At 41.2% G+C, this 57671-nt stretch carries 47 protein-coding genes (2 of these 47 running past the window's edge); 4 read left to right on the top strand and 43 right to left on the bottom strand.

Annotated elements, in window-relative coordinates; genetic code table 11:
- Positions 1-2030, bottom strand: partial view of a UvrD-helicase domain-containing protein gene (locus C5Q96_RS08490; protein WP_106057943.1) — the 5' portion only. Its footprint begins 1636 nt before the window's first position; 2030 of the gene's 3666 nt are visible here — the first part of the coding sequence; its start codon is at positions 2028-2030; the stop codon falls past the left edge of the window.
- Positions 2031-2211: 181 nt separating this feature from the next.
- Between C5Q96_RS08490 and gpmI the strand changes: the two genes are divergently transcribed.
- A complete protein-coding gene (gpmI, locus tag C5Q96_RS08485) occupies positions 2212-3729 on the top strand; it encodes a 2,3-bisphosphoglycerate-independent phosphoglycerate mutase (RefSeq protein WP_205763997.1) in 1518 nt (505 codons plus the stop codon).
- A gap of 126 nt (positions 3730-3855) precedes the next feature.
- Here the strand turns inward: gpmI and C5Q96_RS08480 are convergent, their stop codons facing one another.
- The 12 genes from C5Q96_RS08480 to rbr all read right to left on the bottom strand — a co-directional run bounded on the left by C5Q96_RS08480 (position 3856) and on the right by rbr (position 16911).
- Complete coding sequence (locus C5Q96_RS08480; RefSeq protein ID WP_106057942.1) at positions 3856-4410, bottom strand: DUF2812 domain-containing protein; 555 nt, start codon at positions 4408-4410, stop codon at positions 3856-3858.
- Positions 4403-4726, bottom strand: coding sequence for a PadR family transcriptional regulator (locus C5Q96_RS08475; RefSeq protein WP_106057941.1), 324 nt, complete (start codon positions 4724-4726; stop codon positions 4403-4405). Before C5Q96_RS08475 ends, C5Q96_RS08480 begins: the two co-directional genes overlap by 8 nt.
- A gap of 294 nt (positions 4727-5020) precedes the next feature.
- A complete protein-coding gene (locus C5Q96_RS08470) occupies positions 5021-5323 on the bottom strand; it encodes a type II toxin-antitoxin system RelB/DinJ family antitoxin (protein ID WP_106057940.1) in 303 nt (100 codons plus the stop codon).
- Positions 5324-5542: 219 nt separating this feature from the next.
- Positions 5543-6115 (bottom strand): nitroreductase family protein, encoded by a 573-nt coding sequence (locus C5Q96_RS08465; RefSeq protein WP_106057939.1) that lies wholly within the window; start codon positions 6113-6115, stop codon positions 5543-5545.
- A 174-nt stretch (positions 6116-6289) separates the two neighbouring features.
- Positions 6290-7510: a DNA (cytosine-5-)-methyltransferase gene (dcm, locus tag C5Q96_RS08460; RefSeq protein WP_106057938.1), complete on the bottom strand. Its 1221-nt coding sequence runs from the start codon at positions 7508-7510 to the stop codon at positions 6290-6292.
- Positions 7511-7608: 98 nt separating this feature from the next.
- Complete coding sequence (locus C5Q96_RS08455) at positions 7609-9132, bottom strand: Sau3AI family type II restriction endonuclease (RefSeq protein WP_106057937.1); 1524 nt, start codon at positions 9130-9132, stop codon at positions 7609-7611.
- 240 nt (positions 9133-9372) lie between these two features.
- On the bottom strand, positions 9373-10236 hold the full coding sequence (locus tag C5Q96_RS08450; protein WP_106057936.1) for a DUF6612 family protein: 864 nt from the start codon (positions 10234-10236) through the stop codon (positions 9373-9375).
- Positions 10237-10250: 14 nt separating this feature from the next.
- Complete coding sequence (locus tag C5Q96_RS08445; protein WP_106057935.1) at positions 10251-11048, bottom strand: hypothetical protein; 798 nt, start codon at positions 11046-11048, stop codon at positions 10251-10253.
- 106 nt (positions 11049-11154) lie between these two features.
- On the bottom strand, positions 11155-12003 hold the full coding sequence (locus tag C5Q96_RS08440) for a hypothetical protein (protein ID WP_158696735.1): 849 nt from the start codon (positions 12001-12003) through the stop codon (positions 11155-11157).
- Between the two features lie 11 nt (positions 12004-12014).
- Complete coding sequence (locus tag C5Q96_RS08435; RefSeq protein WP_106057933.1) at positions 12015-12797, bottom strand: DUF6612 family protein; 783 nt, start codon at positions 12795-12797, stop codon at positions 12015-12017.
- A gap of 208 nt (positions 12798-13005) precedes the next feature.
- The gene (locus C5Q96_RS08430) at positions 13006-16299 is read right to left on the bottom strand and encodes an ABC transporter ATP-binding protein/permease (RefSeq protein WP_106057932.1); all 3294 of its coding nucleotides are present in this window, start codon (positions 16297-16299) and stop codon (positions 13006-13008) included.
- Positions 16300-16365: 66 nt separating this feature from the next.
- Positions 16366-16911, bottom strand: a complete 546-nt coding sequence (gene rbr / locus C5Q96_RS08425; RefSeq protein ID WP_106057931.1) for a rubrerythrin — start codon at positions 16909-16911, stop codon at positions 16366-16368.
- 262 nt (positions 16912-17173) lie between these two features.
- Between rbr and C5Q96_RS08420 the strand changes: the two genes are divergently transcribed.
- The gene (locus C5Q96_RS08420; RefSeq protein WP_205763996.1) at positions 17174-18040 is read left to right on the top strand and encodes a CPBP family intramembrane glutamic endopeptidase; all 867 of its coding nucleotides are present in this window, start codon (positions 17174-17176) and stop codon (positions 18038-18040) included.
- A 210-nt stretch (positions 18041-18250) separates the two neighbouring features.
- Here C5Q96_RS08420 and C5Q96_RS08415 read toward each other — a convergent pair whose 3' ends face one another.
- The 13 genes from C5Q96_RS08415 to C5Q96_RS08355 all read right to left on the bottom strand — a co-directional run bounded on the left by C5Q96_RS08415 (position 18251) and on the right by C5Q96_RS08355 (position 39907).
- Positions 18251-18661 carry a flavodoxin gene (locus C5Q96_RS08415; protein WP_106057930.1) on the bottom strand — a complete coding sequence of 137 codons (411 nt, stop codon included), beginning with the start codon at positions 18659-18661 and terminating at the stop codon, positions 18251-18253.
- A 433-nt stretch (positions 18662-19094) separates the two neighbouring features.
- Positions 19095-20039, bottom strand: coding sequence for an alpha-hydroxy-acid oxidizing protein (locus C5Q96_RS08410; RefSeq protein ID WP_205763995.1), 945 nt, complete (start codon positions 20037-20039; stop codon positions 19095-19097).
- 62 nt (positions 20040-20101) lie between these two features.
- On the bottom strand, positions 20102-21037 hold the full coding sequence (locus C5Q96_RS08405) for an AEC family transporter (RefSeq protein WP_106057929.1): 936 nt from the start codon (positions 21035-21037) through the stop codon (positions 20102-20104).
- Between the two features lie 132 nt (positions 21038-21169).
- A complete protein-coding gene (locus tag C5Q96_RS08400) occupies positions 21170-23734 on the bottom strand; it encodes an ABC transporter permease (RefSeq protein ID WP_106057928.1) in 2565 nt (854 codons plus the stop codon).
- Positions 23735-23750: 16 nt separating this feature from the next.
- Positions 23751-24452, bottom strand: coding sequence for an ABC transporter ATP-binding protein (locus tag C5Q96_RS08395; RefSeq protein ID WP_106057927.1), 702 nt, complete (start codon positions 24450-24452; stop codon positions 23751-23753).
- Positions 24453-24652: 200 nt separating this feature from the next.
- Positions 24653-28522, bottom strand: a complete 3870-nt coding sequence (locus C5Q96_RS08390; RefSeq protein WP_106057926.1) for a Cna B-type domain-containing protein — start codon at positions 28520-28522, stop codon at positions 24653-24655.
- A gap of 235 nt (positions 28523-28757) precedes the next feature.
- Positions 28758-30179, bottom strand: a complete 1422-nt coding sequence (locus tag C5Q96_RS08385) for a Cna B-type domain-containing protein (RefSeq protein WP_106057925.1) — start codon at positions 30177-30179, stop codon at positions 28758-28760.
- A 196-nt stretch (positions 30180-30375) separates the two neighbouring features.
- On the bottom strand, positions 30376-33069 hold the full coding sequence (locus tag C5Q96_RS08380; RefSeq protein ID WP_106057924.1) for a Cna B-type domain-containing protein: 2694 nt from the start codon (positions 33067-33069) through the stop codon (positions 30376-30378).
- A 96-nt stretch (positions 33070-33165) separates the two neighbouring features.
- The gene (locus tag C5Q96_RS08375) at positions 33166-34410 is read right to left on the bottom strand and encodes a hypothetical protein (protein WP_106057923.1); all 1245 of its coding nucleotides are present in this window, start codon (positions 34408-34410) and stop codon (positions 33166-33168) included.
- A 322-nt stretch (positions 34411-34732) separates the two neighbouring features.
- Entirely contained in the window at positions 34733-36949 is a 2217-nt protein-coding gene (locus C5Q96_RS08370) for a SpaA isopeptide-forming pilin-related protein (protein ID WP_106057922.1), read from the bottom strand.
- Entirely contained in the window at positions 36949-37602 is a 654-nt protein-coding gene (locus C5Q96_RS08365) for a pilin N-terminal domain-containing protein (RefSeq protein ID WP_106057921.1), read from the bottom strand. Before C5Q96_RS08365 ends, C5Q96_RS08370 begins: the two co-directional genes overlap by 1 nt.
- The gene (locus C5Q96_RS08360; protein WP_245905568.1) at positions 37599-38420 is read right to left on the bottom strand and encodes a class C sortase; all 822 of its coding nucleotides are present in this window, start codon (positions 38418-38420) and stop codon (positions 37599-37601) included. Before C5Q96_RS08360 ends, C5Q96_RS08365 begins: the two co-directional genes overlap by 4 nt.
- Positions 38421-38431: 11 nt before the next feature.
- Entirely contained in the window at positions 38432-39907 is a 1476-nt protein-coding gene (locus C5Q96_RS08355) for a SpaH/EbpB family LPXTG-anchored major pilin (protein ID WP_106057919.1), read from the bottom strand.
- Between the two features lie 531 nt (positions 39908-40438).
- Here C5Q96_RS08355 and C5Q96_RS08350 point away from each other — a divergent pair.
- Both C5Q96_RS08350 and C5Q96_RS08345 read left to right on the top strand, forming a co-directional pair.
- A complete protein-coding gene (locus tag C5Q96_RS08350) occupies positions 40439-41464 on the top strand; it encodes a Cna B-type domain-containing protein (RefSeq protein WP_106057918.1) in 1026 nt (341 codons plus the stop codon).
- 66 nt (positions 41465-41530) lie between these two features.
- Entirely contained in the window at positions 41531-42223 is a 693-nt protein-coding gene (locus tag C5Q96_RS08345) for a TraX family protein (protein WP_106057917.1), read from the top strand.
- Between the two features lie 6 nt (positions 42224-42229).
- Here the strand turns inward: C5Q96_RS08345 and C5Q96_RS08340 are convergent, their stop codons facing one another.
- The 17 genes from C5Q96_RS08340 to C5Q96_RS08255 all read right to left on the bottom strand — a co-directional run.
- On the bottom strand, positions 42230-42862 hold the full coding sequence (locus C5Q96_RS08340; RefSeq protein ID WP_106057916.1) for a DUF3267 domain-containing protein: 633 nt from the start codon (positions 42860-42862) through the stop codon (positions 42230-42232).
- A gap of 173 nt (positions 42863-43035) precedes the next feature.
- On the bottom strand, positions 43036-45615 hold the full coding sequence (locus C5Q96_RS08335; RefSeq protein WP_106057915.1) for a Spy0128 family protein: 2580 nt from the start codon (positions 45613-45615) through the stop codon (positions 43036-43038).
- Positions 45616-45880: 265 nt separating this feature from the next.
- On the bottom strand, positions 45881-46366 hold the full coding sequence (locus C5Q96_RS08330) for a pyridoxamine 5'-phosphate oxidase family protein (protein WP_106057914.1): 486 nt from the start codon (positions 46364-46366) through the stop codon (positions 45881-45883).
- A gap of 50 nt (positions 46367-46416) precedes the next feature.
- On the bottom strand, positions 46417-47265 hold the full coding sequence (locus C5Q96_RS08325; RefSeq protein WP_106057913.1) for a YwqG family protein: 849 nt from the start codon (positions 47263-47265) through the stop codon (positions 46417-46419).
- Between the two features lie 238 nt (positions 47266-47503).
- The gene (locus C5Q96_RS08320; protein ID WP_106057912.1) at positions 47504-48088 is read right to left on the bottom strand and encodes a type IV toxin-antitoxin system AbiEi family antitoxin domain-containing protein; all 585 of its coding nucleotides are present in this window, start codon (positions 48086-48088) and stop codon (positions 47504-47506) included.
- A 128-nt stretch (positions 48089-48216) separates the two neighbouring features.
- The gene (locus tag C5Q96_RS08315; RefSeq protein WP_106057911.1) at positions 48217-48621 is read right to left on the bottom strand and encodes a hypothetical protein; all 405 of its coding nucleotides are present in this window, start codon (positions 48619-48621) and stop codon (positions 48217-48219) included.
- Between the two features lie 69 nt (positions 48622-48690).
- Entirely contained in the window at positions 48691-49314 is a 624-nt protein-coding gene (locus C5Q96_RS08310; protein ID WP_106057910.1) for a helix-turn-helix domain-containing protein, read from the bottom strand.
- A 102-nt stretch (positions 49315-49416) separates the two neighbouring features.
- Positions 49417-49674, bottom strand: coding sequence for a hypothetical protein (locus tag C5Q96_RS08305; protein ID WP_106057909.1), 258 nt, complete (start codon positions 49672-49674; stop codon positions 49417-49419).
- Between the two features lie 165 nt (positions 49675-49839).
- A complete protein-coding gene (locus C5Q96_RS08300) occupies positions 49840-50421 on the bottom strand; it encodes a DUF4304 domain-containing protein (protein WP_245905566.1) in 582 nt (193 codons plus the stop codon).
- 234 nt (positions 50422-50655) lie between these two features.
- Positions 50656-51333, bottom strand: a complete 678-nt coding sequence (locus tag C5Q96_RS08295) for a hypothetical protein (RefSeq protein WP_106057907.1) — start codon at positions 51331-51333, stop codon at positions 50656-50658.
- A 37-nt stretch (positions 51334-51370) separates the two neighbouring features.
- Positions 51371-51778 (bottom strand): hypothetical protein, encoded by a 408-nt coding sequence (locus C5Q96_RS08290; protein WP_106057906.1) that lies wholly within the window; start codon positions 51776-51778, stop codon positions 51371-51373.
- Positions 51779-51798: 20 nt separating this feature from the next.
- Positions 51799-52365 (bottom strand): SMI1/KNR4 family protein, encoded by a 567-nt coding sequence (locus C5Q96_RS08285; RefSeq protein WP_106057905.1) that lies wholly within the window; start codon positions 52363-52365, stop codon positions 51799-51801.
- A 198-nt stretch (positions 52366-52563) separates the two neighbouring features.
- Entirely contained in the window at positions 52564-53490 is a 927-nt protein-coding gene (locus C5Q96_RS08280; protein ID WP_106057904.1) for a glycoprotein, read from the bottom strand.
- Between the two features lie 581 nt (positions 53491-54071).
- Entirely contained in the window at positions 54072-55178 is a 1107-nt protein-coding gene (locus tag C5Q96_RS08275) for a HigA family addiction module antitoxin (protein ID WP_106057903.1), read from the bottom strand.
- A gap of 672 nt (positions 55179-55850) precedes the next feature.
- On the bottom strand, positions 55851-56138 hold the full coding sequence (locus C5Q96_RS08265; protein ID WP_106057901.1) for a hypothetical protein: 288 nt from the start codon (positions 56136-56138) through the stop codon (positions 55851-55853).
- Positions 56139-56529: 391 nt separating this feature from the next.
- Positions 56530-56652 (bottom strand): hypothetical protein, encoded by a 123-nt coding sequence (locus C5Q96_RS08855; protein ID WP_330403796.1) that lies wholly within the window; start codon positions 56650-56652, stop codon positions 56530-56532.
- Positions 56636-57671, bottom strand: the 3' portion of a protein-coding gene (locus tag C5Q96_RS08255) for a hypothetical protein (protein ID WP_106057900.1). It continues 416 nt past the right edge of the window; only the last 1036 of its 1452 coding nucleotides appear in the window; its start codon lies beyond the right edge, outside the window; its stop codon occupies positions 56636-56638. Before C5Q96_RS08255 ends, C5Q96_RS08855 begins: the two co-directional genes overlap by 17 nt.

Raw genomic sequence — 57671 nt, 5'->3', positions numbered from 1 at the left:
GTAAACCCGAACACCTCTGACCTGAGCACGGATATGAGCGGTATATCCTGATGCATGTTATCAACAATTTTAAGTATCGCCATAGCAACAGCTACTTCAACCGTGTCAAAATATCCACCATCATCGGAGATATGGGATGAGATGCTCTTGCTCATCAGCGACTTATAATACATGTCTGATTTATTCTTAGTAGAACGGAGCAGTATGGCTATATCTCTAGGAGTTGCTCTTCTAACCTTGCCGCTCTTGCCATCGTAGAATTCCGTACCGATGATACTGCTGACAATATCCGCAACATGAATCGCTTCTATCTCTGCTTTGGACAGAGCTTTGATTTCTTCAGCAGACTCGTCTAAAGTGCCAGCTACAGGTCCTTCTATATCGACCAGCTGAGAACCTCGAGGTGTATAACTTGTATCTGAGCTCTCCCCTTCGCTTGAATCATCCATTTCAGTTAGAAGCAGGTGCACCTCTGGCTTAAGGTTATATTCAGGATGCCCCGTAAGTCCTTGATATAGCTTCTCGTCATCGTCATAGCCATCCATCAAATCTTGAAATACATAGTTGATGTAGTCAATCGTGGCTCCGTTGCTGCGGAAGTTTTTGTTGAGATTTATCTGAATTGCATGCTCATTAAGCTCGTCTTTATACGCCCTAGATGTCTCCTCAAATATATGAGGCTCAGCCTGCCTGAACTTATAAATGCTCTGCTTGACGTCCCCTACCTTGAACACGTTATCTTCTCGAGCTACACTGCCAATTAGGAATTCCTGCAGAGTATTCACGTCCTGATATTCATCAACGAATATAAATTCGAACCGTTCACGGAGCACCTTCCTTGCCTCTTCATTCTTGAGAATACCTGCGGTTATATGTTCCATGTCACCGTAGTCGATAACACCCTGGTCTCTCTTCTTGGCACTATAAATGCGCTCAAATTCCTTGAGTAGCGCCAAATAATACATCGTATATTTGTACGTTTCCGCCTGCTCTTCGAATAAAGTCTTGAGCTCTGCAAAATTGTATTCCTTAAAGAAATTCTGGAAGTTGTTCTTATATGTATCTCTTCTAGCCTTACAATCAGCAGATACCGACTTATATACCTCTGTTTCTCCCTTTCCGCCAGCAAACTTACCGAAAATAGGATTTTGGAAAACCTTAGAAACAACCTCTTCAGCACCTTTAGCCAGCTCTCCTCTATCACAAATAGACTTGATAGCATCTGCCAAAGTCTGAAAGGCACCTATCTCGGAGTCAAGCTTCGCTGCCGTATTGGGCAAATTAAGTGCGATCAGATACTCCTGCAATCCAAGTGCTTCGTGAAGGGCATCATCCACGACCTTCCTTGCATCTGCCCACAGCTCTCTATATAAATCGCTATCTCGGTAGTCGCCGCTCTCCGGTATGCGAAGCTTCTCAGCCATGCGCTCAGACCATTCAAAATAATCTGGCATGCTCCTGAGATCCGCGTATGCTTTGACGAGCTCCTGCATTAACCCCTTATCATCTCGCTCCTTACTATAGCGGTCTAAAAACTCACGAAATGAGCCCCCTTCTATAAAATTATCCTCTTCAAATCCCTGTTCAAACACCTCTTCGATAGCTTCCATCTTCATGATTTCAGCCTTGAGGCTATCACATATCTTGAAGTTCGGCTCGAGGTCAGTCAGGTAGAAAAATTCCTTGATAACTCGGTTACAAAAGCTATGTACCGTCGATATGTACGACCTATACATCTTACCGAGCTGCTGCCTGAGCCTCTCTGATCTCTCGGGGTCAGAAGTTTTAGCTGCCTTGATTTCCTTGTTAATCGCTTTAGTCAGTTTTAGCCTCATCTCGGATGCCGCGGCATTGGTAAAAGTCACGACAAGCATGCGGTCAACATCCGCCTTACCCTGAACTATGATATTGATGATGCGCTCAACGAGCACTGCCGTCTTGCCGGAACCAGCTGCGGCCGATACGAGAATGCTTTTGTCGATAGTATCGATTGCCCTTTGCTGATCAGGCGTAAATCTGACGTCTGCCATCTTCCGTTCTCCTTAAAATAATGATGCTACTATTATATGATGTTTATTATCGCGTGCAAACCCCAAGTAATACTGGAAACACAGATTTTAATCACAATTATAAACTATAAATCAATACTTCAGCTCCTAGAAATAAACACAGCTCTTGTGTATACTTGGATATATCTATAGGAGGATAGCAATGATTAAAAATAGACCAACAATGCTGATGATTCTCGACGGCTACGGAATCCGCGAAGAATCGCACGGCAACGCTATTGCTGCCGCTAAAAAACCTCATCTCGATGCGCTTTTTGCAAAATACCCGTTCATCACCCTGGAGGCGAGCGGTGAATTCGTCGGACTTCCTGACGGGCAAATCGGCAACTCCGAGGTTGGACACACCAATATAGGTGCCGGAAACGTTGTGCTGCAGGACCTTCCTCGCATCAATAGGTCGATTAGCACTGGCGAATTTTATAACAACAAGGTGCTGCTTGAGTCCATGGAAAATTCCGCTTCAGGCCACACCCTTCACATAATGGGACTATGCTCAGATGGTGGCGTACACAGTAAGCTCGAACACCTCTACGCAGTTCTCGAGCTCGCAAAGCGTTCAGGTATCAAGGATGTAGTGGTTCACTGCTTCCTCGATGGCCGCGACGTACCGCCTCGTAGCGCTATGACCTACCTGAGTGCTCTCGAGGAGAAATTCTCTGAGCTTGGACTAGGCCGAATCGGAGTTATCTCTGGCCGTTTCTATGCTATGGATAGGGATAAGCGCTGGGAGAGACTCGAGCTAGCGTACGACGCACTTACACTTTCTGAAGGGGTCAAGGCAGCTTCTCCTGCTGAAGCGATTCAGATATCATATGACAAGGACGAGTCTGACGAATTCGTGCTCCCAACAATCGTCGATGAAACACCAATCAAAGACGGTGACTCGGTTATATTCATCAACTACAGACCTGACCGTGCACGCGAGATAACTCGTGCTATCGTGGATCCTGATTTTGATGGATTTGCAAGGAAGAAAATTTTATCGAATCTCGTGTACGTGTGCATGGCTGAGTACGATGCGTCGATGCCTAATGTAAAAGTCGCGTTCCCACCAGAAGTCGTTGAACCGACTCTCGGAGGGGTGGTGTCAGCCGCAGGTCTAACGCAGCTCCGCATAGCCGAGACTGAGAAGTACGCACATGTGACATTTTTCTTTAACGGCGGTGTCGAAGCTCCAGTTAAAGGCGAAGACCGCATCTTGATTCCATCTCCGAAGGTGGCTACTTACGATCTTCAGCCAGAGATGAGCGCTCCACTATTGACTGAAAAGGTGCTCGAAGCGATCGACTCGGATAAGTACGACCTCATCATACTAAACTTCGCAAACCCTGACATGGTAGGTCATACAGGAGTTTTCGATGCAGCAGTTAGTGCTATAGAGACGCTTGATGGACTCGTACAGCAGATTGTAGACAGAGTTCTATCTAAGGATGGTCAGATCCTACTCACAGCCGACCATGGAAATGCTGACTACATGCTGGATGATAAGGATAATGTTGTGACTAAGCACTCGCTATCACCAGTTCCGCTGTGCCATATCGCAAACGAGCCTAGAGCCTTCAAAGTACCCCATGGCAAGCTGGCAGATATATCGCCAACACTTCTGACACTCATGGGACTCGAGGTCCCGGCGGGTATGCACGGCGAAGTACTAGTTTAGACATATCAACTGGCGGCACTTAATACCGGATGTCGGAATAGTAACTACAGACGAACAAAAGCACACAGCTCCCGAAATAGTCGGGCTGTGTGCTTTTTTTATGTTTCTATAAGTATAGCGCTTTGGCTACAGGTTCTTCTTAAGCTTTCTGAACTTCCTCAAGCAGTGTGAAACTAGGCAGATATCGGCAGCAAGAATCGCTATGAGTACGATGTTCACCACTCCTCTCGCGGAGCCATACCACACACCAGACTCTTCCAGCATACTCCTCATATTGATTGAAATTACCGGAATCAGTGCTGCAATTACAGGTATAAGTCTGGTATGTACGATTCTGTCTATCATATTCAGCCTCGACTCATCGTCGGAGAATATCTCATTTTCTCCTTCTGCAGTGCTTTCAACTACAGGCTTTCTGAAATAGCTCCAGTTCATGCATCCACCTATATATTCCCAGCCGTAATCCTCATACATCTGGAGGTAATCGTCGGTTGCCTTAGTCTGGTTAAATTCTAGCCTGTACGAAACCTCTTCGGGCACGCACTCTTCGAATGTAAAAAAGCATGGTGCCGTAACCTTTACTAGTTTCCATCCATTCTCGTGCTGTTCCTCAAGCCATGCCTGCTCTTCGTTGTAATCTGCTATTGTAAAAAATCTAATCTTTGTCTGTCTCTTACCCATTGTATTCATCTCCAATACTGTTGATATATATTCGCTTAATGCGATTCATCTCGGTGGTGAGAATCTCACGTCCAAGTTCTGTAATCTCGTAAATTTTGCGCTTCTCCGCCTCACTAACGAACCTAATTAATCCATCTTTCTCCATCTTAGAAAGTGTTCCGTACATCGTCCCAGGGCTTATGCTGACTTCGCCTTTCGTCATCGCCTTTACCTCCTGCCCTATGCCATATCCGTGCTGAGGCTCTTGCAGGCAGAACAGTATATAAAAGGCTGTCTCCGACATTGGAACGTAAACCCTCTTTAGCTTTGAATCCATTTGCTCCTCCTATATCAAGCTTTGATATATCGCATCTCGATATATAGAGTATATCGTGGTTCGATATATATGTCAATAGCATTTAAAAAAGAAGATATATTCCCTACACTCGTTGACTTCTCAAGGAAATTCCGTGTTTTTACCAACTCGTTTTGTCCTATAACTCTATTTTTTGTAGTGCCCCAATATATTTAGGCATTAAAAGAAGGAACCGCATAGCGCTTCCTTTTGCATTTTATAATTTAGACAACTGTCCCTCTGCTTGCTCAGTAATGTAAATTCTGTATTGCCGCATCATATTCCTTTCTCAAGAATATCAAACACCTCATCTACATCCTTTGATTTGCCTTCCGCAGCCTGCATATATCCAGTTCTCATAATTAAATTAAAATCATTATCATTCATATTTTCTCTGACTGGAACATTATTCGGAATGGTTAGAGAGAACGGAATGCCATTATTTAATATTATTTGTCTATAAAACATATCTATCGCAGTTGCTGTTGGAACTCCAATAGTTTCCAGTATTTGTTCCGCTTGCTTCTTGATATCTTTCTGTATTCTCACATTAACACTTGCATTCTTTGTTGCTGACATATTTACCACCTTCCTTTTAGAAATTATGAACTATTGTATTGCTTTTTGCAATACAATTTCTGTTATATTCCCTTGATTAAATTCAATCAGCAACACTGTTATATAAGGTCAACTAATTATTACACACTTTCCAGTTCCCTTTAGCACAAAATTTGTAATAAAAAACCGCAGGAAGATTCCCACGGTTTCTTTGCTCATAAATATTTACGTTAAAATCCACTATTCGTAGAACTTAACTCTTTCCGATATATCCTCTTTATCTTTCGGCGCTGGCTCCATAACGATTCCACCAAATGGCATCTGAGCAACGAGCTTCCAGCTCTCTGGCAGTCCAAACTTCTCACGCACGAAATCATCGATAACAGGATTGTAGTGCTGAATATTCGCACCAACACCTAGCTCACGCAGCGCACTCCAGATATTTATCTGAAGCATACCGTTAGCCTGATTCGCCCATACTGGAAAGTTCTCAGCATATGCAGCAAACTTCTCCTGTAATCCACGCACTACCTCTTCATCGTAGAAATACAGAATCGTCCCTGCCGCAGCCTTGAACCCATCGATCTTCTCTCTCGCAACTTTGCCGCCAAACACATCATAGATGCCGTCCCACAGCTCATCCTGCTTCTCACCGAGCGCAACGACCACGCGCGCACTCTTCATGTTGAACGCATCAGGGACTAGCTCCGTCACTTCATCTATGAGCGCATGAATCTCATCCGTGCTCACCGGTAGCTCTTTGTTAAGCTGGTAGTAGCTTCTTCTCTGCTTTAGTCCTTTGTAAATGTTCATCTATGTCCTCCAAATCCCTTTATGTGTACTGTGAATTATCTTTTAAATTATGGCTACATTTTACTTGATAATCCTCGGCGAACTGTGAAGGTTGGAGGAAAAGGTTGTGCGAAACATTAGATACTTACCATACTAAAAATCCCTACCTATAAGTTTAGGCAAGGATTTTTCTAGCTAATTCTCATTTTCAATAATATCGTCTAAAACTTTTCCCATTCTAGTTACCATTGGTACAACAAGCGCATTACCCATGCAGAAATAACGCATTCTGTCTGGCATTCCTGTATTAGTCCAATCGTCATCGAACCCCTGCAATCTCTCTGTTTCAATTGGAGTTAGAATTCTTAATTTGCCTGTTCCAGGATCGCTAACTACATGTGTACTTCTATTAAGTGTAGATTCGCTAGTCAGCATCGTTCTTCCGGGTCTATCCCAAGGATCGGGGAATGCGATTGGCCCTTCGGAAAATACATACTCGTGTCCATCCTTACTTTTTCTTGGAATTTTTTTTGCACCTTTCAGATAAACCCATTTTTTCATGCGTTCATCATCTGTTATAAAATACTTTTCATCTGCATTAGAAACGAGTATTTCTCCTAATAGTGTTGGTTCTTCTTTTTCCTCCTGAACATTCGCTGTATATATTTCCCCATTTGTCATGTATCCTCCACGTTTAAAATCAAATTTAAAGTGGTCTGATACGGATACTACATCTGAATCTAACTTAGAATGTGTAATACTCTCTACTGCATTTACTGGAAATGCTTTAGCCATAAGACCTTCAGATAACATAATATTTTCCGCATTATATTCTGATTGTACTTTTCCATACTTTGTATCATTCTTATATGCGAAAATAAATGTTCGTCTCCTTCTCTGTGACGCTCCATATTCTGCCGCGTTAACTACACGCCATTCTACGGAATAATCCAGTTCATTAAGGCATGCAAGTATTACTCCAAAATCTCGACCTCTTTGCTTTGCTGGGGACTTCAAAAGCCTATCTACATTCTCAAATATACAAAATGGAGGCTCTTTAGCGATTATTGTGTCTCTGATTTGCCACCAAAGAACACCCTTTTTCCCTTCTAGCCCTTTTGAAGAGGACAGAGAGTGTGCAACGCTATAATCTTGACACGGAAACCCACCCACGAGAAGTGTATGATTTGGAATATTCTCTTTTTTCATATCACTTATGTCTTCACCTGTGTGGTATTCACCCTTGATATCTGGTGAATCTCCAAAGTGTTCAACATAGCAATTATGTGCCCACTGAGTTCTTGCTCCTGGTTCCCATTGAGAAAACCATTTAGTTTCCCAGCCTGAATTTAGTCGCTCAAAGCCTAATCTGAAGCCACCGACTCCAGCAAAAAGCTCGCATATTGTTTTGTTCATTACGCCCTCCTTTGACTATCTAGTAGTCAGCTCGCTTAATATTTTTAAAAGGCTAAAAATGTTAGCACCGGCAGACACCGGATCATGCCTTTTTTTACTTAATGATGTCTTATTAGCGTGTCTTCTAATTGGCTATTAATGTATGATCGATTTAACCAATACGCCTGTCTTGTAATTCTATCCCCACTAGGTAATAAGTCAGTGTCGCTAATGTTCCCATTGCCAATTTCTGTACCATCAGTGAATTTGTAGAATGAATTTTTCGCATGAGGTCTAACATGAAATATGCCATTTTCACTGCTCTTAGTCAAATTATTGGTTACTATATTTCCATTTACTTCAAATTCTACACCATTTCTAATTTTGATTTTTAGTTCTTTCCATGCAGCTTTAACTTTTTCTAAATCGTCATCTGGCATCGCCCACAATTGACACCCTTTAAAAGTAGCACCTTCTTCATCTTCCCAAAAGACTGCAAATAGGTACTTCCTATTTCCTAAAATTTCATACAACCTTGAAGCTTCCCAACCTATATCATTTCCTTCTTCATCTTTTATCTCATCATCAAATGGTTCTTTATCTAGGTTAATAAAATTAATATCTTCAAGCCTCATATTTTCATTTGGCTTTCCATGTTTTTTAAACTTGACCACTTTAACATTTATTCCAGCTTTTTGGAATTCATCTATTTTCTCATCTTCCAGTTCATTGACACCAAGCATATGCTTTACGATGATAGCTTCATAGCTTTTGTTTTTCTTATTTATATCAAGTCCAAGCTTACTAGCAATTCTATCTTCGTTCCAGTTGATATACTTGTTTAGTCTATCCTGTATTATTTCGGAAATACTTTTAGCTTCCAACTCCTTTTCCGATGCAAATTCCGCTGCATCGGTACACTCGTCTGCCATCAAGTAGTTATTTAGCACCGTTGTCATGTATGAGTTTTTTAAACAAAATGCCCTAGACTTTGCTTTAACATTTTCATTATATCTTTGGGATACTAAGCTTTTCGCTGCAGTTGCGCCTTTAGTGCATGCCCCTAGATACATCGTATCGCCCTCAGAAATTTCATGAGCTTTACCCTGCAAAATTTTATCAATGATAATCTTATAATCATTGATGATAATGTTCATATCTTTTTCAGGTATCTCAAATAGCTTTGCGTAATCAATATGATAATCTAAATTGTTTTTTATCGCCTTATCCCTAAAATAGTATATTAGCAACATTAATTTACACTTTTCCCAAACATGAGATTTGTAGAAATCTTGCTCAACTTCTTTATTGAAATTAATCATGGTAAGTACCAGGCGCTCACCAGCTTTATAACCACCTTTATTCTTTTCTTCGTAAGGAGAAACCTTTAATTCGACACCAGCCTCTTTAAAATCTGGCTCAGAATCGGAATTTACTTCGTATCCAAAGTAATACTTTTCAAGTAGATTGCCTAAGCCACCCTTCCTTTTTTCATCACCATATTTACCAGATTCATCACCAACCTTACTATTACTGTAAATGCTTTCATTCAATACATCTTGAAATGTTTTACCTATAAGTTTTTTAGCATATCTTTCAATGCTCTTAGGATCTGTTTTATCATAAGGTAATTTTGCAGTCATACTTTATCGCTCCATCTGTTAAAGACATCCTTACATGAACATATAACGAATTATAACACACCCCACTCTCCTTTTTAGCACACTTATTCCATATTGCATTCCCAAATTTCCCACACCAAAAAGCCCGCGCTCACGCGCAGGCTTCCTCTTCAGTTATTCGGTTTTAGCCTGTTTTATCGGCTTTAGTCCATTTTTACTGACCTAATCTGTCGATTACATACAATCAGCCACAACAAAGCCCTAGAATTGCGACTTCTTCACCTTGCTTGCATCAAATCCATGAGGCTTCTTGATTTCCTTCACATCGTTGATGTCACGGTAATATGCCTGATAGTAATCCTCGTTGTCGATTGCTCCTCCAATTTCAGGCACGTCCATCTTGGTAAAAAGCTTTATCCTTGTCTGATAAGGAGTTGGCCCGCCCTTGCCCTTCTTCATCACGAGGTGAATTTCAATCTTGCAAGACTTTACATCTTTCTTACCCTGTTTAAGCATTTTGCTTTTAGGAATAATCGCTACCTGAAGCTTAGCCATCTGATCCAGATTTTTGCTCACATCACCTTTATAATCAAGATAGTAATGGTTCTCGTCCTCAGTCAGCTTAAACTTGTCCGCATATTTCTCGTATATATCTAAGAAAGTCTTGCTATTACCTATCTCTGGAGGATTTATATCCTTTGCCTCTTTCCAGACCCACTCATAATTATTAGTTACCGAAGATGAGCCGATATATACCTTCTTAGGCTTTGGGGAGTATATCTTATCACTCTTAAATATGAAGTCCGAACTTCCAAATCTTATCAAGTGCTCATCAATATCCTCAGGTTCCTGAACCTCAGAACTACCTTCTGAGTAATATTCGCTGAAGACCTGCGGGTCAAGCTGCATCTTACCTTGTCTAACCTGTGACTCTCCCCTAAACAGTCTATCTGATCCCTGAGATGCTACGTATCTCCTATATGTATGGATCTCATAATCAAGGTTTTCAACCTTTTGCATCTTCTTTACAAATGTCTTAACATCACCTTTTCCACCACAAGCTGAAAGGGTTAGGACCATCATCATGGCGATGACTACTAAAACTATTTTTCGTTTCTGTCTCATTTTATTGCCCCTCCCTAGTAACCTTTAGCCTTATCAATGCCCTTAGGCTCTTCAACACGAATGCCGGTGTTCTGCTCGCTATATTTTGCCACGCCCTTGAATTTACCGCTAACTGTGCTGCTATCATAATTACAAGTGTACTTGAATGACAGTGGCTTATTATCCTCCTTAGAAACGGTTAATTCAGCAACCATCTTTCCTGTGTCGGTACTAGAGCTAACAATGATTGGCCTGAACATTGCACCAAAGAAGAGGTCAACATTTTCATCTTGAAGCTTTATATCAGTCGACTCAAAGCGAAGTGTGTAAGTCTTCTTATCCTCTTTAACTGTGATGTCTTTCTTCTTTGTTTGTAGAAAAGCGATGAAATCGCGGTTGAATCCAGTTGGCTGATTGCGCCACTTACTGGTATAAATATCCTGCTTCCAGTCCTTATCGCCTTTTTCTTTTTTAAATTCTGCCCCGTCGGTTCCGTAGATTTCTCTAGACCCCTTTTTAGAATCATTTTCATAGTTTAGCTTTCCGCGGGCTCTAACTGGACCCATCTCAAAGGTTCCCTTATAAGAGTACTTATTAAAGCCTTCTGCCTTCTGTCCCTCTGATGGTTGGTGGCGGACATAGTCAGTCCTAACTTCTATCTGAACTTTTCCGTCATCTAGATTGTAAAAGGCATCTAGCCCCTTATCAATTTTCTGTTCTTTGGTTAGATTCTCGCCACTTCCATTGCCGCCAGACTGTCCGCATCCAGCAAGCCCAAGCAAAGCGATCAAGCTGATAACCAATATGACTGTTCTTTTCTTGTAACCTGTCATATTCTACCTCCTATCTGTAAAATACCCCGTGCATAGGTTGCTTATAATCATAACCTAATTTGTACAGTTTTTCAATCGTGTATAAGCTATAATAATCCGAAGCAGCTTAAATTCCTGCAGGCTTCTCGATACTATTAATTTTATTAATATCGCGATAGGAAACTATGAAATTATCCTCACTTGCTAGTTTAGCTCCTACTCCATCGGTCTCGCCCTTTGCCTTAATCTGTATGCGAGCCTCGCTTGGCACCATTTTTTCACCGGTAGCCTTATCCTTCTTAGCTATCACAAGGTGTATGCGAAGCTTTACCGATTTAATGTACTGTTTACCTGATTTAAATACCTTATTATCTGCGAATGTCTGCTGTGCTTTACCCACCTGTTCAAAGTCTTTAGATACATCGCCACTGTAATCAAGGTATATATAGTTATCATCTTCTGTCTTCTTAAACTTGTTAGCATACTTCTCATATAGCTTAAGAATGTCTTCGCTACGGCCGACCTCAGGAGCAGCGACATCGTCCTTATCTATCCACACCCATCCGTTTTCCTTTGGTGAGGTAAATCCTTTATACCCCTTATTAGGCTCTGGAGAATAGATTCTCGCATAGCTGTTCAGGTCGTCGGCACTTGCAAATATACGTTTCGCCTTCGCTATCCTGCCATCCTCGTTAGTAGTGCCATATCCGCTTAACACATACTCGCTGAATACCTGTGGGTCGAATTGAATCTGACCCTGCCTGATGGTCGTATCGGAGCTGAACTTCTTCATATACTTGTTAGCAGCGCTGTTCTTGTTATATACGGTAACTTCGTATTCTAAGTTCTTTGCGTTACGCAGCTTATCGATAAAAGTATTTACATCAGATCCCGAACTCTTCTTAAAAGACATGAGGGATAAGCTCAAAACAAACGCGAATGCAATCACAACTACTTTCTGTATCTTGTTCATCATAATCCCCCTTTCTACTTACTTGCGGCGTTGCTGATGCCGCTTGGAACCTCAACTCGTACACCTGAATTTTGCTTGGAATACTTGAAGCTACCCTTAAAATTAACAGTTATCTGAGGGCTTTCCTGTTCGCATGTGTACTTAACCGACATAGGTTTAAATCCTTTCTTAGAGACGGTAAGCTCAATCTTCAATTTGTCATTCGTATCATTATCGGTGTAAATAGGTCCGTTGTAGCTTCCGCCAACTAGTATATCCCCGTTAGCCCCGAGCAACTTCACGTCGTCAGTCTCATATACGAGTGTAAAGCTATCCTTATCGTCTGTGACCTTTATGTCCTTTTTCTTCGTCTTCAGGAATTCAATAGCTTCTCTATTTATTCCAATCGGCTTGCGATAACGAAGTCTCTTTGAGTTTTCTGTGTAATTAACCCACTCTGAATCGTTTACATTTTTTGAGTAATGTGAGATCGCATCGTTATAGAAATCATTTTTGTTTTTACCATCATAGTAAACACCAAGCAGATGGTCTGGGCTCTCTTCAAAATCCCCCTTAAAGGTGAGAGTAGCGTCGAACTTTGACTGCTGCCCCTCCTGTGGCGATTTCAATTCGTACTTAAGATGGTTCTTCATCTCAATTTTTCCATTCTTGAGATGCTCGAAAGCATCCAGTCCCTTGTCGATCTTCTCTTCTTCAGACAAGCTGCCATATTCGCCTTTCTTTCCACAGCCCACAAGCCCAAGTAGAGCTATCAGGCCGATTATCAATATGACTGTTCTTTTCTTATAACCTGTCATATTCTACCTCCTCTTTGTAAAATACCCCCGTGCATAGGTTACCTGTAATCATAATATACTTTTATGCATATAACAAGAAAGCGCAAGTCTAAGCACCTGACCTAAAAGTCTCTAGTGCCGTAGAACTCACGCTTTAGATGATGGTTTCGGCATTATGAAAATTATAAATTCATAACGCTATTTTAATAATTAATTTTTATATTCGTGATTACTCGCTTCTGAGTGCCTCCACTGGATCGCGTTTAGCCGCTGACCTAGAAGGAATCAGTCCAGCTATATATGTTAGGAATACAGATATCCCTATCAGTACGAGTGCTGCACCAATCGGCAGCCTCATAATTCGTTCGACATTAAAGGATGATAGAACGACCATATTAATCGGAATGCTCACGAGGTATACGAAGAGTATCGCAAACACTCCAGATAGCAGACCCTCGATAAATGTCTCAGCATTAAAAATATTTGCAATATTTCGCTTCGACGCACCCATTGCACGCAGAATTCCAATCTCTTTTCTTCGTTCAAGTACAGATATGTAGGTTATAATTCCTATCATGATTGAGCTTACAATCAGTGACACACTGATAAATGCCACTAGCACATAGCTTATCATATTTATTATATCTGTGACCGAAGACATTAGCGTGCCCATGATATCCGTATATGTGATGACCCGCGACTTGTGTCCAGACCTCTTCATACGGGCATTATAGCTATCTATGCCCTCGATTACCTTATCCTTGCGCTCAAAGCTGCTCGGATATATCGAAATAGATTCAGGGTTTGATTTGTCCGCATATCCCATCTTCTTGAGGTTAGAATCGTATGTAACGATGCCGTTATTCATGAACTGCGAGAACAGTGCTGCCATCTGCGTCTGATCCATATTCAGCGAAAATGCTTTTGCAAACGCCGAAGGATTAACACTAAATGCACTCTTCATAGCACTAGCCATATCACCGTTCATAGTCGCACCACTGCTAATCTGCGCGCCTAGTTGCTTCTGCATCTCGGTCATCACTTGATTCATGAATCTACCCATAATCTTGGCCATCCTACCCTGCATGTAATTGGTAAGTGCTCTCTCAATCGTTCCCCGAAGATCACTTCTATTAAGATTCTGTGCTATGCGGGTTGCAGTGCTTGAAATTGCTGTCCTCGAATTAGTGCTCGATAGATATGCGTTTATTATCTCGCTCTGTGCTGCACCTGGATGATTATTCGCATAGTCGCTTGCAAATGCCGGATAACCAGCGAGCAGTGTTGCGATGAGCTGACTCGTCTCTGTGGTTATCATCGACTGCTCGGCTGGAGTCAGAGTGATATTTTGTTGCTGCAGATATGCTGGGAACTCTGCCAGTTCCTGCATGATGTCGCTCATCATGTTCTGGGCTAGGCTCGTCGTATTGACTTTGGACAACGCCTTAGAGTAGTCGATATTCGCCAGCGGACTCATACCAAATGCTTTCTGAAGCTTTGATGCATCGAATTTAAATGCGCTCGCCAGCATGGATTGATTTATGCTGAACAATTTGCTCATATCGAACGACGCCCCATTTTCTTCCTTGAGCGCTTCGAATGTCTTGCCTGTAAATACATCAACTTCAGGATTTGCAAGCTGCTGCTTAACTATATCTGCATCCTTCATTCTGTCGATAATCTGCGAAGTTAAGGATGGCAGATATCCGACACCTGGCTGAAGGGCATTGGATCTAGTCTTGCCGTTCGGCTTAATTACACCTACAACTTTAAGCTTGATTCCATTCTCCAGCTTGCCGGCCATGAACGCCTTGTTCTTAGACTGATTGAGCCATGTGCCAGTTGGAGAGTTATATGAATATATCTCGCCCGGAGAAATCACACTGTAGCTAAGCTTTAGAGCATCTCTGTATCTAAAAGGCTTTTGCTTCTCTGTGTTCATCTCAAGCTTTCCCGTCTCTCTGTACTTGATCATGGCGCGGTCATACTCTTTACGGTCGTAATATCCGAGCTGATATAAAGTGAAATCAGGGATTGAGCCATCCTTGTTTAAAACGAGCACTGCTTCTGTTGACTCCTTAGGCCACTTTCCAGCTACTACCTCGTACTGCTGTTTCAGAAGCTTTTCATCATCGAGCATCTGGTAGAAGCCCGTATTGCTCGAATTCTGGATTCCAAAGCTTTCATAGTTCGCATCCATACCATCAGTCGAATTGACCTGCACTGCATCTGATTCACTCTTGGTCTGGTAGATAAGCGGTGTGATTCCGTAGTTGTATGTTATCACAGAGGCGTTTCGGCGGACCTTGTTGCCCTTTGAGTCAAGATACTTCTTGAAGGCAACTAGGTCATTTTTTCTTGTGCTGCCAAAGACGTTGCCGAGCACGTTTCTCTGCTTGATTTCTGTATTCTCGGCTTTGGCTGCACTCTTTGACCTATCTGAACCGTTATGTGCCTCTGAACCATCATCTGACCCAGAGACGCTTTCTGCATCAGAGGACGAGCTTTTATCAGTATCTTTATCCTTTTCCTTCGATATTCCAGACATTCCTGCAAACATACTCGATATATCCGCTGCATTCTTGGAAATAGTGAGCGGATATGACGAGAGCGTATCTTCCTCGACCTTGGCTATGTACCCGTTTACTCCATTTGATAGCGCAAGGATAGCTGCGATTCCAATAATACCGATAGAGCCAGCAAAAGCCGTTAGAGCCGTACGTCCCTTCTTGCTCATCAGGTTGGAGAATGAAAGTGAAAGAGCTGTTCGAAAGCTCATCGAAGTCTTAGTTCCGGCATCCGATTCGCCTATTTTCGTTCTTGCGCTACTCTTTAGTTCCTCTGCTGTAACAGGCTTTTTATCTTCGAGAATCGAACCATCTTTAAGCATGATAATCCTATTTGCATATTGCTCAGCAAGTGCAGGGTTATGTGTAACCATGATTACGAGCCTATCCTTGGCAATCTCCTGTAACAGGTTCATAACCTGGATACCAGTCTCAGTATCTAGCGCACCTGTCGGTTCATCCGCTAGTACAATCTCGGGATTATTTACAAGTGCTCTTGCAATCGCCACTCGCTGCATCTGCCCACCAGAAAGCTGGCTCGGCTTCTTGTTCTCATGGCCCTTAAGCCCAACCTTATCAAGTGCCTCTTCAGCTCTCGCGCGCCTCTCCTCGGCACCTACACCAGTCAATGTCATAGCTAGCTCTACGTTAGCCCTCACCGTCTGATGCGGTATTAGATTGTAGCTCTGGAATACAAATCCAATTCTATGGTTCCTGTATGTATCCCAATCAGCGGACTTATACTCCCTAGTCGACGTACCGTTTATGATAATCTCACCTGAATCAGCAGTATCGAGACCGCCGAGGATATTGAGCAGCGTAGTCTTACCAGAACCAGATGGTCCTAGAACTGCTACGAACTCATTGTCCCTGAATGTGACCGATACACCATCTAGTGCTTTCTGGATGAAGTCACCAGTCCTATATTCTTTTTTAAGCTCTCTTACTTCAATCATGTATATATCCTATATAAAAAGGGCTTCGGCGAACCGAAGCCCAGATAAGCCGTATGGACTATCTCCTTAGTAGTTTTCTGCGTGAACCTCAAAGAATGACTGTGGGTGATTGCAAACTGGGCAAACCTCTGGAGCCTTAGTTCCAACACAGATGTGTCCGCAGTTGCGGCACTCCCATACCTTAACATCACTCTTCTCGAATACTTCCTTCATCTCTACATTCTTGAGAAGTGCACGGTATCTCTCTTCGTGGTGCTTCTCAACCTCTCCAACGAGACGGAATCTTGCTGCTAGCTCTGGGAATCCCTCTTCCTCAGCAGTCTTAGCAAAACCTTCGTACATGTCTGTCCACTCATAGTTCTCACCATTAGCAGCATCCTCTAGGTTGTATGCTGTATCGCCAACTCCATCGTTGAGTTCCTTGTACCAAAGCTTAGCATGCTCTCTCTCGTTTGCAGCTGTCTTCAGAAAGATATCTGCAATCTGCTCAAAACCGTCCTTCTTAGCTCTTGATGCAAAATATGTATACTTATTAGTTGCTTGTGATTCACCAGCAAAAGCTGCTTCTAGATTCTTCTCTGTCTGTGTACCTGCGTACTTATTCTTAGCCATAATAATTACCTCCTTAAAAAAATTTCGTTAATCAATCATGCAGTAACCAGCTGCATTTACTTTCGAACTAATTATACATGTATTAGACTAATTGTGCAAAACTATTTTATGAATTATTCTTCACGCAAATGCACGTTTTGAGGTGCAAAAATTCTATTAGCTCATGTCATATATGGTATAATCTCTTATCTTTCGTTTAATTATAGTTATGCTCGAGCGAGCTAAATATAAGTAGACATGAGGGAGAAAGGATATATATCTAATGACAGAAAACATGACGAAACAATACGGATTCAGAGACAACATAATCTGGATCTGGGCGCTAACCTTCCTGCTCACAATAGGTGGCGATTTAGTATCATTAATTTCCATTAACTACACGCTATTCAGCGATGCGTATACGGAGACATTTAATCTTTATATAACCTTTTGGGGAATATGGTTTGTCTTCCTAATCGCCATTTTAAGCATCAAAGACAATCGCTATATACTAGAGGCGTTAAAGTATCGAAAGAACGGAAACAATATCAAGAACCTCCTTATTGGTTTCGCAGCTGGATTTGTCATGAACGGCGCCTGTGCACTAACTGCGTATCTTCACGGAGATATTAAGCTCAGCTTCGCGAAATTCGAGTTGTTCCCGATACTCCTCATGTTTATCGCGGTATTCGTCCAGTCTTCTGCAGAGGAACTTATATGCCGTGGATTCATGTATCAGAGAGTGTTACAGAGGTATTCAAATCCTTGGGTAGCGATATTGGTGACTTCTTTATTTTTTATGGCGCTTCACCTTGGAAATGATCACGTTTCATTTTTCCCACTTCTCGATATATTCCTCACAGGTTTGTTATTCGCGCTAATGATTCATTACTTCAACAGCATATGGATGGCGATGGCTTGCCACACGACCTGGAACTTCAATCAGAATATACTGCTAGGTCTGCCAAATAGCGGCGAAGTATCATCCTATTCGATATTCGTTCTCGACACTAAGCATGATGCAAATAGCTTCGCATACAATACTGGTTTTGGGCTAGAAGGGACTATCATGTCGGTTGTAGTGATGCTAATCAGTATAGCAATCATATTTTATGCACATAAAATATCCGAAGGCAAAAAATCATTATAGCAAGAGTTTTGAATATACAAACCAAAAGCCGGAGGCTCATGCCCCCGGCTTTTGGCGATTAACAAAATGACTTAAATATGTAGGTTGAAAGTATGATTATTATGGTTTGGATATATTTGCTTATGGTTATTAAGCATAATTATGTTTATATTATCTGTACGATTATTCGAATGTGCCATCTCTGGTCACAAGCGCACGCTTTAGGTATGATTAAGCGTTTGCTAATGCTTCACCGAGAGCCTTGCACTGTGCTAGACCTGCATCATCAGGCTCGTTGTTGCAGATAACTGGCTCTTCTACAACTACTGCACCAGCTTCTTCCATACGATCCTTCCAAGAACGCATCCACTCGCCATCGCCCCAATCGTACGATCCGAATAGAACAACCTTCTTGCCCGAACAGCAACCTTCTAGCTCTGCGATGAATGGTTCAAACTCTTCCTCTTCAAGCACCTCTGCTCCCATAGCAGGGCAACCTAGAGCAAGCTTGTCCTCACCCTTTACATCTGCAACGCTCACCTCAGATACAGACACAACCTTAGCATCTGCACCGATGCCTTCGCCAACGGCGTTAGCCATTGCTTCAGTGTTGCCTGTAGCACTCCAATATACAACGTACATGTAAACACCTCCTGGTAATTATATACTGCTTTGTTAGTTATCTCTAACTAATGCTTATTATATTAGAGGGCTCTAACTTTGTAAAGAGGTTTTTTATGACTTTTTTAAAAAAATATATAAATACGAAGGACGAGCACTCTTAGCTCGCCCTCCGCATTTTTAGGAATATAGAGAAAATGTTACCTATGGTATGTTCCCTAATGGAACGCTCTACCATATTTGCTTCTATTATATGTCATCTTGATTAAACCATAAGATAAGGCCATGCATCCTCCCGAAATTATAAATCCAACTGTTGCACTTACCATATCATATTCCTCCTTAATCAAGATTTTTTATTTATATAATCATTTCTTATTTTGTTATCTCCATTCTATCCTATTCCATAACTTTGTCAAGACTTTATCATGTATTTTTGTGATAAATTTATCAGCTATATATACAATACCGATTTATCAAAAGAGCAAGCATCCTTAATGCCCGTGTACATCATGAGCTCAGATAATTGCTGATTCATCTCTATCACCTTCTTGGTTACTCCCTCTCTTCCATCCTTGAGTAGTGGGCCAAGTATTCCGCGTCCTACAGCAACCGCATCTGCACCCAGTGCGAGAAGTTTATACGCATCATATCCAGTATCGATAGAGCAATCAGCAAATACTAACACGCCGCTTCCCTCTAGAGTCTCTTTGATCCTTGGGAGTATCTGGGCTGGCGCAATTCCGAACGGTATCCTTCCGTGATGATGCGATACGATTATCGCTTTACAGCCTGCATCCTTAGCCTTAACCGCATCTTGAACAGATAGAACGCCTTTTGCAACAAATGGAAGTTCAGTTGCCGCTACATACTTCTCGAGCTCTTCCTGCATAACGGGCCCGAGAGGAAATCCGTCTACGACGTCGTATTTGCCATCAGTTCCAGGCACATGGTCGATATCAATACCTACAGCGATTGCCCCGTGCTCTTCAGCAAACTTTATCTCATCTAGAATCTTATCATGATTCATGAATGGCTTTATTATCCTCACCGTCTTCGCACCGACAGCAGCAATTTCTGCATATTCATCATTCGGTTCCATGCCGACCCAGTTTAAAGCATTTAGCTCCAAAGCCGCCTCTGCATACTGAACCATCGGTTTCTTGCCATCCTTTCCGACCTTATTTAGATGCGAAAAAGCAGGCATCATAATCGGCGAAGAGAACTTCTCTCCAAATATTTCACAGCCTAGGTCCGGAAGCACTGCATCAATCACCCTCATCTCCACGTGAATGCTGTCCAGATACGCCCTATTATATACGTTCGCATCATCTGCCTTGCCACTTGTAACAGGTATCAAACCCTTAGGTCCTGGCCATGGGCTCTTAATCTCGCTCATAATCCCCTCCATAATTTCCTTCATATCTTCATATCATTAAAAATTTACATTACAACTATCCGTTACGCCACAAAGATTGTAATTAACGTGTATGCGATCAGTGCAACTACAAGAAATAGTGAGATAAATGCTGACATATAGCTCTCATCGTCCTCACCCGTAACGAGCGCCTGTACCTGAAGCGGAACTGGGAATCCGGTTGGGCACATGAAATATAGCAGAATAGCAATCTCAAACACCTTCTCGGATACGAGCGCTGGGAATATCACATAGAACAGACCGATTATTATCGAGCAGAGCACAAGTCTCACTATGGCAAGCCTTAAAAGTGAAGAAAGCATCTCTTTCTCAAATTTCAGCTCGTACCCAAGTGTAAATAGGATAATGCCTGTTATCGGTGTTATAACGAGCTCCATCGTTGAATTGAATGTAGACTCGAGTCCCATGCTCATAATCATTTTATGAAGCCCCGTAAGGTTCATGAACACACCCCCGATGACCGAGACCATGAACGAGCTTGTAAAAATCTTCTTTAACAGCTCCTTCCACTCTACCTGGCCAACGACTTTCTTAGTCACAAGAATCGGTAGCACTCCAAAGTTAATCAATATGCCAGCAACGTCAAATGTGACGATATTAACCGCATGTGCCGCTCCGACTATAGATATGTATAGTGGCAAAGCTACATTCCCACCTTCACAAGTTACTAGTAGATAAGGCGAGATATGTGCAAACTTTTTGCCGGTGAACGGCGTTAGCTTAAACCCTATAAACAGCACGATTAGCCAGATTATATCCATATATATAATCTGGATGAGAAATGTGCTCTTGAGCTCGGATGTTACAAGCACTTTGTATACTAGTAACGGAAATAAGATTGTAAATACTAATTTCTTTGCACCTTCGTTCTGTGCAAATGTAATCCACTGCCTTTTTCTTGCCAGTAGCCCTAAAAAGAGCATAAAAAACACCGGAAATAATGCCTCTACTGCTTTCATATATACCTACCTAATCATTATTACATGTCGATAGAAACAAAAAGGTTTCGCACAATTAAATAATACGCTATTAAGATGATTATACTGGTTATTCTAGTGATGTCAATAGTATTATCCATATAAAGCTGGTTTCTAATCAGCCGACTTTAATGCGTCCAACATATTGAGTTTTCTAATCATGCGATTTGCATAAACGCACAACACACAGAGTATTCCTATAACTGCTATGCTCGGAACTATATATCCCCATAACTCTATATTTGGCGTAAACATAACGTGCGATGGGGCTACATATGCGATTATAAAATCATGCAGTATTTTGCCCGATATAAGCCCTAAAACAATACCGATAATTGACAGAACGACAGTTTCACGGTATATGTACATAGTTGCTTCTTTGTTAAGAAATCCGAGTACCTTAACTGTAGATATCTCGCGGACCCGCTCTACCATATTTATGTTAGTTAGATTATAGAGAATCACTATGGCTAGTAGGGTCGACATGATCGTCAAAACAAACATTACCGTCAGCAAAGATTTTGATACACCACGAACCTGCTCGATTATATTGAGATTATGAGCTACTCCTTTAACACCTTCTAGGTTCATGAATTTTGATGCTACATTAGCAATATCACTCTTCTCTTTGACCTTGACCAAATAACTGTTAGCAGCAGGAGTCTCGCCCCATACATGTGAATAGTAATCGTCACTAACAAACATATAGTGTCCTGCATACATCTCAGCAATTTCACTTACTCTAACGGTATATGTCTTGCCTCCATCGTTAAGATTAAACGTGTCGCCCTTCGATACCCCTAGGAGCTTAGCTAGCTTTTCGGTAATTACAACTCCATTCTTTGGTAAAGTAATGGAATTATGTAGGGCTTTTGTCTTTATATCAATGAGAGGGGCAAAGCTTTTCTTAGATGTCGCCATGATGGTAATATCTTGCTCATCATCCACTCCTTTTATCTGCTGTGATACCTGCTTAATATACACATCTTCATATTTTGCAACACTTGATGATTTTAGAACCTTATCAAGTTTAATTTGCTCATCATTTGTAATCTCATCAGACTTTGTAACAACTACATCATATTTTATAAGATCTCCAAACTGCCTTCCCTCTATATCATTGACCGAAGATGAGATTCCAAGTCCAGCACAGAGCAGCGCAACTGATCCAATGACTCCGAATATTGTCATTAACATGCGCTGTTTATATCTAAATATATTTCTTGCAGTAACTTTCTGAATGAAACTCATCCTCTTCCATATGAATTTTACCCGCTCTAGCAAAATCCTTGAGCTACTGCTTGGCGGCTTAGGAAGTAGCAGCTGTGCTGCATTTGCCTTAAATTCTCGATGTACAATGGCAAGCACTGGCAAAACCGTACACGATAGTGAAAGAAAAACTGCAATACCTACAATGGTCCAATTAAATTTAAGTTCCGGAATAGGCATAGTCATATTTGCCATAAGCGATGAACACAAAACATATGGAATTCCATACGTCCCAAGAAGCACTCCAAGGAATGACCCGATTCCACCTGAACAGAGACCGAAAGTAACAAACTGCTTAGTCACATCCCGCTCAGTATAGCCGAGCGCTTTCATAACCCCAGCATTGGTGCGTTCTTCATAAACAAATCGTGTCATGTTAGCCACAGTTACGAGTGCTGCCACTAAGTACAGAACAATGGGGAACACATTTCCCACCTTACCTACACCAAACGACATATTCCTTAGCATTTTTACCCCGTCGCTACCTGGTATCGTCCTGTATGTGTGGACATGATATTCAGGTTCAGGTACTGATATCTTCGAAGGATAATTCTCTTTTCCATCAATGTGGTTTTCGCCTATCTTTGCTTGACCTGTGTAAAAACCGCTGGTGTTACTCCCCGCCATCCGCTTTTCGTATTGCGCTCTTAGATTTTTTTCTAGCTCTATCTTTCTATCGGCAGCATTATCACTCAATAATTTTTCCAGCTCTTTGCTGTGCTTTTTTAGCTTATGGGTATACGAATCTCCAAATCTATCAACATCCTTTAGATCTTTAAATCTTATTCTAGCTATCACTGGAACATTCTGCTTAAAAGCAGACTTTGCTACAACTGCATATCCTGAAAGCGCACCAGTTCCTGCGTTTGATGGTCCTAGCGTATTATCAGCGATAATTTCAGTTGAGTTTATAAAGCCTGTAACCCTGTATGTATGTCGCTTTAGTTGCTCTGGAACTCCTCTTTTTTCTGCAAACTCAATGTTACTACCTATTTTATATTTTCCTCTATACCTATCTGTAAGCGCGATTTCGTCTTGTCGTTTTGGCAGCCTGCCCTTGACTACCTCAAACTTCGATATCCTGCGAGGCGCTGAGTATATGCGTATAGAAGATGAAGATTTTGCAATAGTCGTATCTGTGAAGTTTCCAAACTCTACTTCACTTACACCATGTGCTTCCCTAATCTCCTTCTCATCTGCAGCTCCAAAGCCCTGACTCGCAATTACAGCCAAATCCACAGTGTCAAATTTATCAAAATACTCGTTTGCGCTCCTATTGATATCTGAACCCGCGGACTTTAATCCTATTAAAGTCATCGATCCCAGCATAGTTAGCAGCATGATGGATAAGAAACGTCCTAGCGATTTTTTAATTAATCTTCTAGTAACTTTCCACATAGTTGTCTTCATACACTACCTACTTCATCTAATATTCTATCGTCTCTATATCTGATGGGTTTTCATTAACTTCAATCGACCTGACCTTAGCATCATGCAAACGAATCACGCGATCTGCAATCGGAGCAATTGCTGAATTGTGAGTTACAATTACGACCGTTACATTATTTTTCCTCGACATTTCTTGCAAGATATGAAGCACATGCTTTCCAGTCTTATAATCAAGTGCCCCCGTAGGTTCATCGCAGAGTAAGAGCTTTGGATTCTTTGCAACAGCCCTTGCGATGGAAACTCTCTGTTGCTCCCCGCCAGAAAGCTGTGCTGGGAAATTGTCCATTCTGCCCCCTAGCTCCACTGACCTGAGGGTCTCATCAGCATCCTTTGCATCTCTGACGATTTCTAAAGCTAACTCTACATTCTCCCTTGCTGTAAGGTTCGGTATTAGGTTATAGAACTGAAATACGAATCCTATGTCATTTCTTCTATATAGGGTGCGCTCTCTATCGCTGAGTTTGACGATATCAATTCCATCAACAATTACCTCACCCTCGCTAACGGTATCCATCCCTCCTAAGATATTGAGGATAGTTGATTTCCCGGAACCCGAAGCCCCGAGAATAATAACTAATTCTCCCTTTTCAATCTCAAAGCTTACATCATTATTTGCTATTATTTCGCTTTCTCCAGAAGCATACCGCTTGAAGCAGTGTCTCATCTCAATATATGCCATTTTTATCCTCTTTTACCATATACTAACCTTGCGACTTCCACATCGTATTTGCCAGGCGAGATTATCATTTCTACTAATATGCTAATAATATCACTCTCATCCTAAAATAATAAGGTCTAACCAGATAATCTAACATATATCCGAAGAGTTTCATCAACCAAAAAGCTACCCGATGACTCGGGTAGCTTCCAATATATTATTTACTTATTGCGCCTTTTAATCACAGCGATTAAAAGCCCAAGTACAGCCACTAGGAGAACAACCCCATACAGCATGATATTTGTCATATCACCAGTCTTAGGACCGTGTCTCTTTACGAGCTTCTTACCCGTTTTACTTGGCTTTGGCTTCTCGATGTGGGTATTCGTAATGATATATCCATTGTCCACATCACCGGTATACGCCACTGTGTAATCCTGAACCTGATCTTCCTTGACGGTATACTTGATTTTGTTTCCGTCCTTATTGACAGGTAGATTATCGAATTCAGCCCTCCAATCACCATTTGCATCCGGTGTAACAGTCTTATCTGCTACTTCAGTCCCATCTGCCATAAGGCGAACCTTAATTGATGAAGGTCTGTCACCGGCTACATCGTTAGCCCACTTCTTTGTAACCTTAACTGATCTTGTGTATGGCGTGTGCTTGTTGGTAAAGTTGAACCCATCCTGAACGGCCGTGTACTCGTTTACCGAAGCTTCCTTTACAGTGTAAGTAACGACATTTCCCGCCTTGTATTTATCGAGGTTTTCGAACTTATACTTCCAGTTGCTCGATGAATCAGCAGTCGCTGTCTTACCAGTATCTACGCCATCTGCATAGAGTTTAAAGGTAACACCGTTAGGTCTGATTCCATCTTGGTCATTCGCATCATCCCAAGTCTTCTTACCAGAAACAGTGGTTTTCTCAACCTTATGAGTGTTCTCGATATTATAGCCTGTCACCTTAGATGTGTATCCATCTACAGCAACTTCCTTGACTGTATACTTAATCTCTCTGTTGCTATCGTCGTACTTGAGAACTCTTCCGAACGAATAGTTCCAATTGCCTGCCGCATTAGCAGTCGCAGTCTTGCCAGTGTCATTACCGTCGGCATACAGCTTAACGGTAATCGAGCTTGGACGCTTGCCATCCTGGTCATTTGCATCAACCCATGTCTTAGTTCCTGAAACCTCTACCTTCTCAGGCTCTGGAATAGAAACTGTGATAGCCGATGCTGCGAGCGTAGTAATTGATTTATTACCGCTGATATCGTAATCGAGTACCGGCGATAGAACGTCAATCTTCTCGTTATAGTCATAGGACAGATCGGATGCTACCTTATATACAACATCTATCGAGCCGCCGTCACCTTCCGCCAAAGGTTTAGTCGAAACTAGATGAACCATATCCGCATCCGCTGGATCAGTTACTACGTCGTAATCTGAAGCGCTTGGCGCCTTATTGACATTATATGTCTTACCAGGGTGAAGCTTGATGTATTCCACTCGGAAGTTAGGTGAAACATTTACAGAGTCTAGTTTGAGTGGCACATTGCTCTTGCCCTCTGGATTAAAGCTCTGTCCGTAGTTTGCATCCTTCTTAAGTAGTGGCACGAATACATTCGCATGATCTAGTCCTTGAGCAGCATTATTTCTAAGAGTAACTCTCAGCGTCGCCTTATCGCCTCTCTTGAGTACTGGCGTAGTATCCGTCTTAGTCTCTGCACTAGTCGGATCATACTTATACTCTTTGTTCTCGCCAGTAGTTTTATCCTCGACAAGAAGCTTTGAGTCACCTCGCACTGCAGCTGCCTGCTGCACTGTAACTCCAGGACCTTCTGATAGCGATACCATGAACTCTCCGGAATTTACCTTGCTGTCAAATACGCTCTTTGCCTTGCCATTCTCCGTCTTTGCATATCTGCTGTTGTTAGTCGACCAGTTGCTTCTATCCCACTTCTCAGGCTTAATCACAGCATCGATTTCCTTGAAGTCTTTGGTGGTAAATGCAAAGAAATCATTGATATGGTAAGTTCCCTTTGCAGCATTTTCATTAGGTGTGACGGTCATGCTCATGTTCATCGACTTGATCGAGAAGTCTGGTTGATACTGACCTCTAGTCTCACTGCCGATATCCACATTGTACTTCCACACCCTAACAGGTGTTCCGTTCACATCTCTATATTCACCTACATACTTAGGACTTCCGAGGGTACCATTAGTAATGGTTAAATCCTTGTAGTTGAAGCCCTCTGGCATCATCACATATAGCACTGGTTCCTGAAGCGGGTTCCAATCCCAGTTAGCATCGTTGATGCGGCCAGTTATCTTGAACTCATCGCCTCCGAGTACCTGCGTCTTGTTTATGTTTCCAACGCCGTTTAGAACTTCAGGAGCTCTGCTAGTTGCCTTAGTTGTAACCGTATCTGCTGCGGTAGGTGTTTCGTCAGAGTTGTAAAAGCTAATCGTGCTTATTACATCGTCCTTCTCACCCTTCTTCCAAGTTCCGAAAACTCCTGCTGGTATGTAGCTCCATCCGTAAAACTCGCCAGGTCCAAGTTTGTTGCCATCTAGGAGATCCTCGTTAGGTCTAATGCCGTCATATCCAGCTGGAAGCTTGCCGATATCTACCTTAATCGACTTAATCGATGTATTGATATCGAGCCCTAGCTTAGTATTCTTGATAAGCGCAGATACCCCTCCGGATGTCTCGAGGATGCTAGGATCAGCAGTACCGCTAGTTCCATCAGAAGCAGTCCAGTGAATAGGTCCATACGTCATTCCTGCTTTATAAGGAATAGTCACACCTCTGATGATAGCCTTATTAGTAGTATCTAGCTTCATCTCGATAGTCTTAGCCTTGCGAGATGGAATAGCAAGATCATTCTTGATGAGAAGCGATCCCAATCTTACATTGTAAGAATCATTCTTCTTGTATGACCAGTTTGGAGCACTCTGAACGGTAGTTCTGCTCTTTATGGATTCTGGATCAGATCCATCGATAAGCTGAACTGTGAGATTAGCCACGTTGTTCTTGCTAGTCCTGCCTGCATTTTGCGTATCATTCCACACGGTCTTATGTAAATTCTTAATCTGCACGTTAAAAGAACTTCCATTTGCACGCGTGCTGTTTGCGTCAACCTTGATGTGCGGCTTGAATGTAAGTCCGCCGCTATATGAGCCAGGTTCATTCCATGACACTACGGAAACTTTGTTATCTCCCACAATCGTAGTCGATTCAACAGTTCCGTTTGCATGATAGAGACCTGTCTCTTCGAGCCCGACGAGCTCAACATCCTTAGGATATACTATTTCGACCGTCGTCTTGCTGTTCGCTTTCGTCAATGCTTTATCGCTGATATTCTGCCATTGATGCGAAAAAGACGTTGACGTCTGGATAATCGAAGTGGTGTTCCCCTTCGAAATAACCTCTGAGCTCTGGTCATTCCAGTACGCATATGTAAATTCATCCGCCGCAATCACATCATATGACTTCGAATCAGTCGCATTTGTTGTGCTCGTACCAACCCTAACCTTGATATCATCAGCTAAAACCTGGTTCTTATCCTGATTGACATACGCCTCATCGACTGTAAAAATCATCTCTTTGTGAGAAGCTGCTGCATCAAGACCCTTCTTAGTCTTATACGTAACCTCCCCTGAGCGCGCTTTACTTGAACCAGCCGTCGGATAATTGTATGGTGATGTTCCCGTACCTGTCGGTGTCTTTACAAGTTCTTCAAAGCCAGTTGCTGTAATCGGTCCCTGTGTAAATGTAGCACCCGGTAACGACTTGAAATAAAGCCCATTTCCAAGTGTTGCAGTAAAATACGTATCGGAATTTCGTAACTCCTGCGGAATATTGTAATCCACGTCTAGAGAATACGTCGTTCCGACATTTAGTTTAGGCTTCTGGCCAGCCATAAGATCCGCAACAACAGCTCCAGTTTCGGTATTTACAACCTTAACCGAAGTGATTTTGAGGTCTGTAGTCGCTGCACTGACTTCGCCTATGCTCGGTACTACGCCCGTAATAACTACCATCAATGCAAGTACGCAAGATAGCATCTTTGAGATAGTTTTACTCATATGTCCTCCTTTTACAAAACATGCACATAATCAACATATTTTATCATTATTCGCATATTTATTCAATTTTAGACTTTTTCGGTTTAATTTATATTCCCAAGGCTTAAATCTGTTGATAATTCTAGCATCTATAACTGCAGCGATTTTAGACACTAGAAAAGGACGGTGCCAAATAGCACCGCCCTTTTTATATTGTTCTAAAAAAATACAATGTTATCTGATAGTTATCGTGAACCTAGAGACTCTTTCTTCTCATAAGCAGTCCGCCTGTAACCGTAATAGCCGATAGTAAAATCAGTCCATACATTCCGATACCATTGCTGTCTCCAGTCTTAGGTGTAAGTCTGCTCTTTGGTGTCTTAGGACCTGGAGTCGATGGTGGAATCTCTGTGTTTGTCACTGTAAATCCGTCTTCCTGTGTTCCAGTGACCTTTGCTGTATATCCCGAGACGTCTGCCTCTTTAACGGTATACTCAATCCTATCGCCATCGTCATTGTACTTGCGTACATTTGTGAACTCGCCCTTCCACTGATTTGCTGCATTTAGAACTACTGACTTTCCAGTATCTGCACCGTCTGCATACAGCTTGACAGTTACGGAATCCTTTGCCTTGCCAACCCACTTCTTCTCAACCTTTACAGTCGTCTTGGAGTAGATTCCGCTAGCATCTCCCGATGAATCCATAACCTTGTAGTTAGAAACGATTTGTGTGCTCTGTTCACTAGAAACGAGCTGCGCCAGGTTCTTGAGTAGCGTACCAGGGTGATAAGTCGAACGGTAGGTGAGTATGTACTGCTTCTGAGCAACATTTCCCATCCTTATACTGAACGATCTTCCGTCTGCAGCGAGGTTGAGCTTTCCTGTCAGATTAACGACTGTTGGGGTACCATGCTCATATCCCCTTGCATCTATAGTGGTCTCTGTCAAAACAAAGCTTCCAGGTATATATGTCTCGTCGCCTCGACCATCGGTGAGTTTGTCGGAAATTACAAGGTTAGTCAGCGTGTCTTTCTTGTGATTTATACGTACAACCCAGTTAGCTTCATTGGCACTTGCTGCTGCACTACCCCACTTACCTAGAACCTCAGGTGGAAGTATTCCAGGGCCATCAACGCGTATAGTCACTGGATAGACCTGAGAGCCAACCGTAACAACTAGCGTGTTGTTTGAATCTATAGTAATCTGGCTTAGTTCAAGTTTTGCGGTTATACTAATCTTGCCCTTTACATCTTCTCTTCCGTTCACCCAATTGTTGAACGTGATTCTGACTTTTCCGCCGCGGTTGTTTGCGCCCGGTGTAATGTGAGCCCTTCCAACCACTGTATTACCATTTAAATCGTATATATCGAAGTCTAGTGCCGCTGCGCCGTTTGGATAGAACACCTGATCAGGCAGTTTGATATCGAAATAATCACCTGCACGCATATTAGCGCCATTAGCACTAGCATCCCACTCCATAGCTAGGAAGAATGTATCTCCCTTATATACACTATTCTTGTCTGTTCCAGCAATATTCTGAATAGTAAATTTAGTTACACGTGCTGTCACCTCTCTAGGTGTAGCAGCGTTTACATCCATGCTCGCCAAAGGCAGCATGAGTCCTACTATCATAACTAGAGATAGTAGATATCCAATAAAATCTCTTACTCTTTTCATAATCCTTTCCTTTGCAATTATTTACACGCTAATTTCCTAACTCCTGTTAAGTTTACCAATTATGTATATTTATTTCAATATCATATCTTTATATCTTTCACTTTGCACAAAAAAAGAGCACGATTGACAATTTTAGTAATCAATCATGCTCGATTTCTTAATTAATACACAAGACATTAAACCTCAAAACTGATAATTATTCACTTATTTTCTTTCTCATTCTGATTAAAAGTGCTAGCCCTGCGAGTGCAAGTAGAAGCACACCTGCATAGAATACTAGTATTGCGCTATCTCCAGTCTTAGGTAGTCCTGTCTTCTTAGGCTTATCTGGTGTCTTTGGCACGTTTGGCTTCTCTGGCTCATACGTGTTAGTGATCACAAAGCCAGCTGAATCTCCGGTAACCTTAGTGGTGTATCCACCTACAGCATCTTCCTTTATAGCATACTTAATCTCCTTGCCACCTTTGTACTTAGGTAGGTTTGCAAATGTATGCTTCCAGTTATCAGCTGCCTTGATATCGCGCTCCTCAATCATCTCATCGTTAGCATAAAGCTTTACATGGATCTTGTTAGGACGGCTGCTGATTACACTGTTATCGTTCACCCAAACCTTCTCTACAGGGATATCAATATACTCTGGCTTATGCTTATTACTGATGTCATAGCCATTTATTGTAGCCGTATATCCATCTACAGCTTCCTCTGTAACTGTGTATGTAATCTCCTGTCCTGACTTGTACTTAGGTAGGTTTGCAAATGTATATGTCCAGTTGCTGTCAGCGTTCACAGTCTTTTCCTGCACCTTTGAGCCATTAGCAAGTAGGTTCACCTTGATTGATGTCGGACGCTTGCCATCCTGGTTGAAGTTATCATCCCATGTCTTAGTTCCTGAAACTTCTACCTTCTCCTGCTCCATCGTATTGGTGATGGTGATGCCTAACTGCTCTGTTGGCGAAGCTGGGTTTACCTGAACAGAATTAGCTGTAACGTCATATGTCTTGCCACTATATGTTACTTTGTTATTTCCGTTCTGGTTAGCTTCCTTCACCGTATAAACGATTGGTGTCTTAGTTGTAGTGCCATCATTATTCTGAACTACGGTGTACTGGCGAAGCTGTGTGAACTTTGCTTTCCAGTTATTCGCTGCTGTCAGCTTAGCGGTCTTACCAGTATCTTCGCCATTGGCAAAGAGTTTTACCGTAATTTCGTTAACATCCGGAGTTGCAATTTCATTGCCCTCAGTATCAACCCACTTCTTAGTTGCTTCAACATCCATCTTATCAATCAGCTTGTTAGAAACAACATCGGTCTCACGAAGCTTTACTTCGTCGTTATATATAACACTGAATGTGTTGTTAGCAACAGCCTCTGATAGCTTAGGATCATAAGTTGGTGCCTTCATCGTGAGATATGCAGACAGAACTGTGTACGGCTCCAAAGTCGTACCATTCTTACCTACAATCTTGATAGCCTTAACCTTGGTGTAGTCCCCAGGGTTCTTAGTCCAAGCAGAGCTATTTAGCTCGTTTTTGTCCGTTCTATCAGGGTATCTATCCGTACGGTAATATATATCGTACTTATCGCTTACATCTGTAGAACCGATCTTTAGCTCGAGTGGTCCCTGAAGGGTGTTGCTAAATGCAGAATTTCTGCCATCGCCTACATGTGGGAACACGTCATACATGAGGATTTTATCCATCGCCATGTTGTAATAGTTACGAACACTTAGGCGATACTGGAATAATCCGCTCGTGTTTGTCACATCGGCAAAATCTGTCGAGATAGTATTTCTTGTAAATGCTCTTCCGTATACAGCAGCACCGCCTGGAGTATTAGGCTCGAGGCTTCTTATGTGCTTGTCCGACTGAATACTCTCTACGTTGTTACCCAGAACCTTGGCAGTTGCCTTTAGTATAGTCTCATCCACGACACCATTTATATTGATGTCTAGTGTGTCTTTTACGAAGTTGTTCGTATTATAGAGACCAGCGAAATCTGCTGGCGTTCCCTTTGTCCAGTTATCGGCGTAGAAATAAACATCATTATTATTATTTAACTGATCATTCTCCGCCTTGCTAGGTATTACGTCATTGTTGACATATAGATCGACAATATCATAAGACATATTCGCATATTCATATACGTAGCCTGAAGGTAGAACAATTTTAACCGCATCGCGGCCAGTCTCGTTATAGTTCTTAATGAACTCCACCGACTGAACTGGTTTCGAACCAACTATCGGGTCAACATGTGTAAGCTGATCATACGAAACACCGGTTGGCAGTAGGTCAACGAATGTTGGATTCTTAAGGTAGCGCGCTCCAGAGAGTGTATCAAGCCTAAAACCTACCCTGGCAGTGAATCTCTCGTTTGGCATCCCCACCCTCTGATTGCGAGTTTCCTTACCTAACCACACCTTCTCGGTGAAAGGAGTAAAGTACGAGTTCCAGCTACCAGACAGATCCATCTTCGTCTTGGAGCCATCTTCGTTAACCCTGTTGACATCAGCCTTAACCGTATTGTTGATAGGTCTATCGTTATAGGTTTCCCCAAAAGGATTGATAAACATCATCTTGAGGTTAAACTCTAAGTTTGCCGAAGGTGCGAGTGTGAAATCCTTGAGGTATAGACCCACTCTCTTGTACTTAGGATCAACTGCACCAGCATTTGCAGGATCTAATGTGCCCTGATTAATCTGATCAAGGTATGACTGTAGCTTTTCCTTGCTGTCAGCATTTACCTCGCCTTTAAATAGCCACGCTGCACCATTGTTAGTAAGTGGAATAACGTCGTACGTTCCGTCAGCTTTATAGCCTCTTAGCTCTAGCTGTGAGAGATTGAGGTTTGCTCTCGACCCTACACCTACGAGGTTTCCAGTTATCATCGTCATAAATAGACGACCGCCAGTGTTCTGAACGTCCTCATAAATTTCAATGTCTGTAAGCGGTCTATCGAGCTTGTTAACCAGCTTGATAGCATATTCCAGCTATCTTACCGCGAGACTGTTCTTATCGAACGGAATGGTAAGCGGCCCTTTCTTTCCGAGCATTCCATCGCCGTTGTAGTCATCACCTGCTAAGCGGAAACGCTTCGTATCATCGTCAAAATTATGTTCATTTCCAGCGACTTTCCCGACAGTAGCCTCAGCTGTGCCCGGGTTAAATGGAATTCCCTGCATCTCTGCAGTGTTCGTAAAGTTTACTCTATTAGATCCATTCATGTACTTTGCACCTGGGAATGACAGCTTGAGATTTGAATAAGCTGGCAGATTATCCCTGATGTAATCGCGCAAATCCCTAACACCCGTAGGTATGTCGAATCTTAGAGTAACCGTCTTACCGTCGGCGCTTAGAGTCCAGTTAGGGTTCTTTGCCGGATCAAACTTTGCAGTCCTTGTATTGCCTGCGCTATCAACATATGTCGGAAGCTTATCAGTGATTATAATTGAGCGATATGCTCTGTAATCTTGATACAATTTAAAGTTGTAGTTAATATCCGATGCCCCATCTTCTGAAATAGACGAAGGATTCGTCCTGCTAGATGTACCACCGTATACGAGTTGATCGTCAGTCTCTTCTCCCGCAACTATCTTCATGAGCCATGGCTTTGGATAAGTAACACCATAAGTCTTATCCTCAAGTGTAGAAAGCTTAGTGCCATCAGCACTATACATGCGAACCACTGGCTTAAGCTTAAAATCACTAGGTGTAGTCTTGTCTGCAAAGCTCATTACATATGGAAGCTGCAATCTTACCGTGTTGTCTATCTTGTTCAGATAAATTCGCTTAATAGTCTTCCCATCGTTAGTCACGATTGTCTCTTCTGACTTGATAATAGGCTGCGTCTTGGCAGCTGGTGTCGCGAAGTTATCCAAGTACGTCCCTTCAGCGATATTGTTGGTATCGTTCTGATTCTTCGATGTCTGCTTTGTCGGCACTTCAATCTCGAGATACAAGCCCTCGACTGGCTTCGTCAGCGCCGTCGCATCGATTTCAATTCCTGTAGTGATATTAGTTTCTGTCCTTACTGTCGTAGGCGAGGTAGGCTTTAGGTTTAGCGTAAGTGAACCGCTCTGACCAAAATTAATCGTGTCAGAGAAAACTGACGCACTGGTTCCAGATGACGCACCTGAAGCCGCCGCATTTACTGATGGAATACCAGATATCACAGTTGTGATAATCATGGCCATCAAGCACAGTATAGACAGCGCTTTGTTTCTAATTGCCTTCATAATCCCTCCTTATAAATACACTTATCTTAAGCTGCACATGCACCAAAATGCACAGCGTAGCTTTTAACGATATAATGCAAAAACCCTCTATATAACGCACTACTGCATCATATAAGTAATTCTTAACTAATTTCGTTTATTTTACACGAAAGTCCACTATTATGCAAATTGCATATACGCTACTTAATATTGCAAAATCGATATAATTGGTATTTACTACAACTTTTCTTTGTTTTTTAACCTTGTTTTTTTAATGTTTTTGTTTTTTTAGCAGTCCAATAAAAAAGAGAGCAACCACATAAAGCAGTCGCTCTCTAGCTTCTTATTTCGTACCGTTCTTTACACGATTCTTCCTAGTGATAATCACCCCTGCCGATATAAGCACGAGTATCACCCCTGCGATATACAGTACGGTTCTCCCAAGACCGCCAGTCTCAGGTAGTAGGAACCTCATATTCTCAGTATTTTTGATTGTAATAGTTCCTGATGAAACCGCTGCATCCTTTGGCGTCTGAACTTCTGCACCGTTACTATTGCTGTAGCTAGTACCGTAATCTGGCACGGCCGTCTCAACTACGTAGTAACCGTAAGTAACGTCATCGCCATTGTCCGATTTTCCTGACACCGGTAAATCCGTATAGGTTTTCGTCCAGTTATCTGAAGCTGACAGTGTCTCTCCAGCCTTATATACCTTCTCTGAAGTCGTCCCGTTCGCACTCGTCGAAACCTGCATCAAGTTGTAGGTGATTGACCCAGCTGAGCGCTGCACCTCTTGTCCATCAACATCAAACCACTTCTTGTTAACAGTAATTCTGGTCTTAAGCTTTTCGTTCTTAACTTTAAATGTCATACTAGTTCCGCTTAAGGTTACTAGTGGATTGGTCGAAGTCTGCGTGATAGTGAACTTTTTGTTCTGTTCCTCAATCTTAAAGGCAATCGGTCCATCTAATGACTTGTAGCCTGTCGGCGTCTTCTCCTCCGTGAGGCGATATTCGCCAGCACTTAGCCCTTCGAACTTGAACTGCGAGATATTCTGGTTTCTGCCGACATACATAGGTGTAAATGATGCATCATCAAGCTTCTCAAGCTTGAATACAGCTCCGTTAAGCGCTGTCTCTGACTCGTCCACCTTAAGCACATTGATTTCAGTCGTTCTGTTCAGCTCGAACGAAACCAGCTGCTGGTATGGCTGAGAATGTTTGCCAGTCATCTCTGTAATATATGTCTTGACCTTAACGGATTTCATCTCCGCATCAGAAACCTTCTTGCTCTCGGATAGGATGTGGCTAACTGCCGTCTTCATCCTGGTGTACTCATTAGAGCCCAGACTATATGTTTTTATATCATCCAGGCTATTTGAGTAGTACCAAAATGCCTCCTGCATCGTTTTATAGTATCCATAATCCTGGTCGTGATCTACTGAATCTCTCCAGAATCCCGCATCGTTGAGTCCGTAATCCTTCAGGAGTTCATCCTTGTGCGTTTCGCAGTAGTAATAAATCTTACGCATTGCGTCGTAGAGCTCTTTTTTACCAACTCTAGGTCTCTGAGCTGATCTATATAGAGCATCCGCATCGTTGATGTACTCCTTATATACGGCATTGTCTCCGAAGCCCGGGAAAGTATCCTCTGCTCTAATGCAAAATGCCTCTACCCCAGATGAGCTTTCGTTGCTCTTGGACACTTTGATCTTATCTCCGTATCCTACAAATCCGTAGTATTCATTAGCAGCAAGCGGTTTATCTTGTTCACCAACCTTCTTCAGAATTGCAGTATTACCGCCCTTTGTAAACCTTATGAATAGCTTTCCATCCTCATTAGAGAAATAGAATTCAGCTACATTGCCTGTAGGAAGCTGGTATTTGCTCGGTGCACTCTTAATTTTCAGCTTATACTTCTTATTAAGCTCGATATCACGCTTTGTAATATCGATATCGTACCTATTCCCAGCCCCAGGCTTGGCCTGAATGCTTATGGCAGTGTCGCCGTTATCGCCTTCCTTTGTTAGTTCAAAGGTTACAGGCTTAACTGCAGCGCCAGACGTATCCTGTACAAAGAATCCCATTCCGACTTTTGCAGACTCAGCAGTTTGACGGAGGACTATGCCTCCACTACCTTTAGTGAAGTGAATTCCCGATGTGTCGAAGTAAAACTCCGCAACACTCTGAACTGGCCTCTCGTATCCTTGTGGTACATTTTTTATGTACATCTTATATGTAGTGTTTAGCTTTAGCCCTGTAAATTCAACATCTGGTTTCACAAAGCTCACAAAACCATTTTTATTTAGCTTTTCAGAACCACCGCTCACTTCCATGAGGTTGTACTGTACCTGCCCCATTATATTTTCGCCAGTGTGAGACCGTATACTGAACTTCACATAGGTTTCTGGAGCCCCTGCTCTAAGTGCTCTGACATGTCTAGCCCGAGTTGTGCGTGTCGCGTTTTCCTGTGCATACGTAGCAATCGGAAACATCTGTATCAAGATGGCGAGGATTATCAGCAAGGAAGAGAGCTTTTTCATTAAAGTCTTCTTATTCATCAGCTCACTCCTCCCATCTTATTCTTTCTCCTCAGTACGAGGAGGGTCATAAGTCCGACGCTGAGCATCAGTGACCCGCTCCACCAGAACAGTTCGCTGTTATCACCAGTCTTTACCTTCTTGGTGATTTTAGGCTTCTGCTTCTTCTGTACCTCAGGCTTTGGCTTGGCATTCACAACCTTGTTCCAAACGCCATTCTCAAACCTTGGAGCCATCACTAAGAACGGCTGCATCGTTGTGTAGTCTGCAGCTTCCCCAGTTGCTCCTGTTTGTACCACGAGATACATTCCACTTCTCAAACCTGTAAAACGAACCGTACCGTCACGACCAGTCGTGAGTGTCATCGCCGCACTTGCATTACGGCTTTGCCTCTCAAGACGACGCGCCAACTTTATCTGAGCATCTACGGTTTTAAGTTCTTCTAAATTCCCATTCCACTGAAACGGAGCTCTTCCGACATAACCAGTCCTATCCGCCTTCAGGTCTGCGACCTGATAGATAGAGTACTGTGCACCGCTTATTGCTTTATGCTCATAAGTCAGCGTGATGTTTAAGCTCGCACTATCATCTGCATATGCAGCATGGGAAGGAAGTATGAAAGATACAAAACTGAAGCATAGAATTAATATTAAAGAAATTCTATTACTCTTCATTTAATCCCTTTCTTTTTTCTTCGCCTTTTGATATACAGCCTTATTAAAACTATCAGAGTTATAACCCCAACAGCTAATATGGCAATATATTTCAGCATGACCATTCTAATAACGTCTTCTACGTTCTGTGTCTTCGTATATTTGGTGCGCTCCCCTCTCACGAGAAGTCTATGCGAGTTGACTCCATAGGGCGTACACGTAATCAGCGTCACGTAGTCTTTGCCCTTTTCGATTTCCAAATCTTCAACTTCATCAGGCAGTACAGTGTTAATCTTGTTAACCTTGTATGCATACACATCGTCAAATACATGGATCATAAAGATGTCGCCATCTTCAAGTTGATCGATATTTGTAAAAAGCTTCGCAGATAGAAGTCCCGTATGGCCTGAAATCAGGCTGTGTGTACTAGGACCACCTACCGGCAGAGAGCTCCCAGGTATATGCCCTGTTGCTATCTGAAGCGAACCTGCATCAACACCATGATATATAGGTATGTATGCCTTGATCTTAGGTATATCCACATACCCCATGATGCCTGTGTCGGTTACATCGAGCAGCTTGTTGTACTGCTCTTTTTCTTCTGGCTTAAGGAAATAACGATTCTTCTTGTTAACCAAAGTTGCGTTATATGCCCTCGCCTCGCTTAGAAGTTGTGCTTTTTTCTCTTTGGATAAATCCTTAGTCTTCTTTACATAGCTCCCGATTGCTCTAGAGGAGTGCAATTCATTGATACAATCGCTGATCGTGGGATAAGCTAAAAGCCCTATCCCTGAAATCAGCATCATTGCCACTATTATGTTGGGGATGATTTTTTTCATCTTGCCCATTGTTACTTAATAGTTGCTTCCTTTCTGCGCTTCATGTATCCGAGTGAACCGATTACGAGAACTGCACCTAGAACGTAGATGAGGTATCTACCCATTCCTCCAGTTTCTGGAAGAGTGAATCCCTTGTTATTAACAACGTCAGTTGAAAGTGTTCCAGCTGTCTTGTCTGCTGTAAATGTTAGAGTTCCAAGGCTCTCTAGCTTAGTTAGCTTTGGATCGTCGGAAGTCTTGTCGTACTCAGCGTGGATTGTGAACTCAACAGGCTCAATGCTGTTGTAGCCAGTTGGAGTCTTTGTCTCCTCGAGCACATACTTTCCTGCATCTAGACCCTTATATGTAAATGTGGTCTTGTTTGCTTCCATAGTGTTGTTGATAGTGAATCTTGTGATTGCTTCCTTACCAGTGACAGTCTTCTTGTAAAGTGTGAACTCAGCACCAACTAGAGGATCGTTGTTCTCGTCCTTCTTGTTAACGATTACCTTGTATGAGAATACGATATTCTTATCCTTAGGAGTCTTACCGAATTCTCCCTCTCCACCTCTGTTAGGGTTGTTGGAGTACTCTAGGTAAACTGTATTTGGGTTACCAGCAGAACCGATAACAGCATTGTCATTTAGCTTACAATTGTACTCAACTACGATGCTGCTGTTAGCAGTTGTTGGTGTGTCGAGTGCCTTAAGGTCAGCAAAAGCTACCGTGAAGCTGTTTGAGCCAGCATCCTGTGTAACAGTGTACTTGCTGCTAGCAATCTCTGTTCCGTCGATCTTAACCTTGATTGAAGCTGGGTCTAGAGTCAGACCTGCAGACATCTCATCGTGGAACTTATATGCGTACTTTGTGTACTTGTCATAGTTTGTAGGAAGAGTACCTGTTAGCTTGTAAGGGATTGTGTCGCCGATGTTGTAATCAGCTGCATCCTGCCAAACTCTATCACTGTTCTCCTGAACCTTCTTAACAACTGTAGGTACGTCAAGCTTTGCATTTGTCTCAGTGTCGGATACGATCTTAAGAATGTAAGATGTATATGCACCGTTTTCCTTGTTGCTCTGTGAGCTTGCTGTATCCTTAACCAGGTAGTAACCAGGCTCAAGTCCTGTTACTGTCTCGCTTCCGCCAGCTGCAACCTGCTGTGTCTTTGCAGGTGTACCAAGGTGAGACTGAAGGTCATTAGCAAACTCTTCTGCCTTTGTTACGTTAGTAAGTGTCTTTGCCTTTGCACTTGCACTTCCTAGCGATGCCTTAGATGAATCCTTGATTCCGCTACCCCACTTGATGTTAGTCAGAACCTTTCCCGATAGATCACCCTTGAAAACCTGATAGATTTCAAAAGTGTGTGCAGTCTTACCACCGTTAGTGATCTTAAGACTGTGTGTTGTCGCCGCATAAGTTTTGTCTGGAACAATTACAGACATAGCTAGTAGCAATACCATAACCATTGCTACGATGCAGCTAATTTGCTTTTTTACTAATCTCTGCATACTCTTTCTCCTTTTGTATAATAATGCATTAACGTTTTAGTGACTCTAGTCACAAGTTTTATAAATAAAGAAAAATGCATAAGCTCAAACCAAACTAGGCTGGAAACTCATGCATCTGTCTCTCTTTATCATTAATATAATAAAGTCCCCTAAATCTCAGCCCTTCTTTTATTTCACATACCCTTTTAGTAGAAAAACTGTCCAAATAACGCGCAATATCTTTATTTGATGACAAATGTATACTAAAAACACACACATTTTGTCTATAAAAAGACTAATTTTGTTTACTTTCTAGAAGTTTATCAGATTTATAAATATAAATCAAATTTAAGCAGAAATTGATTCAAAATAATTCTGTACCCGTTGAGTTCACTTAATCTTATGAGTTTAATTTCACAACTTTTTCGGGTTTAGCAAGACTTTTTTATATAAAATTTTACAAATGTTTTTTTAAAAAACAATTTAGACTATTCAGGTATATTTTAGTTATGCTTATGATATAATCCATAAACCACATAAAAGGAGGGCGTTATGACAGACTCAAGAAGAACAATCAGAAAGCTCGCAGTGTTAGTATTCGCACTCATGCTTATAAACATTTTTTCACTGGGTTCCGTTTTTGCTAGCTACCAACCAGACCCAGTCGAATTCACTAAAACTCTTGATAATGGACCAGTTCCCGCTGAATACATGGGAAAATTTAAAATAGTTATTAAGGATCCCGAAGGCAACATCCGTAAGCACGAGGATTACGATTCACCACTTACACACGAGCCTTACGAAAATATTGGTAATGGAGGAAACGCTTTTTTTGTATACTTCGATAGTATTGTCTCTTATTATTTAAAAGAAAAACAGCCTGCACCGGAGACAAAATATGTAACTTTTACAGTAGAAGAGATCCCTACAGATGTTCCAGGCATCAAGTATGATAAAACCGTTTATACTGTAAAATGCTACTTCAATGGTTACCCATATTTTGCTGGTAGGTATTCATATGATCTTGACTACGTTGAGATTAACGGAAACTACTATACATATGACGGTGTTAGAATCACCTTCAATCCGGATGGATCAAGGAATTACACAGGTGACAGAAATGGATTTATATCATTTAACAACACCACTATCAAATATGTGACACACACGGTTAAGAAAATCTGGAAGAACGGTTCCGAGTCGTCCGCAAAGGCTCAGCTGTACAAGGACGGCACCGCTTACGGCACACCAGTAGAGCTTAATGCTACAAATAACTGGTCGTACACTTGGAACAACCTCGACGATAGCTATACATGGACTGTTAAAGAACTCGATGTCCCTGCTGGCTACAGCACAAAATCCGATGTCTCGACTGACGGTAAGACGACGACTATCACTAACACAAAGGTGAATCAGCCAGCCTCAATTCAGGGAAAAAACGCCCATGTAAAGTCAAATAGAACTGTAAAGACCGGCGATAATACGCACCTCGCTGCTTGGCTAGTCGTACTTGGGACAGTTATAATCAGCCTCAGCTTTACAATTTATATCAGGAAGAAAGCAAGCTCTTTAAGATAATTAATGTTCTATGGTAAAATATAAGTGAAAAATGATTATCGTTTTAATAGTGGAACTGGTATAAAAATGAGCATAAATAAGATCAAATACATAGCGATAATATCAATGGTTTGTGATCATCTGGCATCCGTGTTTTTTGCACCGGATGCCAGTATTTATATTATCCTTAGATTGATAGGGCGAATAACGGCTCCCTCGATGTGCCTTGCACTCGCTGAAGGCTTCGTTCATACATCCAACAGAAAAAAGTATTTCTCTAGGCTTCTCACCTTTGCGATAATCGCACAGATACCATTCTCATTCTTCGAGTCGGGAACCTTCACCCTGCCACTTGGCAATGTGCTATTTACATTTGCATGCTCATTTGCCTTGATGGAGGTTGTCGAGAATTGGAAGAAGATTGGCACATTAAAGGGTATTATCGCTGTCATCGTACTACTTGTACTGTCGATGAAGACAGACTGGCTTATATTCGGACCTCTGTTCACACTGTCGATTTATATGAACAAAGAAAATAAGGACCGTCAGGCCATCTGCTATGCGGCCATCAGCGTCCTTAGTTTTTCATTGTCAGCGTTCATGTGTGTAAGCCACGGTCTACCTTGGTACGGTCAGGTGTGGCAGATTGGCACGCTCCTTGTTATCCCAATAATTTATTCCTATAATGGAGGACGTGGTAGCAAGGCTTCATTTAATAAGTGGTTTTTCTACATCTTCTATCCAGCGCACCTAGTGGTGCTGGGTCTCATGAGGTGGTAGAGAAATTTATTTCTGAAACACCACCAGCCCAATCTCTGTCGGGTGGTCCAGGTACAGCGCTTTTTTAGATGCTTTATTGCCCAGTATCATCTTAGCTATTAGGATGTCTCCACCTGCAGCGATAGTCATCAGTACTCCAGCTGCAAGAAAAAGTATATCGGCCGCCATGCATCCGATTATACATGGCACTATACCTAGTAACAGTCCTGGCATTAAGGCACCCGTTATGTATTCCCACTTTGTTAGCGGCTGACTGCAAGTACAGTACGGTGTTAGGTATTTCCAGATCACACCGAATTCAATATCTTTGAAACCTTTTTTCGTAAATCTGCTCCACGTTACACCGTGAATAAGCTCATGTACCACTGTTAACAATAATAGTAGGGCCAGAACAGTTAGACCTGAACTAGCTGAAATTCGAGATTTACCAAAATCCGCACCATCATATCTAAGAACGTAGATAGCAATAAAGGGCACAGTCATGATTAGTCCATATAAGGCTCCGATATTCGCCTTAACGACTGATATCGTAAGGTCTGTCTTAGTGTAGCCTTCTCGTTCTAGCTCTTCACTCTTTATCTTATATCTCTCTAGCCTTCTTTGCTCGGCTTCGGTGAGCACTCGTTCATTACTTGCCATATATCTAACCCTCTTATTAATCTTTTATAGCATCTGGGCGCTATTATTTACCCACTTATTATCTTAATTATACTGCATTTTAAACTTTCAAAACATTAAAAAGCGAATAGCCTCACTAAGTTGCTATCCGCTTTTTCTCCTATTTACATTTAAGACTATCAATTGCTAAAGCACTATCTCAATCTCTTCTTGTATCCAATCGTACCGATTAGCATTAGTACGGATGCTGCAAAGATGCTGAGCATTAGCATCAGGTCTTCTGTGCTATCGCCAGTCTTTGGTGATTTGTGCTTCTTAGCATTATTAATAGTCTTGTCCTTTGAAGGTGATGTAGGCGCCTTTGGCACTTCGTACTTGTTGTTAAATGTTAAGTCGTTTACAGTTTCTGCACCCTTCTTAATCTCGTAATTTGCTACGATCTGGTTATTTGCATCAGCTGTAACATCTACGACAACCGTGTACTCTGTGCTATCGTAAGTGTAATTTGCAAGGCGTGTATCTAGCTCAACTACCTTGTATGTGTACTTACCAACTGCTTTGAACTCGATGTCGCCAAAGTCGATTTCGCCTGCTCCGTTAACCGTAACAACCTTCTTGCCTAGCACAGAGCCTGCTGGCATTGGCGCCTCGCTTAATCCTTGTGCTGTAGTTCCAGCTTGAGATAGCTCGAACTTGAACTCGCCTACTGCTGGAGGAGTGTCTCCGCTTAGAGTCTTCTTAACTCTTAGGTTTTTCTTAACGGACGTAAATACGTTTCTAAATCTTGGCTCGCTATCAGCTGTAGCCTTGAGTGTTCCGCCATTGTTAGCAACAGTTACCTTAACCTCTTTTTCAGCTGTATCATATGCTACACCTGCTACTGGGTTTGACGCTGTTTCCTTAACCTTGAACTTGTATGTTCCAACCTTTGTGAACTTGATCTTATCAAATTCGATGCGTCCATCGCTGTGCACGAATGTTGTCACATCGCCAGGCATCGTCACGCCATCGTAATTCTCACCAGCAATCTGGCTAACGCTTACTTCAAAGGTGCTCTCTGGGATGGTTACCGCAGTTCCTTCTGAATCGACATAGTCCTTGTGACCTTTAATCACGGCTTCTGCAGTCTGGTAGTTAGGAACGATAGCCGAGAATCCTGGCTGCGTAGCGCTTTGAATTGAGAAGGTTCCTTCTGTAGCATTTAGAGAACCAGATGTTGTAAATGCTGGGTTTGGCTTAAACACCTTGTTGGTAAAAGTGTACTTTGCCGGCGTGCTCGTCTGCACTAGGCGGTAGTCACCCTTCGACAGTCCAGAGATTGTAGCCTCACCGCTTGCATTAGTCTTAGCGGTAGCCTTACGACCTCTGATGTAGTAATCCATCCAGATTCCACCTATCTTAGTCTGAACCTTGAACTCAGCTCCAGCGATTGGAGTAGTTCCATCGATGTCATCAACGGCCTTTACACGAATGCTTCCTGCCGCAACAGTAGCAGTTCCGTTTGCCTTGTCGATCGTGTATGAAACAGATGCGGAATCCTCTGCCTGGTCGGACTTAGCTTTTCCTGTGTTAGTAACAGTCTCTACCGCTGTGATCTCTGGGTAGTGAGTGTCAAACTCGGCGAAGAACGTAACGACATTTCCATGTGAAGGGCCGTTAGTTCCGTAGATGTCCTTTATCTTGTTAATACCTGCGAGCGCTGGCTCGAGGTCGGTGTACTTAAGGGAGTCGTTAGACATATTTGCAATGAAGGTGTCCCCTCCTGTAGCTGGATCTGTAAATACACCGTAGCTCATCTTCTGAGCCTTAATCTTAGCGTAGAAGCTGTCGTAAGTATCCGAAGATGACTGAGTTATCTGGCTGAAATACTGCGTCACTGGAATCCAGTTGCTTCCGCGCTCTATCGGCATAACTGTTCCAGGAGCTGCCTGTGCGTAGAATGTATTTCCACCTGCAGGAACCTCCGTCCAGTTGTAACGAACTGCGGAAATCGAGATAGTGCTTAGGTCTACAACGCCATTTCTCGGAATCTTATCAACGATCATCATGTTAGTCTGTTCTTGATAAGTTCCGAAGGTGCTGTCGATATTGTTGTAAGTGTTGAATAGACGCAGTGAACCTAGCTGATTAGCAATCAGCTTAATCCTAGCTGTGTCGTATGCCGAAGTCCAGCCCTGCTTCTCAAGCAGTCTGTTGTTAATGGTCCTGAGACTTGGATCAGCAGGTACACCACCAGTATTGGTCCCCGGAACTGCATCTCTAACCTTGAAGGTTACATTAGCCGAAGCATCTTCAATGGTGAGAGGCTTTGTCACTGGAGAGCCTGCTGTAGCACCGTTATCTAGCGCCTTCAGTCTAGCTCCTGTGTATAGACTTCCCGACATGAAGTTTCTGTCCGTCGGAAAATCTGGGTCCAGTGTGAACTTAATCTCTGTACCTGTGATTGTCGCTGTCGCAACCTTCTGTCCACTCTCGGAATAGAGCGGAACATCGGAGCTTGGGAGATTGCCAAACATCGTCCCGATATTCGTCGACAGCTTAATCGTATCACCTGGCTTCATCGCATTCCCCGACTGCGTATCGATGTTGTAATCGAACTTCAGAGAAGCTAGAGAGCCGACATTCACCGGGCTAGGTGACACCGTCACATTAGAAATCGTAATGTTATAGCCGTCCTTCTGAGTCGCAGCGCTAACATCCTGCGGGTATGAGAATGGTCCAATTGTAATCGCTATTACTGCAATGAATGCAATAATTCGTTTTGCAAGTTTCACGTTGTTCCTCCTTTTAATAACGTAGTCATTCAGTTCAAAAAATAATATTTATGCATTTTATTGGAGTATAGCCTATAGCGGATAGACAAGCAAGCTAATTCCATAAAAAGTGCGAAAAAAGAACAATAAAGTGCATTAATAGCGGCTTTGCGCACAACCTCACTTTTCTGACTTAAATTCATTTTTATTATATTTATACATTTTGAGATTCAAAAAGATAGAAAAATAGAAGGTACGGTATATAGACCACACCTTCTGCAAACTGTTACTTTATATGACCTTTCGGTTTCTTCCTCTTGCCAGTCATATGTTCAACCTCTAGCGCATACACCAATGTCCTCGGAACAGCGGCAGGGTTGAAGTATGCATTTTTATCCTCATGATAGTGATTCATGAGCTGCCTCAAAGCGTGCATCTTCTCATCATCCGAGAGGATTCGAATCTTGCCTCTTCCGATTACACTCTCATACGCCATCGTGCAGTAGCCTTTGTCTTCGAAATACTCAAGCTCATGCTTGCAGTCCATCTCGAAGGTAGCACGATTATCCTTCTCGAACAGCCCAACCTTGTATCCCTCGAGCGCACTGTGAAAATACAGCGTCAGCTTACCGTCATGCACCTCCGTCCCGAAGTTGAGCGGAAGTATGTACGGATATCCGTCATCGTTTAGCGCCAGCCTGCATATGTCGCAGCGATTTATTATCTCCAGCAGTTCGTCTAATTCTGTTATCTCTCTGTCCTGTCTTCTCATGTATATCCCCCTTTTATCTGAAATGTTGAACTCTGAGTTTTGATAAATCGTTAACAGCAGTCCCAGCTATATAGGCACTCGGCGAAGTCCAAGTTACGAAGCTGCTCTTTTTTCGCAAAGAAATTTCCTACGCCACAGTCACCCCACAGGATGTAGTAGTCGTCAGTTCCGAACTCCGAATCAAGCTGGAACAGGAGCTCGGTATAATCCTCAAAGTCATCGTACATGCGTGGATCTTCCTGCGTGAAATGACCATAGCCTCCTATCTGCGTGTGATTAGGGATGTCGAGATCTTCTATGATATCGTATGACTCTTCTTCGCCTATATCATATGACTCAAAGCCTTCTTCTGCCTTCGTCTCCTCGATATGTTCATTGAGTTTCTCGTTGAAAATCTCCTCAAACCTAAAGTCATTCGGCAGAGGCCACTGGCTAGTTTTCTCAAAAGACATGGCAAATGGCGCCCCATCATTAATTGGCGTGATGAGCTCGCCCTCCTTCTTATCCTCCTCAGGTTTATACATCTCTGAAAGTTCCACTTCAGTGAAATGCTCTTCTATCTCCGGGTAGTAAATAACACGTTTCTTGCTATCTGAGGTAGGCTTCGTGTAGTCGTTACCTAGGTTGTAATCTCCTCCAAATATCCAAAACTGCATGATGCCCTTAGACGGATAGATGCTATTCTCAGGTAACTCCTCGCAGTTTATCTGCGCCAAATACATCAGCTGCTCGCCCTTGGAGGTGGTAGGAATTGTGCTAGTCTTAGGCAAGTAGAACCAGCCTGCAACATTGCTGCTCGTCAGGGGAGTCTTGGTTTCGGAGATTAAATTGATCTTAATGGTTTCTCTGTTCTCGAGCTTCTTGAATTCTTCGATGAATTTTTTGATTTTTTCTGTCATGCGGGGGATCCTTTCTGTGAATCAAATTTTATAACTTTCTATATGTAGTTATTATTGGATAGCACGCTAATTCCTATAAAATAGGTGCATTAATTCCTATTGCCATGCTCGAATTTGATGATTCCATTTTAAACGATACTCTTTATTATCTCGTATACTTTCAACAATTGGGAGCAGGACTGCCTTTATTACATCAATAACCTCAAGCAATTCAACATTTAACAAAGTTTTCTTCTTTTCATACGAGGACCTCCAAGTATTGCCTAATTGTAGTTTCGCATTTCATCAGTTTTGCATATTTTAAAAGGCGATTTAGATTCCTATCTTTTCTTTGAAGATATGTTGTAAAGATCTCTTTGGTTTCTTCAATGCCAACGTTTTCTCTATAGAATACGATGTCGACAACTGTTTTCTCCATGTCATAAATACTGAATTTATTCTTTCCCTGCTTAACAGTTTTGATACCTAGTTCATATCTAGCATTTGTGTAGTGATAAATATTCATTTGAGGCCATATAGGTTTGGTAGATATTTTGGATTTCCTCCGAATTGCGACATCTATAGCATCAGGTATGAATGTTGTAAGATGATAATAAACTGCAGCGCTTAGTAGGCATATAACACCATTAGGAGTATAAGCATCAACATAATAAAAATCTGATTCCTCTCCGCAGTACTTCGAATTCTCATAGTAGCTTTTATTCAGTTTTATAAGATGTCCATCACTCACTAGTTGGCTAACTTTGTACTGTGAGAATCCTTTATTCTTAAGTTCCTGCATAGAAAAAATCTTCTGATCTTCAGGAATCGTTGTCTTGTCCATCAACTTTTCCGCCTTTTTACGTTTAATTTAAATTCGGCAAACAAGCAACTTGCCGAATTTAAATTAAATATTAGTATTGACTTAATCTTTTGTCAATAAGTTTTTTTGCTATACGAAGCTGCTCTTCTTTAATACACTTCGCAGATCACTTCGTTATTAGCCTCAAATTCCTCGTCGAAGCTAACTAGCAGATAAAGCTCTCCCTCTGTAGATTCGCCCACATAATATCCTAGTGCAAAGGCACCGTAGCATCCGTTCTTATCGAACATTACGTCGGTAAGCGAGATACCTTCGATGTCTTCATCAGGGAAATTTTCATTTATAAAGCAAAGTGCCTTCTGGTCTAGCTCGGCAATTTCAGCAGCTAGCCTCTTCATCAATGAGTCTGGGATTGATTTTACGTCCTTCTCACTGTATCCAGAGAAGCTAAAGTGCAGATCCTTACCGAACCTACGACTTACAAAGTATATTCCTGCTGGTGAACTGTCCCATGATTTGCCCTGCCAGAGGGCGAGGAGTTGTTGTTTGGTCATGTGTTATCCTCTGTGATTAGTGATTAGTGATTAGTGATTATTGATTATTGCAATATGTGCTATCGCGGTTTATAGTTCTGAGTCTTCATCGGTTAGCACTTTCTTCTGCCAGCAACGCTTACCGCACTTTGGGCACCTCATATATCTATCTCTACCTCTATGCGGAGCTAAGATTACCTCTCTATAGGTCGGAACGTACCTGTGGTGGCAACACTCACATTCATAATAACCTGCATTTTGCTCAATGCCAACTGCAATGAAGCCCACTACAACAATCATGGCGACAGTGAATGTAACCAGCGCTACTCTGAGCCACATCGGCATGGCGAGGAGCACCGCAAGAACTATGAGGATGATTCCCACTACGATTGTCGGTACGGTCAGCCACATCTCCAGTCTGAGCATCCGTTTATCGCGCTGTTCTATCTCTCGCCTCATGGCTAAAAGATTTTCCTCTACTCTCTTGTCATATGATTCTGTCATGATCCTTTCGCCCGACAGGAGTTCGTTTACGTTAATGTGCAGAAGCGCACATAGTTCTAGCATGATTCCCGAATCTGGCATGGACCTTCCTGTCTCCCATTTCGATACTGCTCGGTCGCTGATGCCTAGCTTCTCGGCGAGGTCAGCCTGAGTCATGTGTCCTTCCTTTCTGCAGGATGCTATGAATTTTCCAATTTTGATTTGATCCATATCGGACACCTCCTTTCATGACTCGAGCATATGACGAATGCGTGGTTGGGTACAGGAACTGGTGGTTGAGTTGGGGGATTTTGATATATTCTAGCTTACTTCTTATTCTGGAAGGTAGTAGAGCCTTCCATCCTTCGATATTAGCTGGACATCTTCGTTATAAAGCTCTGATGTGTATGTCGCACACTGCTCTTCATAGCCCATCGCTTGTTCGATTATCATTTTGACAGTATTCATATCAATAGAACGGAACTTGTATTCATCCTTAAGTAAGCCTGGAATAAAATGGATTGCTCCATCAAATCCTGCTCTCTTTCTGCAAATTTCATCTATCTTGATTCCTAGTCGCTTGAAACACATTCTTTTGTAGTATCTACAAGTGACCCTTGCAGCGAATCGTCAACTAAGTTGTTTTCTAGTGTGTTTGTTTTTTGCATGGTGGTACCTCTTTTGGTGTGCGATTAATCTGATAGTTTTACATTATCTATTAACTTGATTACTCTTATTATTCCACTGAATTCAAATTTATTTTTCTATTTCAATACCATTCAGATATGCGAATTTAATCATAATGGCTCCAGAAAATTCCGAGTAATTCAAATCAATGTTTTCTTCAGGCATACTTTTCAATGATTCATAGAAACTGATATATTTATTTTTAAATATATTTACCTTTAGAATTCTATTGAAATACTGCTGTGCTTTATTTTTACCGCCAAAATAATATATATAGTATAACAAACTCTCTGACGTGCAATTTCCTTCTAAAATTCTATCAATATTTGCTTGAGTATCCTCGAAATAATTGAAAATTGGAATAACGTGTATTTTTATAAGCTTGCTTACTTCTTCCACAGTAAATTTATAGCTCGCACCTGCAAGTTGCCACCACGCATGCGGTTTTCTTGAACTTAACGAACCTAAATCCCCGCCATATATAAATCCATTATTGATACCTGCACGCTTTATTGATTTGGAATAAATACCAATATGTGGAATAAATTCTACGCTATCCTTATTATTATATCTATTTGCTTGGAAATATATTTCGAAGAAAATATCCTTATCTTTCGCAACCCTCTTTAATTTTTGCCCCTTTGAAAGCACCTTAAAATCTGGGAAATGACTCGCTATTTCTTGCCAGGCCTCTTCACATAATGTTCTAGGCTCTATTTTTTCTAACTCATCATTTTTTATTTTCAGTTGTATAATCTCCTTAATTATCTAATTTATTCAAATCATTTTTTAAAATAGATCTTTATCTACTTAATCCGCTTTCTAACAAGCCTTTCATTTCTTCAATATCATTCAGGCGTTTCTACGGGAATCACTCTTTATCATTTACCTATCCATATATAGTTTCTTTAAAAGCAAATATCCCTCTGGTCTGCTATCAGACACGCCAATAATATCGCCAAGCCATTCTCCGGGTTCCGTAACTCTTCCATAGCCCATCAGTATTGGTAGCGGGTCTGAAAAGTCATTCTTTGTATTGTTCTGAAATAGAATGTCCGTTTCATCAAGTGAGTAATACACTTTTTTCGTATGGTTGATAGTGTACTTATATCTCCGTCCCGTTTTTAAGAATAGCCCCTCATAAGGATGTTCCAAGTCGATTCCATATTCATTATAGGGTTCCAGTCTTCTGAGCTCCAAATAATCTTTAATATAGTAGCCTATTTCTTCACGAACATCTTCCTCGGCTTCCTTGAACAAGCAAGATACATTTCGATATGTATCTAAAATCATGTCGTATGCATCGCCTGGATATCCAAAATCTACTGATTGTGCATAAAGGATTCGAATAGCCTCATTCGGAAAATGCTCTGTTACCCGCATCTCATCGCCAAACCATAGAACGCGATCGCCTCTCCATTCATCAGCTAAGAGCGCACGAAGAGCATGTAGAGGATCACTATCCTTATGCATTGACTCCCAGAACTTGTTCCCATAGCCAAAATCACGGGGAGTAATATACTCCTTCTTATCTATATTGACCCATTTGTAATATTCGCCCATAATTCACTCCTTTAGAAGTTTTGACACCCCCAGCATTTTAAACCCAGCTCAGATTCTTAACATCCTTTAATATCATCGTTTCCCCAGTGAAGTCATTTTTTAATTCAACGCAATTCGCTTTTACCTTCACATTATTATACCAATCACCGAGGCTGGCACTTTCGCCAGTATGTATGTTGATAAGCCTGCTAGTTATAGGATTCCAAGTGTGTGCCTCCACTGTTTCTGCAAGCAAATAATATGCATCTAGAAAAATCAAATTCCTCCCATACATCCAAAATGGAAGCTTAATATCTAAGAGTGGCAATTCTGCGGAAAAGATTTCGTCGCCATGCGGAGGAACCGTCTCATAGCGAAACTCTATCTCACTACCATAGTACGCAATAGTCGCTCCTTCACAGCCGATATTTTGAGGAATGCCTTCATTAGCTATGATAAATTCCATGGTGTCTCCTTACATAGTGCTTAGTACACGCTCACAAGTTCTTTCCAAAACTTAAGGCTGCTCTCGGAATACTCACGCTCCATCGATTCTATAAACTCTTTTTCAGCGTTTTTCCAAACAGCATACTGAGCAGTTCCCATCGCTCTTACAAATTCTTCAAAATCGGAAGCAACAGTCACTATCTCCTCATAAGTCATGTCACTTGTGAATGCATATATCTCGCCGGACTTACAATCTAGCAGAATAGTGTATGGGTCGCCGTTTGCAATAATTATTAGGTTCTTTTTGCGAAGAGCGGGATACTCGTCATAATCAAGATTACGGTTAATCAGCCAGCTTAGGCTTGTCTCATCGTCATATCCAAACTGGTAGCTGAGAAAACCGAAATTCCCCCAATTATAGCTTAAAATATACTCCGAAAATGCCGAATCTAAATACTCTATTCCAAGTTCGGATTTTAATTTCTCGATTTCAGACTGTGGGATTTCTTTTTTGCTGAGAATAATTCCGTCTGTTATTTCAGCATCAAGTCCCTCAGTTTCTTCCATTATCGAAGATATTATTTCATCAATTGTTAATAATTGCATCAATAGTTCCTTCCTGTGCTTTATGACTTTATATAGCTATTTTGCCATTGACCTTGACAGCAACAATACCATATTGAAGGTATTCAAGTTACTAAGAAGCTTCTTCAAATGTCTCCACTCTGCAGAAACCTTGTACCCTCTTTTTTCCATTTCATCCACAGCTAATGAGTGATAACTAAAATGGTCTCCATTCACAAATTAAACGGTTTCTTTCCACCATTTTTGTAATTGCTTCTTCCCTTTCAAAGGCTTAGCAAAATATGCGTATACTATATCTATCTCAAACCTTGTTTTTAAAATGCTCTCAATCTGACTTACAATGCTTTTGATTTCCAACAAATTCGTGCATTTTTCAATACAAAACGTCTGATTTGTTTCCTTATCGATCAGCTTCATCTCTTCTTTGACGGATGCACAATAATCTTTGTGATGGTGGTAGAGCAAGAACTCCCGACTTGTGAGCGATACATCAAAGCAGACTTCCATGCCTTTTGGTGCATAAACAGAAATACTAAGTTTGCAAAATTTTCTTTTTTCTATTTCACTTTCTATCTGGAATTCATATTGAATCTCCTTCATGTTAGTAAGGTCGAAACTAAATTGCCCCTCCCCTCCAATGTTCTTAAACTCAATTTTTGAAGTATCAAGTCCGATTCTTTTTACAAGTTTAAAATAATCACTTTTAGCATATAAATCTTCAAAATATTGTTCTAATTTTACTTTATTGGACATCAAGTGTGGTTCATTGATTTCATTACAAATAGTGAGTAAAACATGGCAAAGATTAAGCTTATTAGCAATAATGAAGTCTGTCAGCATTCCTAAATATTCTATTGCCTTTTGCTCCTCGGAATAACTCAATACGACCAAAATGTAATAAAATTCCTTTTTCTCGTAATGCGGACAAACTCTTTTTAATAAATTGCATAGAAAATCGACTAGCCTCTTATATTCTGCAAACGGTTGCAACTTCTTGAAATGCTTTATTTCAAAATCCGCATATGAATATATTTGCTTTCGAAATTTATTGAAAATTTCCTCTATGTCACTTGGTGGGTTTGCTTCTTTAAAAGCATCGTATAGCGTTAAACTGTTTTCGTTGTACTCAAAAAATATCTTCTCCATGCTCTTATATTCCTATTGTCAGCTTTATTAAAGGGACAATGTTGGTGCCTTAACCTGTAAATATAGCACAGCAAATTACATTGTTTCATTCATATTGGATACGAGATGATTTTTTATCGTTTTCCCCGCTGTAACGGAAAAATACAGAGATTGTGGTAGCAATTTTAAACCCTATCTCTGAGTATTTCATAGCAGTGCTATTCCTTGTATGTTTCTAGATTATATAATACAGCATTTGACGTGGGCTTTTTATCGTTTTGTGTGTTATTGATTGTATTTGGGTTGTATTTTTGGTTTAGTGGTAAGGAATAGATGCTGTATGATATTTGCATCTTTAGCTCGTATGTGCTAGTGTATTTTTGTCATTCATGATGAAACCTCCTTTGTTATATGATGTGGTTGGCGAACCAACATTATGATAGCAGGGGAGGTTTATTCTTGAGGGTAAAGCCGTTTTGAATATACCGTTATATTCTGTGGATTATCGATTCACATCGCTATCGCTCGGCGAATCCTCTGCTAAAACAGTTCAAAATCATAAAATAGGGAATCGAATTTCGATTCCCTATGTAATATATACCCTATGCAATTTTCTTTGTTTCAAACACATATTTTTCTTTTAATTTTGAGCATCTTTCTTGTTGAATTATTCCTTCATATTGCAATCTGACGGCTACAATGCCCGGGTGAATTCCTATCGTTTTAGCAAATTCAACAATCTCATCATCAGATGTATATCTTGAAGGAGCTAATCTTCTATAATCTTCAGGCGAAATCAAATAGTTCTTTGCAAACTTATCTGCATCTATTTCCAGTTTATTATTAATATCCATCATTTCTTCTAGCGTACTGCTGATAAAGACCTTCTTAATCTTTTGCTGAAGTACATGCCTGATTTCATGAAATAAAGAAAACCAGAACTTATCTGCATACACTCCTCGATTGTTTATCGCAAGAACTACCCTATCGTCTGTTACCCACTTGACAGCACCATTCACTCCTGAATTCTTCAAGTGTGGTAATAAAACAAATGCAATACCGCATTCAGCAAATATTTCATGCATTCTTGGCAAAAATTCCTTCGGTTTCTTTACCGTCATACCTCTAAGCTCAGGCAAATACCCTTTTAGCTTCGCTGCATTATAAGGCTTCGTCTCAATATCTTTTGAGATATTTATAGCTGTTTGAATCCATGCTCTAGAATTAATGATGTTCTTATCACTGTTAAAAGATGGACTTGATCTAAAATTTATTAGAAAATCCGGTTGCAACATAATTCTTAAATCTGCAACCTTAAAATACTTACATAAATTTGCAACCTTATCGTTGATACTTCTTGTTTTTTGCAAACCAACTTCATCAACAAAATATTTATAATCTATTTCTTTTACAAGTTCTGCTTGTGCATCAATATCTTTAGCCTGTTGTATCTCTATCAGCTTTTGATCATAAGTATTCTGTAGGTTCTGCCAAACCTCTACACTTGTTCCAAGCATTGCAGAAAGCTTCTTTGCTAAGTCATTGGAAATATTAGCTTGTCCATTAATCAACTGGCTTAAAGTCTTTGCGGTTGTTCCCATTCTTGTGGCAAATTCAGCCTGACTAACTTCCATATCTTCAATAATATCTGCAATATAATATCCAGGATGAAATGCTACTATATCATTGTATTCATTTACATTACTCATAATGATTCGACACCTCCGTTACCTTCACTATTCTAATCATTTTACATTGAGCCAAAATATCTCCTTTTATAATCTCTCTTCCATCATTACAGCAAGGAATCATAGTGACCCTATATCCTGTATTACCTAACCGTATGCTCCATTCATCTTTTCTATTACCCTTTAAACGCTCAAAATGAAACGGAGGATAATTAGCAAGATCCATTAACGACTCTGCATTAAGTATAAAGTTTTCTGCAGATATAAGTTTCTTTTTTACTTACTCGGGATATCGCCACTTTTTCTTGTACTCAGAACAAAACTGTTTCTTTACTGTTTCATTCTTATATAGTATTTGGATTCCCAAATCTAATTACTTCCCTCCTTTTATTTCATTACCATTTAGGTAACAAAATTATAAAACTAATTAATTTTAATTTCAACACTTTTCAAATTATTTGTATATTTTTATTACTTTTTACGTAACAAAAATTTATACAGACGCACCTCTCTATTGAGATACGCCTTGCATAAAATCATGGTTTATTGACAGTAAACATACTGTCTCAACATGAAATGAATGAACATTCAGTACGTTAACTCGATCTATCTGTATATGTGAACATATCCACAAAACTATTTAACGATAGCTTAAAGTTATCGTTAAATAGTATTACCTCGACAAACTGAAAGTTAGTTTGAAAAAATATTTTTAAGTATTGGTATCAAAAATATAATTATACCTATAAAAATTAGTCCTTTAACATCCAACCCTGCCTTTTCTTCTATTGCATCTTTGATCATTAATAACCATCCTATAAAGCTGATAATAACTCCTATAAATGTTAAAAATAATCCAATAGGCGCCAGCATCTTAAACAATATACTTGGATAGGCTTCACCAGAAAAAATTAGCACTAATAAAATTATTATTCCAAAGCCCCCTATCATAATGCCGATATTATATAGTCTTTTTTTCATAATGCTTTTTCCCCTCAACTTACAACTATCTCATACTTTTTTATTCTAAATTATCCAAAATAGACAGATATAAATCTGAATAAAAAGATCCATAGGATTCTTTGGTAGAATTGAATTACCAGATACAACAACGCCAAAGGAGGTCACTATAGATCGCAATAATTCTACCACACCAGAACGAGAAAAAATCAGCATCTTCTTTTTCTTTCGAGCATTCCGGAACTTTGCTGTTTTCTTTCTTGGACTTATTGTAATTATCTCCAAGCTCAAGCCCACACTTCCTTTTAATTTGAGCTATATACAGCGTTGAAACCTTAAACCCATATTTGCTAAGGATATATTCTTTGATATGCTCATAAATTCCTTTGCTCTCCGCCTTGGTAACATCTTCTTAATCAAGCTCCAATTTTACTTCTATATGATCGTCGATATCTTTCTTGCGCAAAAGTGCTACCGTCTCCACATGGTACGATAGGCTTAGCACGATATCGCCAATCTTAGTTGAAATAAGCATCTGTTTCCTGTTCATTTTTCAAGAGTTCTTTTTCTGAAACGCCTAAGCTAACAGCTAACCGAATTGAGCCTTCTAAAGCAATGCTATAATCTGGCGAAAAGGCCTTTTCCAAGAGTGAATAATATACTCTAAATTCCTCTTGTAATTTCAAAATATAGGCTTCAAGCTTTTGATCAAGATATTTGTTGTATTCTTGCAATTCCTCTACGTACTGCTTGATTAATTTTTGCTCTTTCTCGTTAAGGTTATCTTTGGCAATTTCGTATACAAATGTTCCAACTGTATTACCTATTACCGCTCCAAGAATCGGAACTGGTATGACTGTTTGTCCAATTATTGATGACAAAGCACAAACAGTTGCATCAACACATAACACTTCAGCATTCAACAAAAATTCTTCTTGTATGATCTCACCATTTCTATATCTATAGGCTTCGTTTGCAATTCCAAATGATGCAGTGCATAAAGAACTTGCTACCGCAGTTGACGTGGCAGTGTAATTTGATAACTCATAAATCGTAATGCCTCGAATACCTCCTTTTAATGTACCCATGCCACTATCTTTAGAAATTTCAATCCAATCGTCCGTAGTAAACTCTTTGATCTTCTTACCCGATTTTCTCTTCTTTACAATACCTGTAGCAAAGGTCATGCCACCTTCAAGGGCTGCTGAAGCTGCAGCGACTTGCGCACCTTGTTTCAGCGTAGCCTTGCTTTTCTCGTATAAATCTTTACGAATCGCCTCATCTGTTTCCTTAATCGAATTCTTTTCAAGACCGATGGTCTCCTGAATTTGATCTCTCTGTACATCTTTATAACTGAACCTTGATGGTTCAATATCAGATAATTTAATTTTCTCACCATCAAAAAATTCATGAACTTCTTTCCATTGCTTTAGAGAGAACTCTCCATTGCTTTTAGGCATTTTGTTTGCCTGTTCTTCTGGAATAGAAAGCAAATACTTGATTTTTTCATAGTGGTCAGCTGGTATTTGATACTTCCTACCGCCATCAAGGAAC

It is taken from the genome of Mogibacterium diversum (genome assembly GCF_002998925.1).
In the GTDB taxonomy this organism is placed as follows: Bacteria; Bacillota; Clostridia; order Peptostreptococcales; family Anaerovoracaceae; genus Mogibacterium; species Mogibacterium diversum.
This window is presented reverse-complemented; position numbering and strand designations above follow the sequence as displayed.

Coding starts and splice junctions, on each gene's coding strand:
- C5Q96_RS08305 (WP_106057909.1), bottom strand. CDS start 49,674: ATGTGTTTCAAGCGACTAGGAATCAAGATAGATGAAATTTGCAGAAAG.
- C5Q96_RS08480 (WP_106057942.1), bottom strand. CDS start 4,410: ATGGGTAAGAGACAGACAAAGATTAGATTTTTTACAATAGCAGATTAC.
- C5Q96_RS08435 (WP_106057933.1), bottom strand. CDS start 12,797: ATGACAGGTTATAAGAAAAGAACAGTCATATTGATAATCGGCCTGATA.
- C5Q96_RS08285 (WP_106057905.1), bottom strand. CDS start 52,365: ATGCAATTATTAACAATTGATGAAATAATATCTTCGATAATGGAAGAA.
- C5Q96_RS08330 (WP_106057914.1), bottom strand. CDS start 46,366: ATGAGAAGACAGGACAGAGAGATAACAGAATTAGACGAACTGCTGGAG.
- C5Q96_RS08855 (WP_330403796.1), bottom strand. CDS start 56,652: ATGCTTATTTCAACTAAGATTGGCGATATCGTGCTAAGCCTATCGTAC.
- C5Q96_RS08465 (WP_106057939.1), bottom strand. CDS start 6,115: ATGAACATTTACAAAGGACTAAAGCAGAGAAGAAGCTACTACCAGCTT.
- C5Q96_RS08395 (WP_106057927.1), bottom strand. CDS start 24,452: ATGGCATATATTGAGATGAGACACTGCTTCAAGCGGTATGCTTCTGGA.
- C5Q96_RS08365 (WP_106057921.1), bottom strand. CDS start 37,602: ATGAAGAGTAATAGAATTTCTTTAATATTAATTCTATGCTTCAGTTTT.
- C5Q96_RS08450 (WP_106057936.1), bottom strand. CDS start 10,236: ATGAGACAGAAACGAAAAATAGTTTTAGTAGTCATCGCCATGATGATG.
- C5Q96_RS08320 (WP_106057912.1), bottom strand. CDS start 48,088: ATGGACAAGACAACGATTCCTGAAGATCAGAAGATTTTTTCTATGCAG.
- C5Q96_RS08265 (WP_106057901.1), bottom strand. CDS start 56,138: ATGAAAAAAAGACTATATAATATCGGCATTATGATAGGGGGCTTTGGA.
- C5Q96_RS08375 (WP_106057923.1), bottom strand. CDS start 34,410: ATGAAGGCAATTAGAAACAAAGCGCTGTCTATACTGTGCTTGATGGCC.
- C5Q96_RS08400 (WP_106057928.1), bottom strand. CDS start 23,734: ATGAAGACAACTATGTGGAAAGTTACTAGAAGATTAATTAAAAAATCG.
- C5Q96_RS08420 (WP_205763996.1), top strand. CDS start 17,174: ATGACAGAAAACATGACGAAACAATACGGATTCAGAGACAACATAATC.
- C5Q96_RS08295 (WP_106057907.1), bottom strand. CDS start 51,333: ATGGGCGAATATTACAAATGGGTCAATATAGATAAGAAGGAGTATATT.
- C5Q96_RS08370 (WP_106057922.1), bottom strand. CDS start 36,949: ATGAATAAGAAGACTTTAATGAAAAAGCTCTCTTCCTTGCTGATAATC.
- C5Q96_RS08445 (WP_106057935.1), bottom strand. CDS start 11,048: ATGACAGGTTACAAGAAAAGAACAGTCATATTGGTTATCAGCTTGATC.
- C5Q96_RS08380 (WP_106057924.1), bottom strand. CDS start 33,069: ATGACGATGATAACTGGAAACCTCGTAGGTGTAGGGTCGAGAGCAAAC.
- C5Q96_RS08475 (WP_106057941.1), bottom strand. CDS start 4,726: ATGGATTCAAAGCTAAAGAGGGTTTACGTTCCAATGTCGGAGACAGCC.
- C5Q96_RS08310 (WP_106057910.1), bottom strand. CDS start 49,314: ATGGATCAAATCAAAATTGGAAAATTCATAGCATCCTGCAGAAAGGAA.
- C5Q96_RS08430 (WP_106057932.1), bottom strand. CDS start 16,299: ATGATTGAAGTAAGAGAGCTTAAAAAAGAATATAGGACTGGTGACTTC.
- C5Q96_RS08360 (WP_245905568.1), bottom strand. CDS start 38,420: ATGAAAAAAATCATCCCCAACATAATAGTGGCAATGATGCTGATTTCA.
- C5Q96_RS08345 (WP_106057917.1), top strand. CDS start 41,531: ATGAGCATAAATAAGATCAAATACATAGCGATAATATCAATGGTTTGT.
- C5Q96_RS08315 (WP_106057911.1), bottom strand. CDS start 48,621: ATGACCAAACAACAACTCCTCGCCCTCTGGCAGGGCAAATCATGGGAC.
- C5Q96_RS08405 (WP_106057929.1), bottom strand. CDS start 21,037: ATGAAAGCAGTAGAGGCATTATTTCCGGTGTTTTTTATGCTCTTTTTA.
- C5Q96_RS08415 (WP_106057930.1), bottom strand. CDS start 18,661: ATGTACGTTGTATATTGGAGTGCTACAGGCAACACTGAAGCAATGGCT.
- C5Q96_RS08455 (WP_106057937.1), bottom strand. CDS start 9,132: ATGACTGCAAAATTACCTTATGATAAAACAGATCCTAAGAGCATTGAA.
- C5Q96_RS08390 (WP_106057926.1), bottom strand. CDS start 28,522: ATGAGTAAAACTATCTCAAAGATGCTATCTTGCGTACTTGCATTGATG.
- C5Q96_RS08470 (WP_106057940.1), bottom strand. CDS start 5,323: ATGTCAGCAACAAAGAATGCAAGTGTTAATGTGAGAATACAGAAAGAT.
- C5Q96_RS08440 (WP_158696735.1), bottom strand. CDS start 12,003: ATGATGAACAAGATACAGAAAGTAGTTGTGATTGCATTCGCGTTTGTT.
- C5Q96_RS08275 (WP_106057903.1), bottom strand. CDS start 55,178: ATGAGTAATGTAAATGAATACAATGATATAGTAGCATTTCATCCTGGA.
- C5Q96_RS08355 (WP_106057919.1), bottom strand. CDS start 39,907: ATGCAGAGATTAGTAAAAAAGCAAATTAGCTGCATCGTAGCAATGGTT.
- C5Q96_RS08350 (WP_106057918.1), top strand. CDS start 40,439: ATGACAGACTCAAGAAGAACAATCAGAAAGCTCGCAGTGTTAGTATTC.
- C5Q96_RS08410 (WP_205763995.1), bottom strand. CDS start 20,039: ATGAGCGAGATTAAGAGCCCATGGCCAGGACCTAAGGGTTTGATACCT.
- gpmI (WP_205763997.1), top strand. CDS start 2,212: ATGATTAAAAATAGACCAACAATGCTGATGATTCTCGACGGCTACGGA.
- C5Q96_RS08340 (WP_106057916.1), bottom strand. CDS start 42,862: ATGGCAAGTAATGAACGAGTGCTCACCGAAGCCGAGCAAAGAAGGCTA.
- C5Q96_RS08325 (WP_106057913.1), bottom strand. CDS start 47,265: ATGACAGAAAAAATCAAAAAATTCATCGAAGAATTCAAGAAGCTCGAG.
- dcm (WP_106057938.1), bottom strand. CDS start 7,510: ATGAACAAAACAATATGCGAGCTTTTTGCTGGAGTCGGTGGCTTCAGA.
- C5Q96_RS08280 (WP_106057904.1), bottom strand. CDS start 53,490: ATGGAGAAGATATTTTTTGAGTACAACGAAAACAGTTTAACGCTATAC.
- C5Q96_RS08290 (WP_106057906.1), bottom strand. CDS start 51,778: ATGGAATTTATCATAGCTAATGAAGGCATTCCTCAAAATATCGGCTGT.
- C5Q96_RS08385 (WP_106057925.1), bottom strand. CDS start 30,179: ATGAAAAGAGTAAGAGATTTTATTGGATATCTACTATCTCTAGTTATG.
- rbr (WP_106057931.1), bottom strand. CDS start 16,911: ATGGCTAAGAATAAGTACGCAGGTACACAGACAGAGAAGAATCTAGAA.